Below are 56,502 nucleotides of genomic sequence, written 5' to 3'. Positions count from 1 at the left end.
GCCCAGAACACATCAGGGTTATGGTTAGCGACGCTCTGGACAATGCGGTTGGTCGTGATCCCGGGAAGATCGATGCGCGCTGCATCCATCAGCGCGCCGATTCCAGCCGCGTCGACGGTAAAAATCACCGTGCGGCGCGCCAATTGCAGCATGGTCATCTTGTCCAGCGAACGGGTCGGGCCTGTCGCGGGACGCTTCCTGGCAGCCTTTCTGACAAAATCGAGGTCGAGCGCGGTCATCGGTCTCTCTCGTGGTTGTGAATCTGCCGCGTTTCTGCCAAGAATAGAACGACGGGTCCCTTAATGTAGAAGGCGGCAAACGAGGCGAATTGTATGCACTCACCTGAGCGCAGGGGTGTTCATCAACGTGCACACCCACCGGGGCGCATCGCCCAGTGGGACTCGGTCAGGATTTTCCTGGAGGTGGCCAGGATCGGCAGCTTTCGCGCCGCCGCCATCGAGCTGAATGCGTCGGCCAATTTCCTGCGCAAACACATTCTTCAGTTGGAGAGCGCGTACAAGACAACTCTGATTACGCGCCATGTCGATGGTATTCGCCTGACGCCCGAAGGCCAGAAGGTATTGGAGGCCGCGCGGCGGATGGAAGAGGCCGCCTTCGGGCTCGACCGCGCGCTCAGCCAGACCACCCCGTCGCTGACCGGCGAGGTTCGTTTTGCCATTACCGAGGGGCTGGGCACCTTCTGGGTGGCACCCAGGCTGATTGAATTCCAGCGCGTTTATCCGGGCCTGCTCGTCGACCTCAAATGCGAAATGCGCTCCGCCGACGTGCTGCGGCTGGAAGCCGATGTTGCGGTGCAGCTTGAAGAACCGAACAAGCCGGACCTCAAGCGCGTCAAGATCGGCAGGCTGCATGTGATGCCCTTCGTCAGCCCGTCCTATGTCGAGATCTACGGCATGCCGAAGGACCAGGACGACATCAGGCAGAACCATCGCATCGTCCTGCAGGACGCCGACCAGACACGCACGCAGGCGCAGGAGATGTACGACCAATACGCCGGACGCGATCCGGTGGGCTTCGTCGCGATGCGCAACAATGTCTCCAGCGCACATGTCTGGGCCGTTGCCAAAGGCGCCGGCGTCGGCTGGCTGCCGACCTATGTCCCGGCGGTCGCAGGCCCGCTGATCCCGCTCGATATCGGCATCAACTTCTCGCTCGACATCTGGCTCGCCTATCATCCCGATGCGAAGCGCATCCCGCGTGTGCGGCAGCTGATCGACTGGACGATCCAGGCGTTCGACAGCCGCAAATATCCCTGGTTCCGCGACGAGTTCGTGCACCCCGACGACTTGCAGAAGTCCTACAAGGGCGAGCCGCTGGTCAATCTGTTCGCGGGCTTCGTGAAAGAACCGAAATCGAAGATCGCCTGACAAATCGTTTGTGAGAGATTGTTTGTGAGAGACCGCCCGAGCGCAGCATGAGCACACCGAACGAACATATCGAGCAGCTGGTGCAGGAGCGATGGCGGGAGATCGGGCTGTCGCAGGCCGATCTGGCCGAGGCGCTGGGCGCGGTCGGCGCGGAGGAGCGGAGCAGTCCGTACGGCGCGCCCAAGGTCGACACCGGCCGTTTGATGAGGGTGGCGGAAGTGCTCGGTATCACCGCCGACATCGTCAACCCGCAGGCAGGCTCGGCGGCCCATGCCCGCGCCAGGGTCCAGTCGGCGCTGCCGCTGCAGTTTCTGCTGGAGCTGCGCATGCTGCGCGCGTTCCGCGAAATGCGGGACCCCAAGGCGAAGCGCGTCCTGGTCGAACTGGCCGAGCAGATCCTCAAGCACCAATCCGACCCGCCCGACGCGGCGAGTTGATCCTTATTCTGACGCGTTTTCTTTACGCAAACCGGCGTCCATCCCGGATCAAGTCCGGGACAGGCTTCGCTTGAAAACGCGATGCCCTCGCGACCCGCGCATGGTCGCGATGCGTCTGCTGCCGTTGCTGCGCGGCGAAAATCCGTGTCTGTGATTTGCGCCGGGCCGATCTTCTCCGGCCCGGCGATTCCAGCCGGGCGGGCCGCGGCGTCATGAACCGGGCCCCGAAATGTCTGCCTCCGATACCGCCGCTTCCCCACCAGCCTCGACGAGTTGGATCGCCAACCAGCCGTATTTGCTGCTGTGCATCACCGCGCTGTGCTGGGCCGGCAATGCGATCGTCGGGCGACTTGCTGCGGGCCACATCCCGCCGGTGACGCTGTCGTTCCTGCGCTGGTCGGCGGCGTTCCTGATCATCCTGCCGTTCGCCTGGAAGCACCTGGTGCACGACTGGCCGGCGATCCGCCAAAAGCTCGGCATCATGATCGTGCTCTCGATCACCGGCATCGGCGCCTTCAACACGCTGCAATACTGGGCGCTGGAGTATACCCAAGCGCTCAACACGCTGCTGTTGCAGTCCGCGGCGCCCCTGGTGGTCGCGATCTGGTCTCTGCTGCTGCTCGGCGTGCGGCTGACGCTGGCGCAGACCCTCGGCGTGCTGCTGTCGCTGTGCGGCGTGCTGGTCATCATCCTGCACGGCGATCTCACCACGCTGTCGAAGATCGAGTTCAACAAGGGCGATCTGATCTTCATCGTCGCGCTGATCATCTTCGCGCTCTATTCGGTGCTGCCCCTGAAGCGGCCGAGCATCCACGGCCTCTCCTTCGTCGGCTTCACCTTCGGCTGCGGCGCGGCCTGCCTGATCCCGTTCCTGATTTGGGAACTGACGACGCGGCCGCTGATGCAGCTCACCACCAGCAATCTGCTGACCCTGTTCTATGTCGCGGTGTTCCCCTCGACCCTGGCCTATCTCTGCTTCAACCGCGGCGTCGCCCTGATCGGCGCCAACCGCGCCGCGCCGTTCTTCCACGTGGTTCCCGTGTTCGGCACCGTCATGTCGGTCGCCTTCCTCGGCGAGCATCCGCAACTGTTTCACTTCGTCGGGTTCGCGCTGGTGCTGACCGGGGTGTTCGTCGCGTCAAGGAAGCAGGCGACTTAGCGACACGCGAAGCTCTCACCGTCCCCTCTCCCCGTTCTTCACGGGGAGAGGGTCAGGGTGAGGGGCTGCATCCGCAAAGACGGTCAGAATTGGACTCGTGGAGACTCCCCCTCACCCGGATCGCATTCCGCTGCGCTGCATGCGTTCCGGCCTCTCCCCGCAGGCGGGGCGAGGCGAAGAGCCCGCGGTGACTATCTCTGTCAAATCCGCTATCTCTAGGCCTGCTCCGACAACCAGGCTCCTGAATGGCGCGCGCCAGCAATGTGATGATCGGCACCGTGACGCTCGCCCTGATCGCGGGCAGCCTCGGCGGCTGGCTGGGCTATCAGCGCTATGCCGCCATCAAGCGGCAGGTGCCGTTCCGTGTCGTGTTCGAGGGCTCGGCATCGGGGCTGCGCAAGGGTGCCAGCGTCAATTTTGCCGGCGTCCGCATCGGCGAGGTGGTGTCGCTGAAGCTCGATCATCACCGCGTGATCGCGATGACGCGGATCGACGACCCCGCTCTGATCAGGAAGGACACCCAGGTCGGGCTCGAATTCCAGGGCCTGACCGGGATCGCCGCGATCTCGTTCACCGGCGGCAGCGACGAGGCGCCGCCGCCGCCGACGGGCGCGGACGGCATCCATGAGCTGACCGCCGATCCCGAAGGCACCATGGGCATCCAGGAGAAGCTCCGCGTCGCGCTGCGCAACGTCGACAAGATCATCGTCGACAACGAGGGCGCAGTCCACGAGACGCTGCTCAAATTCGAGACCTTCACCGCTTCGCTGTCCGGTGACGGCGAGCTGATCTCGGGCTTCATCGACGCCGCCGTCGACGGCGTCAGCGCGGTCGACGACAAGATGACCGCGACGCAGAAATTCCTCAAGACGCTGGGCAGCGACAAATATGGCGGCGAGCTGCTGCCGACCGTGATCTCGATGCGCGAGCTGGTCGAGAGCTTCAACAAGAAGTCCGTGACCGCGATCTCGGATACCCGCAAGATGCTTCAGGACGTCAGCCAGTCCGTCAACACCTTCAACCAGCAGCGATTTGGTGGATCCGGCGGCAGGCGCTAACCTCACCGGCATAACGAATAATAAGAACGGAAACGCCGTGCACGACCGAATCGCTCCCCAAAGTCCCCCGCCAGCAATCGTCATCCGCGCCGAGAGCCAGGTACCTCGCCGTTTGCGGCGCTATTTGACGCTCGACGATTTCGAGCCGCAGGCGCGGCGCATCCTGCCGAAATTCCTCTATGGCTACATCTCCGGCGGCGCCGAGACCGATACGGCACGAACCGACAACCGCCGCGCCTTCGACGAATACGGCTTTGTGCCGCGCGTGCTGAAGGACGTCTCCGGCCGCGACCAGACCACCACGCTGTTCGGCAAGACCTACGCTTCGCCGTTCGGCATCCCGCCGATGGGCTCCTCCGCGCTCGCTGCCTATCGCGGTGACATCGTGCTGACCAAGGCTGCTGCCGCCGCGAACGTGCCGATGATCCTGTCGGCGTCCTCGCTGATCAAGCTCGAGGACGTCCACGCCGCCAATCCGTTGAGCTGGTACCAGGCCTATCTCGCCGGCGTCGATGCCCGGATCGAGCCGCTGGTCGACCGCGTCGCCACTGCCGGCTTCGACACCTTCGTCGTCACCGCCGACGTGCCGGTGCCGCCGAACCGCGAGAACAACATCCGGAACGGCTTTCAGGTGCCGCTCGCAATCACGCCGCGCGTCGCCTGGGACACGCTCACGCATCCGGACTGGCTTTTGAACATCTGGCTGCGCACCTGCATCAACCACGGCATGCCGCACTTCGAGAACATGGACTCGAAACAGGGCCCGCCGGTGCTGTCGAAGAACCTGATGCGCAACATCGGCAACCGTGACCAGCTCGCCTGGAAGCATGTCGAACTGATCCGCAAGCGCTGGCCCGGCAAGCTCGTGGTCAAGGGCCTGATCGCGCCGGAGGATGCGCGGCTGGCGCGCGAGCATGGCTGCGACGGCATCATCATCTCCAACCATGGCGGCCGCCAGCTCGACTACACGCTCTCAGGCTTGCGCACGCTGCCGGAGATCGCCGCGCAAGCCAACGGCATGACGGTGATGATGGACGGCGGCGTCCGCCGCGGCACCGACGTGATCAAGGCGCTAGCGCTCGGCGCTGACTTCGTCTGGGTCGGCCGCCCCTTCCTCTATGCGGCCGTCGCCGCTGGCGAGCCCGGCGTGACCCGCGCAATCTCGCTGCTGCATGCCGAGATCGACCGCGACCTGGCGCTGCTGGGCATCCGCAGCATCGGCGAGATCACGCCGGACTTGGTGCGGAAGTTTTAGCGGCCCGAACTCGAGCAACCGTCATTGCGAGGAGCAAAGCGACGAAGCAATCCATCGTTCCCCATGCGCGGAGGGATGGATTGCTTCGCTTCGCTCGCAATGACGGGGCAAGTTTCACGACATTGTAGCATTGCATCGGCAGGACTTGTCTTGTGGCCGGAAAATCCGGCACAATTCGAATCCGAGACGATGACCAATCCCCCCCGCTCGCCCCTTGCCTGGCTCAACAACCAGCCCTATCTGCTGCTCAGCCTGACCTCGCTGTTCTGGGCCGCCAATATCGTGCTCGCGCGCCATGTCGGCAGCCACGTGCCGCCGATCACGCTCACCACGATCCGCTGGTTCGGCGTGTTCCTGATCCTGCTGCCGTTCGCTTGGCCGCATCTCAAGCAGGACTGGCCGAAGTTGCGCCAGCATTTGCCGCTGATGCTGCTGCTGTCGGCGGTCGGCTTCGCCTTCAATAACGCGATCTCCTACTGGGCGCTGCAGTACACCGAGGCGCTGAATGCGCTCTTGATCCAGTCGGCCGGGCCGCTGTTCGTCGCGCTGTGGTCGCTGGTGTTGTTCGGCGTGCGGCTGACGCCGGCGCAGCTTGCCGGCATCGCGATCTCGCTCGCCGGCGTGCTCACCATCATCCTGCGCGGCGATTTCTCCGCGCTCGCCAGCATCACGTTCAACCGCGGCGACCTGATGTTCGGCGCCTCGCTGGTGTCGTTCGGGCTCTATTCGGCGCTGATCCCGCGGCGGCCGAAGATTCACCAGCTCTCGCTGATCTCGTTCACCACCTGCTGCGGTGCGATGATGCTGCTGCCGTTCGCCGCCTGGGAGTTCGCCGCCGGCATCACGCTGAAATTCGATGCGCTGACCATTGCGACGCTCGGCTACACGCTGATCTTTCCCTCGACGCTCGCCTATCTCTTCTTCAACCGCGGCGTGGCCCTGATCGGCCCGAACCGCGCCGCGCCGTTCTTCCATCTGGTGCCGGTGTTCGGCTCCGTCATGGCGATCGTGCTGCTCGGCGAGGAGCTGAAGCTGTTCCATCTGGTTGGCTACGCGCTGGTGCTGGCCGGCGTGGTGATCGCATCCCGGCAGGGCTCTGCCTCCAAATAGCGCTCTCGTGTCCCGGACGCGGTGCGGCACGCAGTGACGCGCCGCAGAGCCGGGACCCATCGTCGCAGGTGGGCCCCGGATCAGCAGCGCACCACGCCGCAAAGAGCGGCGCGCTGCGCAGCATCCGGGGAACGCAACGCTTCCGCTTTGAGCACGGACCGGCTAGCGTGCCTCATGCAATCAAGAAAAGCCCGGGAGACGCTTGAGATATGATCGGATTGTCCAAACTCTTTTTCCGCGCCACGGCAGCCACCGCTTTCGCCGTCGCGCTCACCTCCATTGCCTCGGCGCAAAATTACCCGACCCGCAACATCACGCTGGTGCTGCCATTCGCCGCCGGCAGCGGCACCGACACCACGACGCGGCTGATCGGCAAGGAGGTCGGCACCGCGCTCGGCGTCTCCATGGTGATCGACAACAAGGCCGGCGCCAACGGCTCGATCGCGGCGAGCTATGTCGCGCGCTCGGCGCCCGACGGCTACACGCTGTTCGTCACCACCAACACCACGCATTCGGCCAATCCCTATCTGCTCAAGACCATGAGCTACGATCCGATGAAGGACTTCACGCCGATCGCGCGCACCGGCGACCTGCCCTTCATGCTGGTGATCAATCCGGAAATCCCGGCCAACTCCGTCGCCGAGCTGATCGCGCTCGCCAAGAAGGAGCCGGGCAAATACTCCTATGCCTCGGGCTCGTCGTCGGCGATCGTCTCGGGCGCGACGTTCGCGCGGCTCGCCGGCATCGACCTGCTGCACGTGCCCTACAAGAGCTCGCCGCCGGCGCTGACCGACGTGATCGCCGGCCGCGTCTCCATGATGTTCATCGACGTCCCCACCGGCCTGCCGCATGTCAACGCCAAGGCGCTGAAGGCGCTGGCGGTCACCACCAAGCGCAAGTCGGCGCTGCTGCCGGAGCTGCCGACCATGGACGAGACCGTGAAAGGCTTCGACATCACCTCATGGCAGGGCTGGCTCGGCCCCGCCAACATGCCGAAGGACATGGTGACCAGGCTCAACGCCGAAATCCGCAAGGTGATCGAACGGCCCGACATCAAGAGCCAGCTCGCGGAACGCGGCATGGAAGCCTTCTCCGGCACGCCGGAGGAGTTCGAGGCGTTTCTGAAGGAGCAGCTGGTGCTCTGGGAAAAGCTGATCGCCGACGCCGGGATCGAGAAGCAGTAGGCTCTACCTCGACATTGCGAGGAGCGAAGCGACGAAGCAATCCATAGCTCCGCATATATGGAGAGGTGGATTGCTTCGCTTCGCTCGCAATGACGTGGAAAGAGCGTGTCGAGCTCTCAACGAATGTGTCCCGGACGCGGTGCAGCGTGCAACGCTGCTCCGCAGAGCCGGGACCTATGTCGAGAGAATGGACCCCGGTTCAGCAGCGCACCACTGCGTGCTGCGCTGCGCCCGGGGAACGCAATCTACACTTACGCCGCCCGCACCTTCGCCAAGAACTCGTCCACCGCGTTGCGCAGCATGCCGGACTGGGTATCGAGCTCGCGGGCGTTGGACAGCACGTCCTTGGCCGCGGTGCCGGTGGCCGATGCCGCCGAGGTGACGCCGCCGATGTGAGCACTGATCTCGCTGGAGCCGGCGGCGACCTGCTGGATATTGCGCGCGATCTCGCGCGTCGCATCGCCCTGCTGGTCGATCGAGGTCGAGATCGAATTGGTGATCTCGCTCATCTGCGCGATGGTCTGGCTGATGCCGCCGATCGAGGCGACCGCCTCGCTGGTGGAGGCCTGCATCGCCGCGACCTGCGCCGAGATCTCCTCGGTCGCCTTCGCGGTCTGGTTGGCGAGTGCCTTCACCTCGGAGGCGACCACCGCGAAGCCGCGGCCGGATTCTCCAGCGCGGGCCGCTTCGATGGTGGCGTTGAGCGCGAGCAGGTTGGTCTGCGCGGCGATCGAATGGATCAGCTTGACGACCTCGCCGATCTTCTCGGCACCGGTGGAGAGCGCCTGCACGGTGGCGTTGGTCCGCTCGGCATCCGCCACGGCCTTGCTCGCGACCTCGCTGGAGCGCGACACCTGACGGGCGATCTCGGCGACCGAGCTCGACAGCTCCTCGGCCGCGGCGGCAACCGTGCCGACATTGTTGGAGGCGCTGTCGGAGGCCGCACCGACGGTCGCGGCGCGCGAAGAGGCATCGCTCGCGGTCGCGGTCATCGACTGTGCGGTGGTCTGCATGCCGGCGGCCGCCGACGAGACCGAGCGGACGATCCCGTTGACACTGCGCTCGAACTCGCCGGCGATGTTCTCCATCGTCGAACGGCGCTCGGCGGCGGCGCGGGCCTGGTTCGCCGTCTCCGACTCCTCGATGCCGCGGATGCGCACCGCGTTGTCCTTGAAGATCTGCACGGTCGCGGCCATCGCGCCGACTTCGTCGCCGCGGCCGACGCCGGGAATCTCGCCGTCGAGCTTGCCGTCGGCGATCTCGCGCATGCGGTTGCCGAGCAGGCCGAGCGGCCTGGAGATGCTGCGGCCGATCAACCAGGCGACCGAGCCTGCGATGATGGCGATGCCGAGGATGGCAAGGCCGAGCAGCCAGGCGATCGGGCGCATCTTGGCGTCGATGTCCTCCAGATAAGCGCCGGTGCCCATATACATGTCGAAGCCGGGGACCGCGACGGCGTAGCCGATCTTGCGGATCGGCGTCTCCTGGCCGGGCTTCACATATTCATAGAACAGCAGGATCTCGCCCTTGGCCTTCACGCCATCCATCAGCTCCTGCGACAGCTTGCGGCCATTGGTCACGACGTCCATCCGGTTGGTGCCGACCTGCTTCGGATCGGGCGCCATCACCGTGATGCCGTCATAGCCGGTGGCGAACAGATAGCCGGCGCCATTGTCGTAGGTCATGGCGTTGCCGCGCTTGCCGAGCTCGGCGAGTGCGGCTTCCCTGGTCATCTTGCCGGCATCGACTTCCTTCTTCAGGCTCGCCGCGTAATTCCGGGCCATGTCGACCATCGATTTGGTCTGATCGATGCGCGCTTCCAGCATCGCGCGCTGCACCAGATAACCGGCGAGCAGACCGGCGGCGCACAGGCCAAGCAGCGTCACCCCCACGAGAATACCGAGCTTGGGGGTGATCTTCAGATTGGTCAGGTTCACAGGGGTCTCCAGGAGGCGGGGAACGCGACGCGATTGGCGGATTGATTCCTCTCACATTAGTGTGAGACCCTTTACCGGTTCCTTACGGCGGTTCCCCGTAGTCGCCCGGACCAGCCAACCGGCGATTGTGGAGGAGCACGGCGAGGACGCGTAAAACGAGTCTTTGAGGCGGCGGCGCAACGCCGTGGCCCAACAAGCAAGAACCAAGAAGCCAACTCGGGAGCAGCGAATGTCGAAATTCAAGGTGGTCACGCCGAAGGGCGCAAGCTTCACCGTCGCCGGCGGCGGATATGACTACGAGAAGGAGGCGCTCGATCCGATCGGCGCCGAGATCATCGAGGCGCCGGCCAACGAGGCCGAATTCATCGCCGCCGCGAAGAGCGCAGATGCGATCTATGCCAAGGGCATGCCGATCACCAAGGCGATCATCGATAGCCTGCAGAACTGCAAGGTGATCACGCTCGGCAGCGTCGGCGTCGACAGTGTCGACGTGAAGGCTGCGACCGCGCGCGGCATTCCCGTCACCAACATTCCCGACACCTTCATCGAGGAGGTTGCCGACCACGCCATGATGCTGCTGCTGTCCGGCTTCCGCCGCCTGGTCGAGCAGGACAGGATGGTGCGCACCGGACGCTGGAGCGAAGGCCGGCCGGCGCTCTTGAAGATTCCGCGGCTGATGGGCCAGACGCTCGGCTTCATCTCGTTCGGACGCGTCGCGCGCGCCGTTGCAAAACGCGCAGCTCCGTTTGGCCTGCGCATGATGGCGTATGATCCGTTCATCCAGGAAACGCTGATGTACGACCACGGCGTGATCCCGGCGACACTGAACGAGGTGCTGTCGCAATCGGACTTTGTGTCGATGCACGCGCCGGCACGGCCGGAGGTGCACCACATGCTGACCGAGAAGCATTTCCGCCAGATGAAAAAATCCGCCGTCTTCATCAATACCGGCCGCGGCGCCACGGTGGACGAGGAATCGCTGATCAAGGCGCTGCAGGAGGGCTGGATCGCGCATGCCGCGCTCGACGTGCTGGAGAAGGAGCCGCCGTCGCACAACAATCCGATGCTCGGGATGGACAATGTTACCTTGACCGCCCATGTCGCCTCGGCATCGGCACGATTCGACGAAGCGCGCAAGCGTCGCGTGGGCTACGAATTGTCACTAGTGCTGCAAGGCATGTGGCCGGTAAGCTGCGTCAATCCGTCGGTGCTGCAGAGCACCACGCTCCGCCGCTGGCAGCCCGTCAGCATGGATCGTGGTCCGAACAGCTAGCGGTAAAGAAACGTCTGCGGGCGACACGGAGAACGGTCCGTGCCCGCCAGACGTCACGTGGTGGAAACGCGAAAGCCTTCGATGCGAATCGCAGGCTGTTGGAGTTCACCGGCGACCCAACGCCGGGAACGGACAAAGGGAGAATTTGCATGACCAGCATCATCACTCGCCGTGACGCGTTGGCGCTCGGCGTGTCCGCGGCAGCGTTGGCCGCGACCGGGGTTTCGGCGCAGACCGCATCAAAAATCAAGGCCGCCGATGTTCCGGCGCCGAAGCGCGACATCGAGAAGGGCGCGAGCCTGCGCATGCTGCGCCCGGTGCGCTTCGTGCAGGCCGACGAGGACGTGTTCCGTGCCAATGCGGCGAAGTTCACCAAGGAGACCGGGGTCGAGGTCAAGGTCGACTTCGTCGGCTGGGAGGACATCAACCAGCAGACCGCGGTGACCTCGAACTCCGGCGCCGGCCCCGACATCATCATCGGCTTCTCCGACGCGCCGCACATCTACATCGACAAGCTGATCGAGCTGACCGACGTCGCCGACTATCTCGGCAAGAAGTACGGCGGCTGGCTGAACCTCGCGAAGGCCTACGGCAAGAAGGCCAAGAGCGACGCCTGGATCGGACTGCCGTTCGGCGCCACCGCCGGCCCGCTGATCTATCGCAAGTCGATCCTCAAATCCGTCGGCTTCGACAAGGCGCCGGAAGACCTTCCCGGGTTCCTCGACCTCTGCAAGAAGCTGCAGAAGGCCGGCAAGCCCGCCGGCTTTGCGCTCGGCAACGCCGTCGGCGACGGCAACGGCTTTGCCGACTGGATGATGTGGTCGCACAACGCCGCGCTGCTGGATGAGGAAGGCAACGTCACCATCAACAGCAAGGAGACCATCGCGGCGCTCAACTATGTGAAGGAGCTGTATCCGACCTTCATCGCCGGCACGCCGTCCTGGAACGACGTCAGCAACAACCGCGCCTACTCCTCGCAGGAAATCGGCCTGACGGCGAACGGCGTCTCGCTGTACTTCTCGCTGAAGAACGATCCGGCGACCGCCGCGATCGCCGAGGATTCCGAGCATCAGCTGCTGCCGAAGTTCCTTGCGCCGGCCTCGCCGATGTCGGGCCTGACGCTGAACGCCATGGTGTTCAAGCACAGCCAGTATCCGAACGCCGCCAAGGCCTTCCTGCAGTTCATGCTGGAGCAGGAGCAGTACGAGCCGTGGCTCAACGCCAACTCCGGCTACTGGTCGCAATCGCTCGCAGCCTACGCCGATGCGGCGGTGTGGTCGAGCGATCCAAAGGTCGCGATCTTCAAGGACACCATGAACAGCAAATACTACGCCGGCTACAAGGGTCCGATCTCGACCGCGACGGGCGCGGTCCGCGCGGACTATGTGACGGTGCAGATGTTCGCCTCCGTTGCGACCGGCGCGGCCACGCCGGAAGCCGCCGCCGCGGAAGCGGAGCAGCGCTGCAAGCGGTACTTCCGCCGGCAGGGCCGCGGTTGAACATCAACCGTCATTGCCTGCAACAAACGCGAAGCGTTTGTGCAAGGGAGCAAAGCGACGACTTGTCCGCCGAAGCTTTAGCGAAGGCGGACAAGTCGCGTCGCTCGCAATGATGGTGGTGACGCAAGAAGCACCGGGATAGATCTTTGATGTCTGTGACAACCCTGAACTCGCGTGGCGTGGCGATCCGGCAACCCGGCTACATCGCGCGCCTGCTCGACTACAAGCCGTTCCTGATCGTGATGTGCCTCGCGCCCGCCATCGGCCTGCTCGCGGTATTCCTCACCTATCCGCTGGGCTTGGGCATCTGGCTCGCCTTCACCGACACCACGATCGGCCAGAAAGGCATCTTCATCGGACTGGAGAACTTCCAGTACCTGCTGAAGGATCCGCTGTGGTGGAACGCGGTGTTCTACAGCATCTTCTACACGGCGGTCGCGACCTTCGGAAAGTTCGCGCTCGGCTTCTGGCTGGCGCTCCTGCTCAACAACCACTTCCCGCTCAAGAGCCTGCTGCGCGCCATCGTGCTGCTGCCCTGGATCGTGCCGACCGTGCTGTCGGCGCTGGCTTTCTGGTGGATCTACGATCCGCAGTTCTCGATCATCTCCTATCTTCTGGTTGACGTGCTGCACGTCCGCGACAGCAATGTCGACTTCCTCGGCACGCCCTGGCCGGCGCGGTTCTCGCTGATCGCGGCCAACATCTGGCGCGGCATCCCGTTCGTGGCGATCTCGCTGCTGGCGGGGCTGCAGACCATCTCCCCCTCGCTCTACGAGGCCGCGATGCTCGACGGCGCCACCGCCTGGCAGCGCTTCCGCTACATCACCTTCCCGATGATGATGCCGATCCTCGCCATCGTGATGACGTTCTCGATCATCTTCACCTTCACCGACTTCCAGCTGGTCTACGCCATCACGCGCGGCGGCCCGGTCAATTCGACTCACCTGCTCGCGACGCTGGCGTTCCAGCGCGGCATCGCCGGCGGCGAGCTCGGCGAAGGTGCGGCGATCGCGGTGTCGATGATCCCGTTCCTGGTGTTCGCGACATTGTTCAGCTACTTCGGCCTCGCGCGCCGCAAATGGCAGCAGGGAGAAGCCAATGACTGACGTCACCGCCTCACCCGGCAGCAGCAATGTCGCCAGCGCCACGCCCGACACGATGGCGTGGGATTCCCGCGCGCGGCGGGTGATGATGATCTACCTGCCGCTGTCCTGCTTCGTGCTGATCCTGCTGTTCCCGTTCTACTGGATGGCGATCACCTCGTTCAAACCGAACGCGGAGCTGCTGAACTACAAGGAGCACAATCCGTTCTGGATCTCCTCGCCGACCTTGGCCCACATCAAACATCTGCTGTTCAACACGGCCTATCCGACCTGGCTGAAGACGACGATGTTCGTCGCTGTTGGTTCGACCTTCCTGTCGCTGTTCGCCTCGACGCTGGCAGCCTATGCGATCGAGCGGCTTCGCTTCCGCGGCAGTCCTTATGTGGGCTTGGGCATCTACCTTGCCTACCTGGTGCCGCCGTCGATCCTGTTCATTCCGCTCGCCACCGTGATCGTGCAGTTCGGCCTGTTCGATTCACCGATGGCGCTGATCCTGGTCTATCCGACCTTCCTGGTGCCGTTCTGCACCTGGCTCTTGATCGGCTATTTCAAGTCGATCCCCTATGAGCTCGAGGAATGCGCGCTGGTCGACGGCGCCACGCGGCTGCAGATCCTGGGGCGGATCACGCTGCCGCTCGCGGTGCCCGGACTGATCTCGGCCGGCATCTTCTCCTTCACGCTGTCCTGGAACGAGTTCATCTACGCGCTCGCCTTCATCCAGAGCGGCGCCAACAAGACGGTGCCGGTCGCGATCCTGACCGAGCTGATCACCGGCGACGTCTACCAGTGGGGCGCGCTGATGGCGGGCTCGCTGCTCGGCTCGCTGCCGGTGGCGCTGTTCTACTCGCTGTTCGTGGACTACTACGTGTCCTCGCTGACCGGTGCGGTGAAGGAGTGATCAGCGCACCGTGAACGCGACGGGAATCGAAAATCCCATCGACCCCTGCGCGATCTCCGGCGGAAACGGCGGAAACGGGCTGGCCTGGCGGATCATCGCAGCCGCCGCGGCGTCGAACGCGGCAATGCCCGAGGAGCCGACGCGGCTGCCGGTCACCGCGCCGCTGCGGCTCAGCGTGAACGTCAGGCGCACCACGCCGCGCTGGCCGCCGCCGGCGGACGGATAGGAGTGGAAGCGCATCAGATGCGCGCGGACGCGGGCGTTGTAGGCGGCGATCGCCGATGCCGACGCGCCGGCGCTGATGGCGGATTGCGCGGGCGCCTGCCGCTCGGTCCGCGGCGGCGCCGAGGTGCGCGGCGCGGGCGGCGCCTCCGACGGCTTCTTCGCCTCCCGCCGCACCACTTTGGGCTTTACGGGCGCGGGCTTTTGCTCAGGGACGATCCTGGCGGGCTCCGGCTTCTCCGGGACAGCCTGCTGCTTCTGCTCGGGTGGCGCGACGACATCAGGCTTCTCCTGCGGCGGGGTCGGCGCAAGCAGCTCCTGCACGACGGGCGCTGGCGCAGGCTCCGGTGGCGAGGCGTCGGCCTCCTGCATGGCCGGTCCCGGTGCGACATCCATCGGTGTCACCTCCGGCGACGACGTCATTGGCGCGAGGTCGACCATGATGGCGGGCACCGCGACGCCCGGCGTTGGTGGTGGAGTCCAGTTCAGGCCAAGCAGGATCAGCGCCACTGCATGCGCAGCCAGGATTGCGGCTGCTGCAAAGCCCCAGCGGCGCAGCGAGGCGTCGTCCGATGTCGCATGAAGCGCAAACGCATTCATGGAAGTTCATCTTGTTTGCGCATGATCTTGCCGGAAAACCGGTGCCCACTTTTCCGGATCATGCGCTAGCTTCTGCCGTCGAGGCCGACCAGCGCGATCTTGAGATAGCCCGCGTTGCGCAGGAGATTCATCACCTCCATCAGGTCGCCATAGCTCACCGCCTTGTCGGCGCGCAGGAAGATGCGCTCGTCCTTCCTGCCCTGCGTGGCGCCATCGAGCGTCGTGGCCAGCGCGTCGCGAGCGATGATGTCTTCGCCGACCGCGACCGTCATGCCCGGCTTCACCGTGACGAAGACGGGCTTGTCCGGCCGCGGCTGCGGCTCGGCGGTCGAGGCCGGCAGCTCAACGCCGAGATCGACGGTGGCGAGCGGCGCCGCCACCATGAAGATGATCAGCAGCACCAGCATCACGTCGATGAACGGCGTGACGTTGATCTCGTGCGCCTCGACCAGATCGTCGTCGGCGCGGCGTCGGCCGCCGAGCGCGCCGCTGGAGCCGAGCTTCGCACCCATCGCCTACTCCGCCGCGCGGGCGAGGCGGAACAGGCTGCGGTCGCCCTCGCGGCTGATCAGCAGCATCACCATAACAGAGGCGTCACCGAGCAGCGCGCGGTGCGCCGCGATCGCGCGCGTCAGATGATTGTAGATCACGACCGCCGGGATCGCGGCGACCAGGCCGAGCGCGGTCGCCAGCAGCGCCTCCGCAATGCCGGGCGCGACCACGGCAAGATTGGTGGTATGGGCCTCGGAGATGCCGATGAAGGAATTCATGATGCCCCAGACCGTGCCGAACAGCCCGACGAACGGCGCGGTGGCGCCGATGGTGGCGAGCACACCGGTGCCGCGCGCGATCTGGCGTGACATCGCGGCTTCCACCCGCTCCAGCCGCAGCGCGATGCGCTCCTTGAATCCGTCGTCGAACACATTGCCCGACAGCGCGGATTCGCGCGCCGCCGACTGGATCAGCTGCGCCACCGCATCGTCGCCGTCGCGGCTGGCGTGCTCGACCTCGGCCAGCACCGTGTCGCGCTCGAGCAGCGCGATGCGCTTTTTTGCGATCGCCGTCTTGCGGGAGAGCTCGATGGTCTTGGCCAGCCAGATCGTCCAGGTGACCAGCGAAGCAAGGGCGAGCCCGACCATCACCGTCTTCACAACGATGTCGGCATCACCAAACATGCCCCAGGGCGAGAGGTTGCGCGGCAGCAGCGCGTTGTCGGCGGCAAAGCCGGTGGCCGGAGACAGCAGCACGCCGAGCGAAGCAAGCGCGGTCGCGCTGAAACTGACCGAACGCTGCTGCATCGTCACCTCCTTAGGCCGCCTTCGGCGCGAGCCGATCGGCCAGCACGCGAAACCGCTGCAGCTGATCGCCACGTATCGCCCGCGTCTCGTCGCGGCCGACGAACACCTTGAACATGATGCCGCCGTCGAGATTGAGGAAGGCGATGAATGCCGAGGTCTTGCCCATGAAGGGCCGCTCGACAAAGGCGATCGCCGCGCAGCGCTCGTGCCTGAGATGGCCGTGCAGACCCTTCGGCTGCATCAGGTTGAAATAACCGCGGCCGACCTCACCCTTCGGAATCGCGCCGGTGAATTCGAAGATCGCATCCTCGGTGTGCACGATCAGCGTCACCTCGCCCCACTCGGCGATGTCCTGCATCGCCGCGGCGAAATCGCCGAGACCGAGCCGCGCCATGTGGGCCGGCAGCGCCTCGATGACGGCACGCGGCGTGACCTTGCGCTCACGCGCGACGTCCTCGATCACGGCGCCGGGGTTCTCGGCCATATAGGCCTTCAGGTCGGTCAGCTCGGTGTTCAGCATGACCGTTACGCCGCCGCGCTCTTGGCGCTTTCGGTGATCAGCACCTCAAAGCCCTCGAACCGGGGATGGCCGAGATAGAGGCTGCCGCCGGTCTCGTTGCCGGCGCGGGCGTGGGCGCGGCGGAAATTTTCGGACTTGGTCCAGGCCTCGAACGCCGCCTTGTCGGCCCAGATCGTGTGGGTGGCATAGAGCGTGTGGTCCTCGGCCTCGGGCCCCTTCAGGAGATGGAATTCGACGAAGCCGGCCATCTCGCCGAGATAGGATTCGCGCGTCTTCCACACCGTCTCGAACGCCTGTTCCGAGCCCTTCTTCACCTGAAAGCTGTTCATTGCGATGAACATCTGTCGTCTCCTGTTTGCGGCGGATGCAGCATCCTGCCGTTTGATCGCGTTGAAAATAGGAACGTGCCAAAGCCGCGCTGGAGCATCAGCGCGGCCCGGGCAACTGAGATAGGACGTTCAACTCGTCGCGTTATGCTCCACCCAGGTGAATCTTGAGGCCGCCTTTGATGACCCGGCCCGGTCCCGGGCTCGCCCACAGCACGTCGTTCTGCGTGGTGCCGTCGGTCGAGCTGCCGGGGATGGCATAGGGCCGGTAGTACTGGTTCAGGAGGTTGTCGACCGACGCCGTGAAGACGACGTCTTTGGTGGCGTTCCAGGTCAGATAGAGATTGACCAGTTCATAGCCCGTCGAAGGCAGATAGCCGGCGGGCAGATCATTGTTGGCGCCGAACGAGGCCCACTGCGCCGACAGGACCAGCGTGCGGTCGAGCAGGCGCAGGCCGGCTGTCGTCGTGACCTTGCGCGGCGTGATGGTGGCGAGCCCGACATTGGTCTGCGTGTTCTTGCCGCGCATCAGATGCCCGCCGACGCCGAGGAACCAGGTGCCCGCGTCATACATCGTCTCCGCCTCGACGCCCTCGATGCGGGCGTGCGCGATGTTCTGGTACTGGTAGAACTGGCTGAAATTGCCGAACATGGTCGCGACCGGCGTCGACGCGACGAGATCGATATAGCCGTCGACGTCGTTGCGGAACACGTTGAACTTGCCGCGGAACGAGTCATTGGCGGTGAAGATGCCGTCGTATTTCAGGTTGACGCCGGCTTCCTTGTTCTTGCCGACCTCCGGCCGCAGGCCGGCATTGGGCAGGAAGCAGAACAGGCCGCTGGTGCCATCGGGGCAATTGAACAGCGCGGGTCCGCCGCCGGTGGCGTGGCCGCCCGCGATCAGCGTCTCCGTGATCGACGGAGCGCGATAGCCTTCAGCATAGCTGACATAGGGCGTGAAGCCCGCGACCGGCGTAACGCCGAGCGTGATCTTCGGCGAGAAGCGGTCGCCGCCGGTGGAGACCGCCGCGGAGTCGAGATCGTAGCGGTCATAGCGGATCGCGCTGACGGCCTCGAACCAGGTCGAATAGTTCTGCTTCAGCTGGATGAAGCCGCCGGACACCGTGCGCAGGCCGCTCGGCGTCGTGATGTTCGAGTTGCCGCGGGAATCCGAGGTCTTCACATTGTCCTGGAACGCGTCGACCCCATAGGTGACGGCATTGCGCCAGTCACCGACGCCAAAGCGCGTTGTGTTGTTGACGTCAAGGCCGACGGTGTCGAGGGTATAGCCGCGCTTGTCGCCGACGCAGCCGGAAATGTTGTTGCCGGGATTGGCCAGCGTACAGACGCCGCCGCCGGTGCTGATGCGGTTGTTGTAGGTTTTGACCTGGTCGTTCTGGGTGTGATTGCCGTACAGCGACATGTTCCAGTCGAACAGATTGTCGCCGGGCCTGGCGTATTTCCAGTTCAGGGTGCCCGTGTAGTTCTGCACGTCCGAGGCATAGACCGACGTGCCCGCGATCGCCGCGGCCGGCGCCGACGTCGTGGTCGCACCGCGGTTCGGCTGGCCGATATTGTACTGGTAGTCCTGAAACACGCCGCCGAGCTTGACCTCGTGGCCTTCGGCTGGACGCACCGTGAGCTTCATCAAGCCGCCGGCGATCTCGTTGCCGGTGTTACCGATCTCGGTGCCGGCGCCGTCCTTGTAATTGCCTTGGGTGCGGTAAACCGCGCCACCGAAGATATCGACATTCGGATTGGCGCGGACGCCGCCGAACACCGAGCCCATGCCGCGATCCTTGTTGCTGCCGTAGGAGCCGGACATGTCGACGCCCCAGCGCTCACCGGGCCGCAGCACATCCTCGATGTCCTTGGTGCGGAACGAGACCACGCCGCCGATCGCGCCGGAGCCGTAGATGTTCGGTCGGGCCGCGCACCACGTCGACGCCGCCGACCATCTCCGGATCGAGGAAGAACGAGCCATTGGCGTTGTGCCCGGTGCGCTGATAGTTCTGTCGCGCACCGTCGACGACGACGGCGACGCGGCCAAAGTCCTGCAGGCCGCGGATGTTGATCACGGTCGAGGGATCGTCGCCGCGTTCCTGGAACGAGACGCCGGGGATGTTGTAGAAGATGTCAGACAGCCGGTTCGGCTGCAGGCCCTGGATCTTCTCCAGCGTCACCACGCTGACCGGCGCCAGCGAGTCGATCGCCTTTTCGTCGGTCTTGGTCGCAGCCGCGGTGATGGTGTCGAGCGATTGCACCGGCGCGCCACCGATCTGGGCATAGGCACTGCTGATCGCGGGTGCCGGCTGCTGCGCGGCCTGCGGCTTCGGCTTGCGCTGCTTGGGCCGCTCCGATGACGGTCGCGCAGCGCCGGGATCAACGCTTTGCGCAAACGCACTCTCCGACAGATATGCCGCGATTGAAAACACAGACGCGCTCAAAATCAGGGCGCGCGAAACCCTAGCCCTGTCAGCCATTCTAGCCCCAACCCGATGATGTCTTCTTGGCTTGGCTGGCGTGCGGCTTCGCGCATACGCGCGAGCGGCTGGCTGGCTACCATTGTCAGGCATGCGAGCTCCCCGGCTCGCAGCGTGTCATGATTGAGTACGTGGCAGCACGGGGGCGGTCAAGAATGCGGCATTACAGTTTATATCGATTGTAAATCGCAGCCGTTGGAATGCGCGATCTCCCGCTTATACAGACTGCAGTCGTTTGAAGATTTGCAGGGGCGCAGCAGCAGCACGATGTCGTCGGCTTCCGGAGATCATGTTGGCGAGACCGGGAGGGACGCGAAAACCCTGATCATGCAGGGCAATCGCATCGACAGCCGCGACCTGTTCGCCTCCGAGCGCGAGATCATCATCACGCATGGCGACGAGCAGTACCGGTTGCGGCTGACGTCGCAGAACAAGCTGATCCTGACCAAGTGACATCATCGATGACAATTTGTCGCACGCTCGCTCTGCTCGCCGTCATCGGCCTGTTGCCATCAGGCGCAGCGCGTGCCGAAGGCATCACAGTGCATGATGCGCGCGGCCGCGACGTCGTGATCGACAATCCCTCGCGCATCGTCTCGATCGGCGGCGCCATCACCGAGATCCTCTACGCGTTCGGTTTCGAGGACCGCATCGCCGGCGTCGACGCCACCAGCCTGTATCCGCCTGCGGCGCGGCGCGACAAGCCCGATGTCGGCTACATGCGGCAGCTCTCGGCGGAGGGCGTGCTCGGCCTCAATCCCTCGCTGGTGCTGGCGGTGCAGGGCTCGGGGCCGAAGGAGACGATGGATGTGCTCGACACCGCCAAGGTGCCGCTGGTGCTGGTGCCCGATACCTATTCGGAAGCCGGCCTGATCGAGAAGATCAAGCTGGTCGGCCACGCCATGGGCGCCGATCCGCGCGCGGCCTGCCTTGCGAGCGCCGTTGAAGCCGATCTCGCGCAGCTGCGCGCGCTCCGCGCCAAGGTACAGAAGCCGGTGCGCGTGATGTTCGTGATGTCGCTGCTCAGCGGTCGCGCCATGGTGGCGGGCAACAAGACCGCGGCGAACGAGATCATCCAGCTCGCCGGCGCAGTCAATGCGATCGACGGCTATGATGGCTACAAGCCGATCAATGACGAGGCGATCGTCGCAGCAAAGCCTGACGTCGTGCTCTCGATCGATCGCGGCAAGGATTCGCTGACGTCTGAAACCGTGATGAGCCATCCCGCCTTCGCGCTGACGCCGGTTGTCGCCAACAAGGCCTTCATCTCGATGGAGGGTCTCTATCTGCTCGGCTTCGGCCCACGCACCGCCGCCGCCGCGCGCGATCTCGCGCTGAAGCTCTATCCGGCGCTGGTGCCGCAGGCGGAGCCGTTCAAGTCGGCGGTGCTGACCGCGAACTGCCGGCAATGAGCGTGCTGGCCGACGGCACCGCCAGCGGGAAAAGCCGCATCGGCTTCTCATTCCGGCCGCGCGCACCGATCACCCTGCTCGGCCTGCTCGCGGCCTTGGCCGGCGCCGCGCTGATCGCGCTCACGGTCGGCGCCGCCGGGATTCCGCTGTCGCGGCTGCCGGCCGCGCTCGGCCTGTGGAGCGACGGCGCGGCGAACCCGCTGCTGGCACGCGACCAGCTGGTGCTGTGGTCGATCCGGATTCCCCGCATTGCCGCTGCCGCGATGATCGGCGCGCTGCTCGCGGTCTCCGGCGCGATCATGCAGGGCCTGTTCCGCAATCCCCTCGCCGATCCCGCTTTGGTCGGCGTCTCCTCCGGCGGCGCCTTTGCCGCCGCGGCCGCGATCGTGCTGACCGACAGCCATCTCGGCGACAGCCTGCGCTTCATGCAGAGCCAGCTGCTGCCGGTCGCGGCCTTTGCCGGCTCGCTGATCACAACCATGGTGCTCTACGGCATCGCAAGCCGTGGCGGGCGCACTTCGATTGCGGTCTTCCTGCTGGCGGGGCTTGCGATCGCGGCGATCGCCAATGCCGGCATCGGACTATTGGTCTTCGCCGCGGATGACCGCCAGCTGCGCGACATCACCTTCTGGATGCTGGGCTCGCTGAGCGGTGCGACCTGGCCGAAGGTTACGACCCTGGCGCCCGTGCTCGCGGTTGCGCTGGTCGCGTGCCTGTCGATCGCACGCGGGCTCGACGTCCTCGTGCTCGGCGAGGCCGAGGCGTTTCACAGCGGCGTCGACGTCGAGCGGCTGAAGACAATCTCGATCGTGCTGGTCTCGGCGATGACCGGTGTCGCGGTCTCCGTTTGCGGCGTGGTCGGTTTCGTCGGCATCGTGGTGCCGCATCTGTTGCGGCTGGTGATCGGGCCGGCGCACCGGCTGCTGCTGCCAGCCTCCGCCTTATCAGGCGCAATCCTGCTGGTCGGCGCCGACACGCTGGCGCGGACCATCGTGGCGCCGGCGGAGATGCCGATCGGGATCCTGACCGCCTCGGTCGGCGCGCCGTTCTTCCTGGTCATGCTGCTGCGCCAGCGCGGGCTGGTCTCGCTATGACGCTTCTGGAGGCGCAATCGGTCTCGATGACCATCGGCGGCGCCACGCTGGTCGATGCCGTGAGCTTGCGCGTGCAGGCGGGCGAGATGATCGCAATCGTCGGCCCCAACGGCGCCGGCAAGTCGACATTGCTGCGCATGCTCTCCGGCGACCTCCGCCCCTCACGCGGCGCCATCAAGCTGAGGCAGCGCGACCTCCATGTCTACCCGCCGCGCGAGCTGGCGCAACATCGCGCGATGCTGTCGCAGCATGTCAACGTCACGTTCCCGTTCACGGTGGAGGAGATCGTCGCGATGGGCGCCGGCGACAGCCCGCGCGCTACGGCCCGTAGACTGATCGAGGCGGCGCTCCACGAGGTCGGGCTGGCGCAGTTCAGCGCCCGGCAACTTCCCACGCTGTCCGGCGGCGAGCAGCAACGCGCGCATTTCGCCCGCGTGCTGGTGCAGCTTGCCTGCGGCGAGGCGCGGCACGGCCCGGGCTTGCTGCTGCTGGACGAGCCGACCTCGAGCCTCGATCTGCGCCACCAGATCGACCTGGTCGAGACCGCCAGGCGCCGTGCGCAAGCCGGCACCGCCGTGATCGCGATCCTGCACGACCTCAACCTCGCCATGCGCTTCGCCGACCGCATCCTGCTGCTGCATCGGGGACGCCTCGCCATCGACGGCGACCGCGCCACCGCGATGACCGAGGACACTATCCGCCACATCTTCGAGGTGGATGTGGCGATCGACCGAACCGCCGACGGCGTGCCGTTTCTGCTGCCGCAGACGATGCGGCCGGTAACACAACAAAGTGTCATCGCCCGGCCTGTGCGCGATTGCGCACATGGACCGGGCGACCCAGTATTCCAGAGACGCCTGAGCTCAACCCGATAAGCCGCGGCATACTGGGATCCCACGCATAAAGCAGGGGATGACACTGAACGTATGGCGCGAGCTGACTCTCTACCCCGCCGGCACCATGACGACGCCCTTGTCCTTCGGCCAGCGCATGCGCCAGGCGAAGTTGATGTCTCGGACTTCCCCGGCCTTGGCCTCGAACGCCCATTCCAGCACGCCGCGCTTGTCGCGGAGGTTGGTGGTGGTCGCCGGTGTCGACGAGGGCAGCAGCTCGACCACGATGTCGTCGGTCTCACTGACCGGCAGCTGATCCGTGATCGCGACCTTGATCGGGAAGTCGTGGCCGTTGCGCACAATGGTCTTGAAGGCGCGCTCGTCGGTCTTTGAGGTCGTCACGATCAGCCCCGCTGAACCCTCGTTGCGCTTGACCACGTTGCGCTCGATCCTGACCTTGTCGTCGGCGCCGAAGCCGATCCGAACCGTGTCGTCCTTGGCGGTGGCCGTCATCTTGCCGCGACCGACGAAGATGCCGTCGCGGTAGATCGACATCTTGCCCGGCAGCAACGTCGTATCGTCGGTCTGGACGAAGCTTGCTTCGAGGAAGGCGGCCGGGTCGATCACCGGCGCGGAGCGGATCATCAGGTCGGGCACGATGTTGGTGGAGGCGATGCGCACGCTTTTGGCGCCCTCATTGGCGCCGACGCTGACGCGGCCGGGGATTTTGAAGGTGGCCTGGAACGCACCGATCTCGGCGGTCGCCTGCCGCTCGTCGGCACGCTCCTTTTTATCGAAGGCTTCGGAAGCCGGCGCCATCGGCTCCGGAAGCGTGGAAGGCGATGCGGTCCGAGCCAGATCCATCGCCCTTCCCGCCGCCATCGGCCGCGGCACCTGCGGATATTGCACGACCAGCGAATTGAGCTCCGGCGCACTTCCGCCACGCGCGACGCGGACGGTGGAGACGCCGAGCGTGACGTTCGACCAGTCCTCGCCGGTCGCCTGCGTGATCTCCGCGCGGCGCACCAACTCGATCGCGGGCTTGCGATCCCTGGCGCCGGTATCGAGGCGTGCGTCATAGAGCGGCGTCCAGCGCGCGTTGCGCACCGCATAGGTGACGCGCAACGTCGCCTTGGTTGCGGCGGCCGAGGCGACATCGATGCGGACCTCGAGCTTGCTCGGCGGCTTGGTGGTGCGATCGGCGTCGAGCCGCGCGATCTCGCGGTCGATGCCGCGCTGCTTGCGCTCGGCGTCGCGAATGGTGCTGTTGGCGGTCGCGAGTTCATCGGCGACGGTCGAGAACGCCGTGCGCCATTCGCCGACCGGGCGCGCTTCGCCTTTCTCGCCGAGGCCGACCGGGAGATTGTCGGCAAACCGCGTCACGAACTTCTTGCGTGCCTCGGCCGCGGTGATGATGCCTTGCAGATCGGCACGCTCGTCCTTCAGCGCCTCGATCCGCTTCTCGATCTCGGGCTGGTTGACCTCCGCGACGGGCCGTGGCGTCCTTGCGTCGATCGCACCGATCGTGATTTTCGTGCCCGCCTCGCCCTCCACCCGCAGCGAGGACGGATCGAGCGACAGCGGGAAATCCTTTGCGACCAGCGTGTTGTCGCCGGACGGCAGGTCGAGCGTGATCACGCGCGTGACGCTGGCGCCATCGGGATAGACGGTGACGGCATCGACATTGGACGCCGCGTCGAGTTCGGCCGCGTACAGCGGCGCGGAAGCAAGCGCAGTGACCAGGACCAGGCTGGTGGTAACAAGACAATTCGCAATCAATCGCATGGGATTCCTCCGAAAAAACGCCGCGTCACGCGGGGACATTCGGGCACGACCGGCAAAGGTCGCACCACTCCTCGTGCTTGGACGCGGCGAGGAAGGAACCGGTTCGATTGGGGTTTCCGTGGGGCGCGTCAATGGCGGCGTCGCGGCTGCCGTGGGGCGGAGCGGCGGCCCCACCACCGTCATTGCGAGCGAAGCGAAGCAATCCACCGCTCCGCATACGCGGCTGCATGGATTGCTTCGTCGCTTCGCTTCTCGCAATGACGACTGAGAGGACACGGCACAAAAAAACACGGCGCCCTGGGGCGCCGTGCTGTCGGTCTCGCAATCAGCCGATCTGCTCGCTCAGTAGATCTCGAACAGGCCCGCGCCGCCCTGGCCGCCGCCGATGCACATCGTGACGACGCCCCACTTGGCCTTGCGGCGATGGCCTTCCTGCAGCAGGTGGCCGGTGAGACGCGCGCCGGTCATGCCGAAGGGATGGCCGATCGCGATCGAGCCGCCGTTGACGTTGTACTTCTCGGGATCGATGCCGAGCTTGTCGCGCGAATAGAGGCACTGGCTGGCAAAGGCCTCGTTGAGCTCCCAGAGATCGATGTCGTCGATCTTCAGGCCGTGACGCTTCAGGAGCTTCGGCACGGCGAAGATCGGGCCGATGCCCATCTCGTCGGGCTCGCAGCCGGCGGAGGCCCAGGCGACGAAGCGGCCCATCGGATTGAGACCGCGCTTCTCGGCATCCTTGGCTTCCATCAACACCACCGCGGCCGCGCCGTCGGAGAGCTGGCTGGCATTGCCGGCGGTGACGTACTTGCCCGGGCCCTTCACCGGCTCGAGTTTTGCCAATCCTTCCAGCGTCGTCTCGGGACGGTTGCATTCGTCGCGGTCGACGACGTAGTCGACGATCGACTCGGCCTTGGTCGCCTTGTCGACCACCTTCATCCTGGTCTTCATCGGGACGATCTCGTCCTTGAACTTGTTGGCCTGCTGGGCGGCCGCCATGCGGCGCTGCGACTCCAGCGAATACTCGTCCTGGTATTCGCGGCTGAGCTTGTAGCGCTCGGCGACGATGTCGGCGGTGTCGATCATCGCCATGAAGATGTCGGGCGCAGTCTTGAGCAGATCCGGATCGATCGATTCCTTCGGCGTGCCGCCGCCGGGAATCGAGATGCTCTCGACGCCGCCGGCGACGATGCAGTCGGAACCGTCGGAACGAATGCTGTTGGCGGCCATCGCGATGGTCTGCAGGCCCGACGAGCAGAAGCGGTTCACCGAAACGCCGGCGGTCGACTTCGGCAGGCCCGCAAGCAGCGCAGCCTGGCGGCCGATATTCGGTGCGCCGTGCGCGCAATTGCCGAGATAGCAATCCTCGACATAGTCCTTCGCAACGCCGGCGCGATCGACCGCATGATGGATGGCGTGCGCGGCGAGCGACATCGGCGGGGTAATGTTGAACCCGCCGCGGCCGGACTTCGCCAGGCCGGTGCGCGCATAGGAAACGATGACGGCTTCACGCATTGTTTTTCTCCCTCTTCTCCCTGTCAGATCGCCGGATGGTGGCGCCTCTTGCCTCATTGGTACACTCATTTTGCTGGCCGCAACAGCAATACCGGCAGCCGCACAAACACAAACGCCGCCTCCGGGGACCGGAGACGGCGTTCTGTTCCGCACATCGGAATATGCGTGCGATGGGCCGGTATTTTCGTTCAAACAACGTTTGAAACGTCAGCGCCTTCAGAAAGTGAGCGCCTTGGCCTGCTTGACCTGCGGCAGCGCCTGCACCTTGCCCAGCAGCTCCGCCGGCACCGCGCCGTCGATCTCGACCAGCGCGATGGCGTCGCCGCCCTGCTTGACGCGGCCGAGATGGAAGGTCGCGATGTTGATCCTGGCATCGCCGAGCAGGCTCGCGAACGCGCCGATGAAGCCCGGCTTGTCCTCGTTGGTCACATAGATCATCGACTTGCCGAACTCGGCGTCGACGCGGATGCCCTTGATGTCGACCAGGCGCGGCTTGCCGTCGTGATAGACGGTGCCCGACACCGAACGCTCCTGCCGCTCGGTGGTGACGGTCACGGTGATCAGGCTCTCATAGTCGCTCTGCGCCGCGCGCGTCACCTCGTCCACCACCATGCCGCGCTCCTTGGCGACGACGGGCGCGGAGACGACGTTGACCTCGCCCAGCATCGGCCGCAGCAGGCCGGACAGCACCGCCGAGGTGATCGCCTTGATCTTCATCTTGGCGACATGGCCCTCATAGGTGATCTCGGTCTTGACGATGCCGCTCTCGGTGAGCTGGCCCGCGAACGAGCCGAGCTTCTCGGCGAGCTCGATGAACGGCCTCAGCTTCGGCGCTTCCTCCGCCGTGATCGAGGGGAAGTTCACCGCGTTCGAGATCGCGCCGGTGAGCAGATAGTCCGACATCTGCTCGGCGACCTGCAGCGCGACGTTCTCCTGCGCTTCCGTGGTGGAGGCGCCGAGATGCGGGGTGCAGATCACGTTGGGATGGCCGAACAGCACGTTCGAGGTCGCGGGCTCCTCGGAGAACACGTCGAAGGCGGCGCCCGCGACATGCTTGGAATTGAGCGCGTCGACCAGCGCCTGCTCGTCGACCAGGCCGCCGCGGGCGCAGTTCACGATACGGACGCCCTTCTTCATCTTGGCGATCGCCGCCGCGTCGATGATGTTGCGCGTCTTCTCGGTCAGCGGCGTATGCAGCGTGATGAAATCGGCGCGCTTGAACAGCTCGTCGAGCTCAACCTTCTCGACGCCGATGTCCTTGGCGCGCTCCGGCGACAGGAACGGATCGAACGCGATCACCTTCATGCGCAGGCCGAGCGCGCGGTCGCAGACGATCGAGCCGATATTGCCGCAGCCGACCACGCCGAGCGTTTTCGCCGTGATCTCGACGCCCATGAAGCGGTTCTTCTCCCACTTGCCGGCCTGGGTCGAGGCGTCGGCCTGCGGGATCTCGCGGGCCAGCGCCAGCATCATGGTGATGGCGTGCTCGGCGGTCGTGATCGAATTGCCGAACGGCGTGTTCATCACGATGATGCCCTTGGCGGTCGCGGCAGGAATCTCGACATTGTCGACGCCGATGCCGGCGCGGCCGATCACCTTGAGGTTCTTGGCCTTGTCGATGATCTTTGCGGTCGCCTTGGTGGCCGAGCGGATCGCCAGGCCATCATAATTGCCGATGATCTCGGCGAGCTTGTCCTTGTCCTTGCCGAGGTTGGGCTGGAAGTCGACCTCGACGCCGCGATCCTTGAAGATCTGCACGGCGGCGGGAGACAGCGCGTCGGAAATGAGAACTTTGGGTTTGGACATCGGGATGATTCCTCTGCCTTCCTCACGGGGAAGGATCGGCCATCGAGGCCGGAATGGGTGAAGTCTCGGAGCTGTTTCTTCCCCCTCTCCCCGTTCTTACGGGGAGAGGGTTGGGGTGAGGGGCAGCCACGGGCGAGGAACAAGCCGAAAGAGGCCCCTCACCCGGATCGCACCGGACGATGCTTCGCATCGCCGGGAGCGATCCGACCTCTCCCCGCAAGCGCGGGGCGAGGTGAAAGAACACTAGGCCGCCTTGGGCAACGCTGCCTTGGTCTCGGCGAAGGCCCAGTCGATCCACCTGGTCAGCAGCTCGACGTCCTTGGCCTCGACAGTGGCGCCGCACCAGATCCGCAGACCCGCCGGCGCGTCGCGGTAATACGCGAAGTCGTAACCGGCGCCTTCCTTCTCGACCAGCGCCACGAGCTTCTTGGAGAAGTCGGCCTGCGCGTCGGCGGAAAGCGAGGTGATCGCGGGATCGGTGAACTTCAGGCACACCGAGGTGTTGGAGCGGATCGCGGCATCGCTGGCCAGGAAGTCGATCCACGGCGTCTTCGCCTTCCAGTCGGCGATCACCTTGGTGTTGGCGTCGGCGCGCGCGATCAGCGCCTTGAGGCCGCCGATCGACTTGGCCCAGTTCAGCGCATCGAGATAGTCCTCGACGCACAGCATCGACGGCGTGTTGATGGTCTCGCCCTCGAAGATGCCCGCGTTGAGCTTGCCGCCCTTGGTGAGGCGGAAGATTTTTGGCAGCGGCCAGGCCGGCTTATACGTCTCCAAACGCTCCACGGCGCGCGGCGACAGGATCAGCATGCCGTGCGCAGCTTCACCGCCGAGCGCCTTCTGCCAGGAGAAGGTCACGACATCGAGCTTTGCGAAGTCGAGCGGCTGCGCGAAGGCGGCCGAGGTCGCGTCGCAAATCGTGAGGCCTTCGCGGGTCGCGCTGATCCAGTTGGCATCGGGCACGCGCACGCCCGAGGTGGTGCCGTTCCAGGTGAAGACGACGTCGGAGGCCTGATCGACCTTGGAAAGATCGGGAATCTCGCCATAGCCGGCGTGCAGCTTGGTGACGTCCTTGAGCTTCAATTCCTTGACGATGTCGCTGACCCAGCCCTCGCCAAAGGACTCCCAGGCGATGGTGGTGACGGGCCGTGCGCCGAGCAGCGACCACAGCGCCATCTCGACCGCGCCGGTGTCCGACGCAGGCACAATGCCGATCTTGTAATCGGCAGGCACTTCAAGCACTTCACGCGTCAGTTCGATCGCGAGCTTGAGCTTGGTCTTGCCGACCTTCGCGCGATGCGAACGCCCGAGGGCTGCGTCCTTGAGATTTTGGGGGTTCCAGCCGGGGCGCTTGGCGCAGGGGCCGGAGGAGAAATGCGGCACATCAGGCCGCGAAGCGGGCTTCGCTGCAGTCATAATCTACCCTTCCAGATAGCTGCCTCTCGGTGGGGAGAGGTTTCCCGCCGCCGGAGATAGTGGAAAGGGGTGGAATCGTCAAGAAACTTGCGGGGGATCTTCGGCCCCGTCCCCATCACGGCTGTTTGATAATGCTTCGGCCAATTCCAGCGCGGCCTGCTGATCCAGCAATTCGGCCGCTTCGCTGATCAGCTTGGCAGCCTTGCGGCGGCTCGAGAATTTCATGAGGTTCTTTTCGTCGGCCCGCACAATGTATTCGTTGCCAATCCTCACGATCGAATAACCCGGCATTCCAAATCCCCAAGCTGCCCTGCGCCCGATGGGAGACGCTGACATACAGGAGACGTTCCGGCCCGTAAATTTACGGAGGCCGGTGTAGTTTATCGGTCCTTAACCGAATAGAAGAGCGAGAACTACCGCAGGCATCGGCGCGTCCGGCGCACAACTTGGTGCCTGCAAGTCAGAAGCGAATCGTCATGCCGACATGGCTGCGCGCAAAGCCGAGCCGCTCGTAAAAGCGCTGCGCATCGGCGCGCGTATGATGCGTCAGCAGCTCGACCAGATGGCAGCCCTTCGCGCGCGCTTCCGCGACGGCCCAGTTCACCAGCGCCTCTCCGATGCCGCGGCTGCGCAGATGCGTTGCGACCCGCACATCCTCCAGCAGACCGCGCGGCGCCCCTTGCGAGCTCACGCCTGACAGCACCGCCAATTGCAGGCAGCCGACGACGGCGCCGTCCGCATCCACCGCGACGACAAGCTGCAGATTCTCGTCGCGCTCCACCCGCTCGAAAGCGCGGTAGTAGCTGTCCGGCAACGGATCCTCGATCCGTTCACGCGTGCGCCCGAGCGGATCGTCCGCCAGCATGCCGACGATCATGGGGAGATCCTCGCGCCGCGCCGGGCGAATGGTGATGGATGATGCAGCGGTCATCGTGATACCGATCGGAAGCTAGCGCGCGGCCGGCAGGCCGAGCACGCGCTCGGACGCGGCGATCCAGCGGCGTAGCGCAGGATAGCCTTCGAGATCGAAGCCGCCCTCATGCGCGAGGCGGGTGTAGGCCAGCAGCGAGATGTCGGCAAGCGTGAGCGCTGTCCCGGCCAGGAATGGCGAGGCCGCAAGCTGCTGCTCCATCCGCGTCAGGGCGGCTTGTCCGCGCTTGACCTTCTCCGGATCGAGCTCGGAGACGGGCTTCTTCAGGTAGAACATCTGGAATCGGCAGACCGCGATATAGGGCTCGTGGCTGTACTGCTCCCAGAACAGCCACTCGTCCATCTTGGCCGCGGCGAAGGCATCGGCGGGAATGAGGTCGCTGTCGCGCGCAAGATAACGGATGATGGCATTGGATTGCGCCAGCGTGCGGCCGTCGTCGAGCTCGATGGTCGGCACCTGCCCAGCGCTGTTGCGCGCCAGAAACGCCGATGTCCGCGTCTCGCCCTTCAGCGTATCGATCGCGATCCAGGTGTAAGGCAACGACAGTTTGTCGCACACCCATTTCACCTTCAGGCAATTGCCCGAATTGATGTCGCCATAGATCTTCATCGATTGCGCTCCCTGCCAGGGGAGCGGCATCGGATCAGCCGCGTGAATTCATGTCAAGCCGCGCAGACCGCGCATCAGAACTTGTAGCCAAGGCCGGCGCGTACCGTGTTGATGCTGGTGTCGACGCTGGAGGTGAAGCGCACATATTCCCATTCGGCGCGCATGAACAGGCCGCCCATCAGATTGACGTCGACGCCGAGGCCGCCGGTGTAACCGTAGACCAAGTGATTGTGATACGCGTCAGTCGCGTTCAATGTCCCGAGCGATGTGAAGGGCCCCGTGATGACCGTACTGGTGGCGTCGTACACGGTGACGGAGTGGCTGATGTCGGCGTTGCCGATTGCGAAGCCGCCGAACGCATAAGGCAGGAAGCAACCCCAGGCATAGGCGGCGCGGCCGCGGAAGGTCGCCATGTCCTGGATCTTGATCGCGGCCGCCGAGTCGACCCGCACATCATGGAAGAAGCCGTCGGACAGCGCACTGCCGCTGACGAGCTCCTTGCTCGCCACAGCGCTGCCGCCGAAATTGCCGTGAACGTAGCTGGCTTCCAGACCGAACACGACGTCGGTCCATTGCCAGTTGTAGCCGACGAAGCCGCCATAGGCTGCCGAGCGCGACGACATCTTGCCGAGGCCGAGGTTCCAGTTCGCGACGTCCATCTCCTGGATCACATTGTGATCAAGCAGCGCGTTCAGCATGTTCTTGTTCGCGCTCGAGCTGGAGAAGTTCTCATCCGACGAGCCGTAACCGGCCTGGGCGCCGGCATAGAAGCCCTGCCAGTTCACGCTCGATCGCGACAACCCGTCGGTGTAGGAGCCGCGCAGGATGGGCAGGTCGGGCATATCGGCCGCCTGCGCACCCGTCGTCGCACCCAGCATGACAGCCACCAGCAGAAGTCTACGCATCGCAACGCTCCATCGGACTCTCGAACTCGACGGTGATCATCGCCTGTTAACCTTAATCAATCGTTGTCACGGAGCGTTTTTGCCATGCTCAAGTTGCAGAACTTGCGAGGCACAACACAAAAGCAAAACGGCGCGGGATGATCCCGCGCCGTTTGCAATCGTTAACCGATGAAGCTTCGCATTAACCCTTGCGGATCAGCGGGGGCGGTGCCGGCGGCACGTCGCAGCAACCCAGGTTCCAGCGCACGCCGAGCTTGATGTCCTGCGAGGTCATGTCGCGATACTGGAAGGTCGAGATGCCGGTCGGGGTGCCGTCGAAGAAGTGGCCCTGGCCGTGACCCGCGGTGCCCATGTCGAGGTAGCGATAGGCCAGCTCGACCGTGAAGTTCTGGTTGACCTTGTAGGCCACACCGGCATGCAGCGCCCAGGCGAAGTTGGTCTTGGTCGCGCCGTCGGCGATGTAGGAGCTCGAGCCCACGCCGCCCGGGAAGGTCGCGACGTCGGAGAAGGCCGAGGTCTTGATCGTCGCGGCACCGACACCGGCACCGATGAACGGGGTCAAGCACCACCAGGTGCCGAGATCGGCGTAGACGTTCACGAGGCCGACCCAGCTCTGGTAGCCGCCGTGATAGGTGTCGCCGAGCGAACCGCCGGGATTGAAGGTGAAGAAGTCGGTGCCGTTGAAGGAAACCTTCGAGCGATACTCACCGGTGATGTCAGCGCGGAACCAGCTGTTGAACTGATAGCCGACGCCGACGCCGTACAGCATGCCGCCGTCGAAGCCGGTGCCGTACTGGTTGAAGGCCGTGTTGGCCGGCAGCGTGTCGTACAGGTTGCTGTGCAGCTTGGCCTGCGTGTTGGTCATGCCGATGTCGCCGCGCAGATACCAGCCGCCGAAATCCTGAACCGGCGGGGGAGCGTATGCCATCTGGGGCGGCGGCATGATGGGCATATCGGCGGCGAACGCCGCCGTGGACAGCATGGATGCCGCGGCGGCGGCAACGAGAGACTTAACGCTACGCATTGGCTTCGTCCTTTTGGCCGGTGAGGCTGAACACGAAGGCCCCACATCTCTGAAACTCACGAGCGGACGATGCCAGCAAATGCTTAAGCGGCACTTAACCCTAATTTTTAAGGTTGATTTTCTCTCACTAGAATGCGCGCGCACATCGCCGCAGGCGCGCGAGTGATGCATTTTCGGCACAACAACAAGGCGAACACGCCACAGTTGCTAACGGTGTGTTTACAAACGGCCCACTGATGCGGCGCAGCAAGCCGCGTCTATTAGCAAAGGATTAATGCACGACTCTGGTGCGTGGGCTCGACGCGCTGGCTTAATGCGTGTGCTTCGGCATCTTCGGCAGGAACACCGCGAGCAGGCCGATCGCCGGCAGATAGGCGCAGACCTGATAGACGAACTCGATCGAGGTGTGATCGGCGACCTTGCCGAGCACGGCTGCGCCGAGACCGCCGATGCCGAATGCGACGCCGAAGAACACGCCGGAGATCATGCCGAAGCGATGCGGCACCAGTTCCTGCGCGAACACGATGATCGACGACGTGGTCGAGGAGATGATCAGGCCGATGAACACGGTGAGCACGGCGCTGGCGTAGAGCCCGGCATAGGGCAGCGCCAGCGTGAACGGCAGCGCGCCGAGGATCGAGATCCAGATCACGATCTTGCGGCCGAAGCGATCACCAAGCGGCCCGCCGAGAAACGCACCGACCGCATTCGCCGCCAGGAAGATGAAGAGATAGATCTGCGCCGCCTGCGTCGACACGCCGAAGCGATCGATCAGATAGAAGATGTAGTAGCTCGACAGGCTGGAGACGTAGAGCTGCTTGGAGAACAACAGCGCCACCAGCACGACGAGCGCGACCGCAACACGCCGCGAGCTCGGCGCATCCGGATGCGCGCGGACTGCCGCCGCCTTCTTCTGCGTGATCTGCGGCTTGTACCAGACGCCGATGCGCCAGAGGATGACGATGGCCAGGAACGCGATCGACGAGAACCAGGCGATGCTGCCCTGCCCGAACGGCACCACGATCAGCGCCGCCAGCACCGGTCCCATCGAGGTGCCGGAACTGCCGCCGAGCTGGAACACCGACTGCGCAAAACCATAGCGTCCGCCTGACGCCAGCCGCGCGATGCGCGCGGACTCCGGATGGAACACCGCAGATCCGAGGCCGACCAGCGCCGCCGCAACGAGGATGACGAGATACTGGTGCGCCACGCTGAGCAGCAGCAGGCCAAAGAAGGTCGAGGCCATGCCGATCGCGAGCGAGAACGGCTGCGCCTTCTTGTCGGTGTAGTGGCCGACCACCGGCTGCAGCAGCGACGCCGTGAACTGGAACGCCAGCGTGATCAGGCCGATCTGCGCGAAGTCGAGCGCGTAATTGTCCTTCAGGATCGGATAGACCGAGGCGATCAGCGACTGCATGGTGTCGTTGAGGAAGTGCGAGACACTGATGCCGGCCAGCACAACATACGCCGGCCCGGCGGCGGCCGCCTTGGCCGCGACGCTCGGGGGCAGATCAGAGACCAGCACCGGCTCGCCCAGTGCTTCTTCGCTCACGACAGGCTTGTTCAATGGAGACTTCCCGGCAGGCTTAGCAAAATACCTTCGAGAGGTACGACGTGCGGCCCGATCCGACCAGTTCCAATAGCCGATGGCAGCGATGCGCTGATCGCGCCGATGCGGGACTCCGCCCCCTCTCCCGCTTGCGGGGGAGGGCTGGGGTGGGGCTCCTACCACGAGTCGTATTGTGGAAAGAGCCCCCACCCGCTGCGCTGCGCGCAACGACCTCCCCCGCAAGCGGGAGAGGTTGAGAAGGAGCTCGCGGAAATTCTTGTAGCTACGCCGCCGCTTGTCCGAGCGCGTGGACGATGGTGTCGACGACGTCCTCGACCAGGATGCGGTCGTCGCCTTCGGCCATCACGCGGATCACCGGCTCGGTGCCGGAGGGGCGGATCAACAGGCGGCCGTGGCCGTTGAGGCGCTTCTCGCCGTCGGTGATGGCGGACTTCACCTCGGCGGCATCGAGCGGCTTGCCGCTCTTGTAGCGCACGTTCTTCAGGATTTGAGGGAGTGGTTCAAAACGCCGGCAGACTTCCGAGACCGGGCGGCGCAGCTTCTGCACCACGGCGAGCACCTGCAGCGCGGCAACGAAGCCGTCGCCGGTGGTGGCATAGTCGGACAGGATGATGTGGCCCGACGGCTCGCCGCCGAGATTGTAGCCGCCGTTCAGCATCTGCTCGAGCACGTAGCGGTCGCCGACCGGCGTGCGCACCATGCTCAGGCCGTGGCCTTCGAGGAAACGCTCCAGCCCGAGATTGGACATCACGGTGGTGACGATGCCGGGCTTGGCAAGCCGGCCCTCTTCCTTCCAGCTCTGCGCGATGACGGCGAGCAGCTGGTCGCCGTCGACGATATGACCGCGCTCGTCGACCAGGATGACGCGATCGGCGTCGCCATCGAGCGCGATGCCGATATCGGCGCGCATCTCGCGCACCTTCTTGGCCAGCGCCTCCGGCGAGGTCGAGCCGCATTCCTTGTTGATGTTGAAGCCGTCGGGCTCGACGCCGATCGGCACCACGTCGGCACCGAGCTCCCACAGCGCTTCCGGCACCACCTTGTAGGCCGCACCGTTGGCGCAATCGATCACGACGCGCAAGCCGTCGAGCGAGAGGTCGCGCGGCAGCGTGCGTTTTGCAAACTCGATGTAGCGGTCGTGAACGCCGTCGATGCGGCGGGCGCGGCCGAGACTCGCGCTCTGCGCGAGGCGGCGGTCGATCGGCTCGTCGAGCAATTGCTCGATCTGCTTCTCGACGTCGTCGGAAAGTTTGAAACCCTGCGGGCCGAACAGCTTGATGCCGTTGTCCTCGAACAGATTATGCGAGGCCGAGATCATGACGCCGAGATCGGCGCGCATCGACTTGGTCAGCATCGCGACCGCCGGCGTCGGCATCGGGCCGAGCAGCAGCACGTCCATGCCGACCGAGGTGAAGCCGGCGACCATGGCGTATTCGATCATGTAGCCGGACAGCCGCGTGTCCTTGCCGATCACGACGCGGTGGCGATGATCGCCGCGCTGAAACACGAGGCCCGCCGCCTGCCCGACCTTGAGCGCGAGCTCCGGCGTGATCAAACCATTGGCGCGGCCCCGAATCCCGTCGGTCCCGAAATATTTGCGGCTCATATGCCTATAACCCCCAAAGGGGCGTCTCGAACCGAGCGGCGAGACTGCCCCGAATGCCCACCAATCTAGCGTGCAGGGCCTTATAGACCCTCCCCCGCCAAGGTGGATTCAAAAAATATGATGAATCATTACCGGATTCATCCGCCAAGGGCGAAGCTAACTTGCTGGAGTATAACGATTTATTTTTAGAGCGCCACAGCGCGCCGGTGCGACGGTCTGCCCCTCAGCCGCTCCGCTTGACGTGATGGTCGGCCTTGCTCGGCGGCGGCTGGGTCACATTGACGGGATCGGAACCCGGGAACGTCTCCTCCAGGCCCTCCTCCAGTGCCTCGTCCAGCTGACGCTTTTCGGCATCCTCTCGCGGCTTCGGCTTTGCGGTCATCGGGACCTCCTTGGGCATCCTATGCCCAGCGATTTGGCAGGCCCCCCAACCATGCTAGATGACGACCAGAATCCAGCGTTACAAGACGTGCGAAACAAGAACTTGCGACACAAGAAGGGCCGGGAACGTCCATGAAGCACATCACCTGCATCGAAGATCTGCGCCTCCTGCACAAGCGCCGGGTGCCGAAGGCGTTCTTCGATTATGCGGACCGCGGCTCCTATACCGAGGACACGCTGCGCGCCAATTCGGAGGATCTGCAGCAGATCAAGTTCCGCCAGCGCATTTTGGTCGATGTCTCCAAGCGCGATCTGTCGACCACGATTCTCGGCGAGCCCGCGAAGATGCCGCTGGTGCTGGCACCGGTCGGGCTGCTCGGCATGCAGCATGGCGACGGCGAGATCCATGCCTGCCGCGCCGCCCAGGCCGCTGGTATTCCCTTCACCCAGAGCACGATGTCGATCTGCTCGATCGAGGACATCGCAGCCGCGGTCGACAAGCCGTTCTGGTTCCAGCTCTACGTCATGAAGGACCGCGGCTTCATCAAGGCGCTGATCGAGCGCGCCATCGCCGCAAAGTGCTCGGCGCTGGTGCTGACCGTCGATTTGCAGGTGATCGGCCAGCGCCACCAGGACATCAAGAACGGCATGACGGTGCCGCCGGAATGGTCGCTCTCCAAGCTGATCGATTTCGCGACCAAGCCGGCCTGGGTCGCCGGCGTGCTGCAGGGCAAGCGCCGCACCTTCGGCAATCTCGCAGGCCATCTGAAGGTCAGCGACGACATCACCTCGCTGTCGACCTGGATCAACTCGCAGTTCGACACCTCGCTGAACTGGAAGGACATCGACTGGATCCGCTCGATCTGGCCGGGCAAGCTGATCCTCAAGGGCATCCTCGACGTCGAGGACGCCGAGCTCGCCGCCAAGACCGGCGCGCAGGCGATCGTGGTCTCCAACCATGGCGGCCGCCAGCTCGACGGCGCGCCGTCTTCGATCGAAGTGCTGCCGGAGATCGTCGACGCGGTCGGCTCGCAGCTCGAGATCATGTTCGACGGCGGCATCCGCACCGGCATGGACGTGATGCGCGCGCTCGCGCTCGGCGCGAAGTCCTGCATGATCGGCCGCGCCTATACTTATGGGCTCGGCGCCAGCGGCGAGGCCGGCGTCGCGAAGGCGATCGACATTCTGGCGAAGGAGCTGACGACGACGATGGGGCTCTGCGGCGTCAACACGATCGCGGAGATCGATGACAAGGTGCTGGCTGTCTAACGCCGCCGTAGCCCGGATGGAGCGCAGCGCAATCCGGGAAAATCTCTCGGCGGAAAGGTTCCCGGATTTCGCTGCGCTTCATCCGGGCTACGCATCTTTCGCGCAAAGTCACATTGGCGGCGTGATCCCGTCGCGGCCGATGTTGACGCGGTTGGCTTCCAGCGTACCGTCTTCCTTCTTCGCCGCGCCGAAGATGATCAGCTTGGCGCCGGGCTTGATCTCGGACTTGTCGCTGGCGACGAAGGTGACGACCGGCGTGTCCGGCGGTACCACGACCTTCTTCTCACCGTCCTTGTACTTGACCAGGATGTTCTGTCCGTCGGTGCCCTTCACGGTCTCGGCAACGGTCGCATTCGTCATGGTGGAGTTGGCGCGGAGATCCCAGGGACGAAAGCCCTCGGCGGCGCCACGCTGGTTCTCCGGGAAGATGTGGACCGCAACCGCCTTCTGGGTGCCGTCGGGCTCGGGCATCGCGGTGACGCCGATATAGGAGCCCTGCTTGATCTCCGACAGGTCGGTCTTCACCACGGCGAACACCGCGACGTTGTCGGTCATGCGCACCTTCATGTCGGCGCCGTCGCGCGACTTGATCGACAGCAGGGAGCCGTCGACCGCCTCGATGGCGCCGCGGATCCGCACCGTCGGCGTCGGCGGCTGCTGCGCGGATGCGATCGAGGCAAAGGCAATTGCGAGCAGCGCCGCGAGCAAAGGCGATTTCGACATGGGGTGACTCCGGAGGGTTGGCTGGCGCAGGGACCAACACCGCGCCTGTGAGGGTATTCCTGCGTTTCTTCCCTTCTCCCCCTGTGGGAGAAGGTGAAACTCAATCACATCGGCGGGGTCAGCCCGTCGCGGCCGACGCTGACGCGGTTGGTCTCGAACGAGCCGTCGGGCAATTTCTTCATGAAGGCGATGATCTTGGCGCCGGCCTTCAGATCGGACTTGTCGGCGGGCACGTAGGTCACGACGGGCGTCTCCGGCCCGACCAGCAGCTTCTTCTCGCCATCCTTGTACTTGACGAGGAGCGTGTGGCCATCATTACCGACGACACTTTCGGCCACCGTCGCATTGGTCATGCTGCTGTTCGGCTTGAGATCATAGGGCCGTGAGCCCTCGCCGGTGCCGCGCATCGCTTCCGGAAACACATGCACCTCGACCGCGGTCGGCATGCCGTCGGGGCCGGGCACCGTGGTGGTGCCGATGAACGAGCCGACCTTGATGTCCGAGAGACCGATCTTGGTGATGCCGACGATGAGGATGTCGCCGGTCATGTGCAGCTTGACGTCCTCGCCGCTGCGCGACTTCACCGCCAGCGTATCGCCCTCGACACTCTCGATCGTGCCGCGCACCCGCGACGGCGTCGGCGGCTGCTGCGCCAGCGCGTAGAGCGTGGACGCCGTCACCATGACGAGCGCGATGAACGGGCGAACGAGTTGAATGCGGAAGGCAGGCATGAGGAATGTCTCCGGGGGATAGGCTGACGTAACACTGGACCCCGGCCTTGTGACGCTATTCCCCGCCTCAAGTCTTTGTGAGATCAGCCTCGACGAGCGCGCGCAATTCCGCCGTGACATGCGGCCGTTCGCCGAACCACAACTGGAAGCCGCGCACCGCCTGGTGCAGGAGCATGCCGAGCCCATCCGCGGTCTTTAAGCCGCGCGCCTGCGCAGCCGCGAGCAGCGGCGTCACCAGCGGCACGTAGACGAGATCGGTCACCACGGCACCTTGCGGCAGCGCGCCGACATCGACCTCGAGCGGCAGCTGGCCGTGCATGCCGAGCGAGGTGGTGTTGACGAGCAGTCCCGCGCGCGGCAGCAGCGCAGGCACCGCATCCCAGGTCGCGGGCAACACGCTCGCGCCGAATTCGCCCGCGAGCGCCCGCGCGCGATCGATGGTGCGGTTGACGAGATGGATGCGCGCGATGCCGCGCTCGCGCAGGCCGAACACCACCGCGCGCGCCGAGCCGCCGGCGCCGAGCACCAGTGCGTCCGATGCCTGGTCCCAGCCAGGCGCGCAGGCATCGAGATTGTTGATGAAGCCCTCGACATCGGTATTGGTGGAGCGCAACTCACCGTCCTCGAACCACAGCGTGTTGGCGGCGCCGACCGCGCGGGCGCGCGCGTCCGGCTGCGACAGTGCCAGCGCCTGCTCCTTGTGCGGGATAGTGACGTTGGCCCCGACGAAGCCACGCAGCGACAGGCGGAAGATGAAATCCTTGAACTCGTCGGGCGGCACCGCCTCGATCACATAGCCGCCCTCGATGCCGAGCGTGCGCAGCCAGTAGCGATGGATGATCGGCGAGCGGGAATGCGCGGCCGGCCATCCGATCAGGCAGGCGGCGCGGGTTTTGTGCGGCGAAGTCATGGCCGTGACATCGGCCAAGCGGCCGCTGGAGTCAATCCTTCCGCTTCTTCACCTCTCCCCGCGCTTTTGCGGGGAGAGGTCGACGCCGGAGCGTTGGCGCAGGCGGCGGGTGAGGGGCATGGCGCGCTGCGGCCGCGAATTCGAAATTCGCCAGCCGGTCGCTGGAGGCGTCGGTCAGACTATCCGTATGGTACGATCGTGCACGACCCCTCACCCGAAATTCGCCGCCGCGAATTTCGACCTCTCCCCGCTGAAGTGCGGGGAGAGGTGAAAGGGCGTGCCTTCTTCACGCCGCGTCGCGATGGGCGGCGATGATCTGGTCGGCGGCGCGGCCCGTCACTTCGGCCATGCGGTCGAACTGGCGGGTGAAGCTGCCGGCGCCGGCGGTGGCCGAGCGCAATTCCACGATCAGGTCGCCGATCTCCGCTTCCGGCATGGTGGCACGGACGCAGTCCCATCCGCTCCAGCCCTCGCGGGTGTCGAAGCCGAGGATCTGGCCGCGCCGCGCCGACAGGATCGCGTTGATCTTGGCGGTCGCCTCCGTCGGACAGACGATCTCGACCTGATGGATCGGCTCCAGCAGCACTGGCTGGCACTGCGGCAGCGCCTCGCTCATCCCGATCCGCGCCGCCGTGCGGAAGGCGAGATCGGAGGAGTCGACGCTGTGGTAGGAGCCGTCGGTCAGCGTGACGTGGACGTCGATCACTGGGAAGCCAAGCGGCCCGCGCAGCAGGCCATCGACCACGCCTTCCTCGACCGCGCCGATATAGTTGCGGGGCACGGCGCCGCCGACCACCTTCTCGTGGAATTCGAAGCCCGTGCCGCGCGGCACCGGCTTGATCTCCAGCACGACGTCGCCGAACTGGCCGTGGCCGCCGGACTGCTTCTTGTGCCGGCCGCGCTGGGTGATCGACTTGCGGATGCTCTCCTGATAGCCGATCGCCGGCGCATGCGATTTGACGTTGACGCCGTAGCGGTCCTTGAGCCGCTCCTGCGCCACGCGCAGATGCATCTCGCCCTGCCCCCACAGCACGGTGTCGTGGGTCTGGGGATTCTGCACCATCGTCAGCGACGGATCCTCCTCGTTCAGCCGCAGCAGCGCCTGGCCGAGCTTGACGTCGTCCTTGCGGTCGGTGGCCGCGACCGAGATCGACAGCACGCCCGGTGCCGGCTCGACCTTCAAGAGCGAGGCCGGCGCGGCCTTGCCGCTGCCGACGGTATCGCCGGTCTTGATCGCGTCGAGCTTGCCGAGCGCAACGCTGTCGCCGGCCTCCGCCGACGGCCGCTTGCTGTCATGCGTACCGCTGACGGCGAGGATGCCGGACACGCGTCCGCTCTCACCGCCTGCCGACTGCAACGTGGCGCCGTCGTCGAGACGACCGGCGAGCAGGCGCGCCAGCGACAGCTTGCCGCCATGCTGCAGATGCATCGTCTTGAAGACGTAGGCGAGCGCGTCCTTGCTCTCGGGCACGCCGAGACGTTTGGCGGTCTCGGCCACGCCGGGCGCCTCGTGGCGCAGCGCCTTCATCAGCCGCAACACGCCGTTCTCTCTGGTCGCTGCACCGAGCAGCACCGGGCAGATCAGGCCTTCGCGCAGCTCACGCGCGAGATCGTCGAACACGGCATCGCGCGGCGGCTGGATGTCTTCCAGCAGTTGCTCCATCAGCGCGTCGTCATGGTCGGCGAGCTTCTCCAGCATCGAGAAGCGTGCTTCCTTCTCGCGGTCGAGATTGCCGCCTTCGAGGTCGATCACCTCCGACGGCTTGTGCTCGCGATAGACGAAGGCGCGCTCCAGCGCGAGATCGACGAAGCCTTCGATCAGCTCGCCGTTCCAGATCGGGATCTGGCGCAGCACCAGCGGCACGCGCGACGCCGGCTGCAACGTCGCCAGCGTCTCGCGGATGCGCTTGTTGGCGCGATCGATCTTGTTCAGGAACAGGAAACGCGGAATGCCGAGATCCTCGAGCTCGCGCAGGATGATCTGCAGCTGCGGCAGCTTCTTCTCGTCGGCCTCGCAGACCACGACCGCGGCGTCCACCGCAGGTAGCGCGGCGCGCATGTCGTGCGCGAACTCGACCGAACCGGGACAATCGATGAAAGTGTAGCTATCCCCCATGAAGGTGGTGGTCGCGGCCGTCAGCCCGACGCCCATCTTGTGGTGGCGTGCCTCGGGGCTGGCATCGCCGACGGAAGTTCCGGCATCGACACTGCCGGCACTCTTGATGGCGCCCGTCCGCGCCAGGATCGCTTCCAGAAGTGTGGTCTTACCGCTTTGGAAAGGGCCCACCAGCGCGATGCACCGTGGACCTCGGGGACTTCTGACGTCTTGTCCCATTGCCGCCTCCTCGCTTTGGAGCTCGGCCCGTGATTGGGTCGGCGACTTCTGATGCTCCGCTCGTCCGGAGGATTTGGCAAGATGGAAAACGTCGCTGCGGTGCGATGTGAGGCATCGTGACCTTCACCTCTCCGGTTCCGCGAAGAGGTGAAGGTGGCAGCGCACGCCGATTTGAAAAACGTTAACGCCCGGGGCGCAGCTCCAGGCTTTCGAGGCCGGCGGCGATGTTGACGCCGACCTGGCCCTGCACGCTGAGCGGCTGCAGCGCGATCGTGTTGTCGGAGCCGCCGACCAGCACGTTGCCGCCGACGCCGACGCCGAGCGTGGCGCTGCCCTGCGCGCCGACATAATTGCCGGCGAGATTGCCCGGCCCGAGCCGCGCCACCGGCGCGTAGACACCCCAGGCCAGCGCGGATTCCTGGGTGATGCCGAGATCGACACCGACCTTGCGGATGGTGGCGATGTAGCGGTCCTCCGGCATGCCGTCGACGCGCAGCACGCAGCCGAGATTGGTCACGGAGCCGACGATGAAGCCGATGCTGGCGCCGCCGCGGCATTCCAGGATGCCGACCTGCACGCGCGCCGGCTGCTGCGCATGGGCGACGGCGGCCGCCAGCGTGGCGATGGCGGCACCGGCAAGGAGGACGAAGCGATGCATGGAAAGTCTCCGGCTGAGGGATGTGATGCGAGCAAAGCGCAGCGCCGGACCGGCGCCCGGCCTCCTATGCCACAACATCCGCCGCCGTGCCAGATCGCCGGTGTTCACGCTCAAATTGTTACACGATGTGGCCGGCCTGCTATAACTTTGCTGGATATGTAAGGAGCCGCCGCCGTTGAAGCGACGCGATGTCATCGCCGGCCTCTGCAGCACGCTTGTGCTGTTGCCCTCGCTGGCGCTGTTGTCCTCGCCGGCGATGGCCGAAACGCCCGGCCGCGTGCGGCGCCTCGGCATGCTCCTGCATCTGCCCGAGCGCAGCATGTTCGGCCAGCTCCGCCTGGTCGCGTTCCGCCTTGCGCTGACGATGGCGGGTTGGAACGAGGGTGACAATCTCCTGATCGACACGCGCTGGAGCGGCGGCGATCGCAAGCTCGCCGATCGTCACGCGGCGGATCTCGTCGCCGCCAATCCCGACGTCATCGTGGCAAGCGATTCCGACATGGCGCTGGCGCTGCAGCGCGCGACCAAGACGATTCCGATCGTCTTTGCCGAGGCAATCGATCCCGTCGGCTACGGCCTGGTCGCCGATCTCTACCAGCCCGGCGGCAACACGACCGGCGTGATGATGTTCGATCCGTCGATGGCCGCGAAGTGGCTGGACCTGCTCAAGCAGATCAAGCCCGGCATCACGCGCGTCGCGGTGCTGCACGATCCAGCCGTGCCGGTGAGCCAGCGCTTCATCGCTGCCATCGAGAAGGCCGCTTCATCCAGCGGCGTTCAGGTCGTGGCGACGGCCATGCGCAATGAGGCAGATATCAAGCAATTCTTCGACAATGTCGGCCGTCCCGCCAGCCTTGGCGCGATCGCGCTTCCGGCGGCGATCATGGCGCAGCATCGCGGCCTGATCGTCGAAGCCGCGGTTGCGCACCGGCTGCCTGTTGTCTCCGCCTTCCGCGACGATCCGGAGCGCGGCGGGCTTGCGTCCTACGGCGCCGACGGCCTCGACCAGTATCGTCCGGCCGCGTTTTGCGTCGATCGCATCCTGAAAGGCGAGACGCCGGCCGAGCTGCCGGTACAGACCGCATGGCGCTATCTGCTCGTGATCAATTCGCAGACCGCGCGGGCCATTGGACTGGACCTGTCGCCGTCGCTGCTCGCGAGTGCCGACGAGATCATCAAATAGAAAGAGGCCCGCTTGCGCGGGCCTCTTCAATTCACGCATCACGCGTTCGTTCGAAACGCTTAGTGATGATGACGGCGGTGGTGGTGGTAGTGACGGCGCGGGCCGCCGATGCGCACCGGCTCGAGGTCGAGCGCGGCGACGCCGGCGGCGACGTTGAGGCCGGTCTGGCCCTGGACGCTGAGCGGCTGCAGCGCATAGGCATTCTGCGGACCGCCGACCAGGAAGTTGCCGCCGCCGCCGATGCCGACGGAGGCGTTGGCGCCGACGCCGCCATAGCTGCCGGCGAGTTCGCCGCGGCCGAAGCGCGTGTTCGGCGCATTGACGGCCCAGGCGAGCTGGGTCTGCGCGGTCACGCCGAGATCGAGGCCGACGCGGCGCACGGTCGCGATATAGGGCTCGGGCCGGCGGCCTTCGCTCTGGAACACGCATTCAAGCTGGGTGACCGAGCCGACGACGAAGCCGACATTCTGTCCGCCCTGGCACTGCAGGACGCCGGCGCGAACCGGCGGCATCGCGTTGGCAGTGGCGATCGGCGCCAGCAGCGCGAGCGTGGCGAGGGTGAGTGTCGTAAGTCGCATTGATCTGTCTCCGCAAGTTGAACTGGAATTGCGCGGCGGACAGAATGGAAGCGCCGTGTCCAAAACATGGCGGCTCGTCAAGAAGCCGTGAAAACTTCCCGCGTGTGACACGCACGACCTGATCGGGATGTGACTTGACACGCCCTTTTTGTGACGCGTTTGTACATCGCGAAACAATTCCGCCCCGCACGAGGTGCGAGGCGGAGACATCGTGCAAGACGATTGGAAGCGTTCTTAACGCAGATTGCCGCAGAAGCGCTGGATGCGCTTGCAGGCGTCTTCGAGATCGCTGGTCTTGGTTGCGTAGGAGATGCGGAATGCCGGACCGAGGCCGAACGCCGAGCCCTGTACCACCGCAACGCCTTCGGATTCGAGAAGCTCGGTGACGAACACCTCGTCGTTCTCGATCACCTTGCCGGACGGCGCGGTCTTGCCGATGGTGCCGGCGCAGGACGGATAGACATAGAACGCGCCCTCGGGGCGCGGGCACTCGATGCCGCTCGCCTGGTTGAGCATCGACACCACGAGATCGCGGCGCTCCTTGAACACCTTGTTGTTGGCGGGGATGAACTCCTGCGGACCGTTCAGTGCTTCCACCGCCGCCCACTGCGCGATCGACGAGGGGTTCGAGGTCGACTGCGACTGGATCGTCGCCATCGCCTTGATCAGCTGCGCCGGGCCGCCGGCATAGCCGATGCGCCAGCCGGTCATGCAATAGGCCTTGGAGACGCCGTTCACGGTCAGCGTGCGGTCGTACAGCGACGGCTCGATCTGCGCCGGTGTCGTGAACACGAAGTCGTCATAGACCAGGTGCTCGTACATGTCGTCGGTCATCACCCAGACGTTCGGATGCTTGACCAGCACGTCGGTGATCGCCTTCAGCTCGCTCTTCGAATAGGCCGCGCCGGTCGGGTTCGACGGCGAGCACAGGATCACCCACTTGGTCTTCGGCGTGATCGCCTTCTCCAGATCTTCCGCGCGCAGCTTGAAGCCGCTCGAGGCCGGGCACACCACCGGCACCGGTTCGCCGCCGGCCAGCGCCACCATCTCGGGATAGCTGACCCAGTAAGGCGCGGGAATGATCACCTCGTCGCCCGGATTGATGGTCGCCATCAGCGCGTTGTAGAGCACCTGCTTGCCGCCGGTGCCGACGATGATCTGGTTCGGCTTGTAGGTCAGGCCGTTCTCGCGTGAGAACTTGCCGATGATGGCTTCCTTCAGCTCCGGGATGCCGTCGACCGCGGTGTACTTGGTCTTGCCGGCCTCGATCGCATGGATCGCGGCGAGCTTGATGTTGGCGGGCGTGTCGAAGTCGGGCTCGCCGGAGCCGAGGCCGATGACGTTGCGGCCCGCGGCTTTGAGCGCACGTGCCTTGTCCGTGACCGCGATGGTCGCGGACGGCTTCACACGGTCGAGCGCAGCGGACAGGAAGGGCATCGTCATCTCCTGGCAAGTTCTTTTGGCAAGTGTCGTGAACACAGAAATCCACGACCTGATTTGAATGGGATCGAGGCACCCTAGGCCTCTCCACGCTGCATCGCAAGAAGCTTGGCGGAAATGCGCCAAACTTTCGCGTCATCGCGCGCGAGCCGCGCAACATTCCGCAAGTTCCGGCCTGAAATGGCTCATATCCGGCAAGGTCTTTCATGCGCGACGCGAGCGTCGGGAGAGGCCCGCGGCACAGCGTGAAAACGGCAATTGCTCCGAGGACAATTTGCCAGGCGGCACGCGACCTCACGCCGCGCCCGTCGACCTCCGCAGTGACCGACGGCCAAACGTGAACACGCGCCTTGAGCGCGTTGCGTCGTGCCGACACAACCGATGGCGTCGATGGTCTCAATCATTAAATCGAAAGCGAGTCGCGCAAGCGTGATCCGAGTTGTTCTGACGTGCCGATAGAATCGTTCTGCACGCGTGCAGTGCGGTAGACGTTTCGACTTTTTCCAGCGTGCAGCCCTTGCGACGCAGTCGCGTCGGCATCATTGTTTATCCGCGTTGCGGTGTGACAGGCCGCGCGCGCAAATGTCGCGCCATATTCCTGATCAACCAAAACCGACGCAGTGAAATCCGACGCAATGTACAAGCTCTATTCGATGCAGCGCTCCGGCAACAGCTACAAGGTCCGCCTGGCGCTGGCCGTGCTCAACACGCCGTACGAAGCGATCGAGGTCGACATCCTGCGCGGCGAGAGCCGCACCCCGGATTTCCTCGCCAAGAATCCGAGCGGCCAGGTGCCGCTGCTCGAGGTCGGCGACGGCCGCTACCTCGCCGAATCCAACGCCATCCTGTGGTACGTCGCGGTCGGCACGCCGCTGGCGCCGGAGTCGCGGATTGAGCGCGCCGAGGCGCTGCAGTGGATGTTCTTCGAGCAGCACGCGCTGGAGCCCAATCTCGGCGCCGCCTATTTCTGGCTGTCGCTGGTCAAAGGCGGCCGCGACCTGCAGACCCACGCCCTGGAGGACTGGATGGAGCGCGGCTACGCGGCGCTGCAGGTGATGGAAAATCACCTCAAGAACCACGCCTTCTTTGCCGCGGGCCAGCTCACCGTCGCCGACATTGCCCTGTACGGCTACACCCACGTCGCCGACCGCTGCGACTTCGACCTCGCCACCTTCCCGGCGATCCGGGCCTGGCTGAAACGGGTCGAGCAGACCCCCGGATTTGTCGCCATGGACTGGCAGCCGGGCGGCGAAGTCGAGGACGCGCCGAGCGTCGTCGCCGGGGCCTGAACAGCGGGGACAACGGGCAAACCGCTCAAATAGCGGGCAAAACATTTCATTTTGCCCTGTTTTCGCCACATTCCAGGCGATTGCCGCCGCAATATTGCCGATCCCGGTTGCAAATTTTTCCCTCGACCGCGCGGGTGATTCGCTCGCGCCTTGAAGGATTTAGACCATGACACGGTTGCCCGGCTCCGCCGGCTTCCAGGGCCTTACTGCCCCCGTCGCGTCGTCCCGGTTGACCAACGCGATCGCCGCATCGCTCGCGCTCGGCGCGCTGTCGATTTGCCTCGTCGTCACCGTCACAGTGTTTACCGTCAAAGCCTCCATGGCGATGCCGGTCCCGATGTAATTTTGGTCTTTTCGGTTAGCACCTTTGGGCGACAAGGCGCGATGCGCGGCATCGCGGCGTAGAGATGATCAAGACACCTGTCGGACTAGTGACCGTGGGACTGACGTTCGCGATCCTGCTTGCGGCAGCGCTGCTGATCGCGAGCGGCTCGCATGGCGAGAGCCGCGCGACGCCACCAATCGTGGTGCCCGGCAAATAGCCCTTTCATGAACGCGTGGGCGGCGGCGAGCGACCAAGCCTTGGTCATCCCTTCGAACCGGCACGCCAAACCATGAACCGTCGTCATTTCCTGTTCGCCCTGTCAGGCGCCGCCGCGCTGCTCGGCTCCGCACGCCCCGGCCGCGCCGAATGCGGCACCCAGACCGCCCGCGAATTCGTTGAGGCGCTCTACCAGAAGCAGGCGCGGCTACAGGCCGAGAAGACGCCGATGTCCGAGGAGGATTTCAACGCGACCTTCTCGAGCGGCCTGCGCCGCCTGATGACGGCACGCAGGCAAACCCCGACGACCCTGCCGGACGGACCGATCCTCAACGCCCTGTTCGGCTATGGCGTGCTGCCCGGCACCGAGGTCACGATCGGCAAGGTCACGCTCGCGAGCGGCGAGGACACCGGTCCCGCGACCATCGCAGTCAGGATCAAGCATCGCGGCGAGCAGCACCGGCTGCTGGTGCATGTGATCAACCAGGACGACGACTACCGCATCGCCAACATCATCTACGATTCCGGCAAGAGCCTGCTCGCGCACTACCAGGCGATCACGCGCGCCTGATCCCGGTCGCGCCTAGAGCATGATCCGGAAAAGTGTGAAGCGGTTTTCCCTCGCGACAAACGCCGAAGGCGTTTGCGCGGAGATCATGCTCAAACAAAGAGCTAAAGCGCGATGACGATTCAACCTAATCTCATCGCGCTTTAGCCGAACTTGTGGAAGATCAGGAACGCGCCGGCGGCGATGAAGGCGAAGCCGAGCGCGTGATTCCAGCCGAGCGGCTCCTTCAGATATAGCACCGAGAAGGCGGCGAACACGACCAGCGTGATCACCTCCTGCATGGTCTTGAGCTGCGCCGCCGAATAGACCGCGCTGCCCCAGCGATTGGCCGGCACCGCCAGCCAGTATTCGAAGAAGGCGATGCCCCAGCTGATCAGGATCACCAGCGGCAGCGAATGGTCCTTGAACTTGAGATGCCCGTACCAGGCAAACGTCATGAACACGTTGGAGGCGAACAGCATCAGAACTGGCAGCAGCGAAGGGGAAATAAAGGTGGGCATCGACATCCTCTTGGAAACGGTCCCGCGCCTAATGCGCAAGGACGGAACCAGGTTCCGGCGACCTTTGAATATCATTTGATGTGAAGATCACGAAAGCTTGGCCTGGCCGTGAAAGGCGGCTTTAACGCATCTCGCACAAATCTCGGCAGCGTTGCAATCCAGTCGTCAGACTGCGGCCTTAATGGGTGGGAGGAAGCAAAACGAGAACGAAGATGCGGTTCGACTGGCGTGCAATTTCAGGTCCAGCTCTGACGGCGTTCACCGCGCTGGCGGCGTTCGTGATCGACCGCTTCGTCGTCCCTGTGCCCAATCCCGCGCCGCTGTTCGTCTGCATCGTAGCACTTGCAAGCTCGATCAGCGGCGTCGCCTCCGGCCTGATCTGCGCCGTGATCGCCGTGGTCTCCTCGGCGCTGTTCTTCCTCGACCACCGCGCCGTGCCCGGTTACGACACCTCCGACATCGCGCGGATGCTGATGCTGGCGGCGACCGCGGCCGGCACCGCCGGGATCACCGGGCTGCTGCGGCGAAAATGGATCGAGGCCTTCGCCGCCGAGCAGGAAAATCACGCGACCGCGGCGCGGCTGGCCTCCGCGCTCGACCAGGTCGACATCGGCATCGTGCTGCTGGATTCCGACACCCGCGCCGAATTCATCAACCGCGCCTTCCGCGACACCTTCGCGCTCTCGGATGCGCAGGCCGATTCCAAGCCGCCCTTCATCGCGCTGATGTATCACGGCCGCGACACCGGCGCCTATGAGTTGCCCGAGGAGGAGCTCTCGGCCTTCATCGCCGAGCGCACCGCGATGATGCGCGCCGGCGATTCCACCCCGATCAACATCAACCTCGCCGACGGCCAGGTGCTGCGCTTCTCCTGCACCGCGCTGCCGGACGGCGGGCGCATGCTGAGCTATACGCCGGTGACCGACCTCGTCCGCCACACCGACGATCCCGCCAGGGCCGATTACTTCCGCTCGCTGCGCGGCGGCGCGGACCGAAACTTCGTGCGGCATCTGCCCGCCGCGGAGTGACACGCACCACAATTGATCCCGCGTCATCGCGACGATAGGAATGGGCAACGTCTCATTCCGATCGAAGGAATCACCATGCCCGGCGATGTCACCATCCGCTCCGTCACCCGCGATGACTATGCGCAGTGGCTGCCGCTGTGGGACGGCTACAACGCCTTCTACGGCCGCTCCGGTGCGACCGCGCTCGCGCCTGCGATCACGGCGATGACATGGCAGCGCTTCTTCGATGCCTACGAGCCCGTGCACGCGCTGGTCGCCGACCAGGACGGCAAGCTGCTCGGCCTGACGCATTACCTCTTCCACCGCTCGACCACCGCAATCGAGCCGAGCTGCTATCTGCAGGATCTCTTCACCAGCGCGGAGGCGCGCGGCAAGGGCGTCGGCCGCGCATTGATCAACGGCGTCTATGCGCAGGCAAAACTCGCTGGATCGCCGCGGGTCTACTGGCAGACGCACGAGACCAACCACACCGCAATGCAGCTCTACGACAAGGTCGCGGAGAAGTCGGGGTTTGTGGTCTACCGCAGGATATTCTGACCGCCTGTGGACAATTTCCGGATGTCACCGCCCCGTTACAAAGCGCAGCTAGCCTGTGCCCTGCGTAAGATCAGGCCCCCCGTCTCAGATCTGGCGCCCCGAGCGGTCCCTGTCAGTCGCCGCGTCTGACCGGGACCGCTTTTTTTCTGGCATCTCCCTTCCTGCTGCACCTCTTTTTTGTGACAGGGCCATGCGTCGCGCGCGGTAGGTCGGCACCTTGCCGGGCAAAGCCTCGCGCGCCACAATGCGCGCCCTCGCTCTTCCCACAGGTGTCTCATGGAAATCCGTAATCTCGGTGGCTCCGGCCTGCGCGTGTCTGCCGTCGGCATCGGCTGCAACAATTTCGGCCAGCGCACCGATCTGGAAACCTCGCGCAAGGTGATCCACAAGGCGATCGACCTCGGCATCACCCTGTTCGACACCGCCGACATCTATGCCGGCATGGGCGGCTCGGAGACGGTGCTCGGCGAAGTGCTCGGCGACCGCCGCAAGGACATCGTGCTGGCGACGAAATACTCCAAGCCGATGGCGACCGACGGCACCAAGCAGGGCGCCTCGCGCCGCTACATCATGAGCGCGGTCGAAGCGAGCCTGACGCGGCTGAAGACCGATTACATCGATCTCTACCAGCAGCACGATTACGATTCCTTGACGCCGATCGACGAGACCTTGCGCGCGCTCGACGATCTCGTGCGCCAGGGCAAGGTCCGCTACCTCGGCAATTCCAACTTCCCGGCCTGGCGCATCGCGGAAGCCGAATACGTCGCGCGCGCGATGAATGTCAGCCGATTCGTCTCCTGCCAGGACGAATACAGCCTGGTGGTCCGCGACATCGAGAAGGACCTGCTGCCGGCCGCCAAGGAATACAATCTCGGCCTGCTGCCGTTCTTCCCGCTCGCCAGCGGACTTCTGACCGGCAAATACCAGCGCGGCGCTGCAGCTCCCGCCGACACGCGCTTTGCGAAGGCGCCTGCGCTGAAGGACCGTTACGTCACGCCGCGTAACGAGGACATCGTCGAGAAGCTGCAGGCCTTCGCAAGAGAGCGCGGCCACACCATGCTGGAGCTCGCCTTCTCCTGGCTCGCCGCACGCCCGCAAGTGTCGAGCGTGATCGCCGGTGCCACGCGTGTCGAGCAGGTCGAGCAGAACGTGAAGGCGATCAACTGGAAGCTTTCCGCGGAGGAGATGGCGGAGATCGACAAGATCACGAAGGGCTGACGCTGTGAGGCGAGCCGGCTCTCTCACTCCCTCTCCCCGTTCTTCACGGGGAGAGGGTGGGGTGAGGGGCTCTATCCGCCAAGTTCAGCCTGAATTGTAAGCAACACCCCTTCGATGTTGCCCAACACATCATTGTTCCAGAAGCGAAGCACGCGGTATCCCTCGTCGACCAGATAGCGATCACGGATGGCATCGGCGGCTGACTCGGCATGCTGTCCGCCGTCGACTTCAATCACCATCTGTTTCTCGCGGCAGACGAAATCACAAATGTAATTTCCGATCGGCACCTGGCGCGCAAACTTATGGCCCGATTTGGCGATTGCGGATGCGATTCCACAACACAGTTTCCGCATCCGTTTGATGGACGCGAAGCTTTCTCGCGAGTCGGATAGGCTTTTCCCTGCGGCCGCGCATTGCCATGCCCCTCACCCGGATCGCATCTATGATGCGATCCGACCTCTCCCCGCAGAAGAGCGGGGAGAGGTTAAGTAAACAACCCCTTCATCGGCTTCACCGGCGCGCTATCGGGAAACACCGTCTCTCCCAGCACCCGCTCGGCCAACCCGAACTGGTCGTGCAGCACGCCCTTCATCACCGCGCGCAGGTCGGTGGTCGGGGCGAGGTCGCGGGCCTGGTAGAGGTTGGCTGGCTTGAGGCCCGGCCAGTCCGAGATGACGCGGCCGCCTTTCACCGCGCCGCCGGCGAGCAATGCGATGGTGCCGGTGCCGTGGTCGGTGCCGTCGGTGCCGTTGATGCGCGCGGTGCGGCCGAATTCGGTGGCGACCACGATCACGGTGTCGCGCCAGCGTGGCCCGAGGCCGGTCTCGAATTCCGCCAGCGCGCCGTCGAGACCGCCGAGCAGTTGCGCAAGCCGGCCGACCGGGCCGCCTTCATTGGCGTGGGTGTCCCAGCCGTCGAAGGCGAGCGCACCGATCCGCGGGCCGTCATCGGCCGCCATCAGCTTTGCGGCGCCGCGCGCCACCAGCCGCATAGCGCCGGCGCCATTGGTGCCCGGCTTCGGCTTCATGTCGTCGCCCTGCGCGGCCTTCTCCAGCTGCAAGCCCTGCGTCAGCGCGCTCGCGAGCGCCGGATCGCGGTGCTGGTAGAGTTCGATCAGGCGCATCGCGGTGTCATCGGCCGCCTGCGGCAGCGCGACCGGCGCCCAGCCGACGGTCGGCGCGGCACCGCGCAGCACCAGCGGCGTGGTCGGCCCGACCGCGAGCGCGCTCATCACGCGATCGCCCTTCGGCAAGGCTTCCAGCGCGCGGTTCAGCCAGCCGGATTGCACCCGGCCCGGCCCCGGAAAGCCGCTTTCGAGCACATCCTGGCCATCGAAATGCGAGCGGTCGCGGTACGACGTCGCGACGGCATGAACGACCGCGGCCTGTTTGGCGCGATACATCCGCGCGAATTCCGGCATCGCCGGATGCAGGCCGAAGAACGAGTCGAGCATCGGCGCCGCATTCGGCCCATCGCCGCGCAGCGCGATCGAGCCGTGCAAACCGGCATAGTCGGGATCGCCGATCGGCGCGACGGTGGCGAGACCATCCAGCGCACCACGCAGGATCACGACGACGAGCCTGGGATCGCGGCCATCGGCAGCGCGCGCGAACTTCGGCAAATAAGCCCAGGCGGCAAAGGAGGCGCCGCCGAGCAGCAGCGCACGCCGCGACGTCGCCTGCATCATCCCGCTCTCACAGCATTCCATCGTCATCTCCTCTGGAATTCCGGCGACATCAGCAACAGCGCCAGCGCCTGCTGCCGCGACTCCGCACGCTCGATGGTGCGGCGCGTCTCCGGCGAGGCCGCATCCGCCGCCATCAATTCCAGCAAATCGCGCGGATCGATCCGGTCGGCGAGCGTCGAGGCAAACTGCGCCGCGATATCGAGCCTGAGCTTGAGACCTTCAGGCGCGGCCCACGCCGCATTGGTGTCGGGGAATCCGTTCGGCCCGGACGGCGACCACAGCGGCTGGCCGAGCACGTTGAGCCCGTTGAGATAACGGCCGGGATCCTCGGGATTGCGCGCCAGCAGCCGGCCGGAGGCGACCAGGAATTCGTAAGGCGAACGCATTTTCGTCAGCGGCGCCTTCCAGGCCTCGTCGGAATCGACCAGCGCGGTTGCGAGCGCCTTCAGGTCGCCATCCGTCTTCGCGAAGACATCCTGCAGCTTCGCGACCAGCCCGGGCGGCGGCTCGTCGGCGACGAAATGGCGGGCAAATTTGCTGGCGATGAATTTCGCGGTCGACGGATGCCGCGCGATGTCAGCCAGGACCGCCTCGCCCTGCGCGACGCCGTTCGCCTCATAGACTTTGCCCAGCACGCGCTGCGCGCCGGGCTGATGTGCATTGGCGTTGAACACGAAGGTGCCTGGTATGCCGAGCTGGCCCTGCCGGCCGGCATAGGTCCAACCCGTGATAATGCGCGCCAGCGAGGTCACGTCGTCCTGCGAATAGCCGCCGCCGACGCCGAGCGTATGCAGTTCCATGATCTCGCGCGCCAGATTCTCGTTGAGGCCGCGGTTGCGGTTGATGCCGGCGCGCGAATCCGGACCGAGCGATTGCTGATTGTCGAGGAAGAACAGCATCGCCGGATGCTGCTCGACCGCCTTCAGCATGTCGGCGAAGCGGCCGAGCACGTGAGGCCGGATCGCCTCGCGCTCGAACGAGCCCGCCCACATCCGCGCCAGCGCGCCCTTGTTGGCGGAGATGCAGAAGTGGTTGGACCAGAACACGACGAGCCGTTCGACGAAGCCGCAATCGGCGACCACGCCGCGCTGCAGCCGCGCCAAGGCCTCGGCGCGAAACGTCTTCTGGATGATGTTGAGCGGTTGCGGCGGCGGCTTTGGCGGACCAGCCACCGGATTGATTTGCGGCTGCATCTGTGCCGGCGTCATCGCGGCATTGGCATTGTCCGCGGCCTGCGTCGGCTGATCCCTGGCCGTGATCTCCTTGGCGATGGTGGAGAGCGAGAGATTGCGCCGCTGCTGCGGCTGCGCCGGCGTTTCGGTCGTCGCCGGTTGCGACGCTTTCGCCGCCGCACGCGCCTGCTGGATCTCGAACTGATAGTCGAACACCTGCTTGCCGAGCGCCGCCGTCGACAGCAGACCGGGCACTTCGAGCAGCGCGCCGGTCGGCCGCGTCAACTCGGCCTTCACAAAGCCGCGCGGATCGGCAGCGGCATTGACGAAATCGCCGGACGCGCCGCCGCGCGCGCCGAACCCGAAACGATTGAGGGCAACAAGGGCGGCTTGCGAATCGCGGGCCATGAGGCTTCCGTTCCCAGGGATTTCCTTACCAAGGCAATCCCGAGTATTATGAGTCACCAGACATCATATCCGGGTTCGCGATGAACCCGGGATTAAAATCCGCCAGCGAGTTCAACCGCTTTGATGACAAATCGGACAGGAAGTTCCTCGGCGCGGCGCCTCGCCTGCGTAAATTGCGGCACGGAGTTCGGCTGCGATCCCCAAGGCGGCTGCTGGTGTGCGGAAGAGGATTTTCGTGTGCCGATGCCGAGCGACGGCAGCGACTGCCTGTGCCCGGCCTGTCTGCGCGCGCTCGCCGACCAACAGAAAACTGTGAGCGTGACGTGACAGCACTCTGGAATGTCGACGCCGTCCTGCTGGACATGGACGGCACCCTGCTCGACACCGAAAAGGTTTACTTCGACAGCCTGGTCGCGGCGCTGACCGGCTTCGGCTTCGGCGACGATGCCGCCGCCATCTGTCACGCCATGGTCGGCCTGCCCGGCCCGGTCTGCGAAGCCATGCTGCGCAAGCATTACGGCGCGGACTTTCCGCTCGCGGACGTCAGCCAGGCCTATGCGACCAACCGCGATCGGATGTTCCGCGCCGGCCTGCCGCTGAAGCCGGGAACGCTGGATCTGCTCGACGGCCTCGCCGCCGCGGATCGCCCGATGGCGATCGTGACGTCGTCGGCGCGCCGCACCGCCGAAAGCCATCTCACGCTCGCCGGCATCCGCAAACGTTTCGACATGCTGTTCACGATCGACGATGTCACGCATGGCAAGCCGGACCCGGAACTTTACCTGAAGGCGGCGGCCCATCTCGGCGTCGCGCCGCAAGACTGCGTCGCCGTGGAAGATTCCAACCACGGCGTCGCCGCGGCCCACGCCGCCGGCGCCATCACGCTGATGGTGCCGGACATGGCGCCACCGACGGAGGAGAGCCGCGCAAGGTGCGCAGCGGTGCTGCCGGACTTGAATGCGGTGCTGGCGATGTTGCGCGAGCGCGGGGCGCTCGCCTGATCCTGGCCGCCATTGCGTAGAGCCTGAGAGCCAATTCGTTTTGGCGTTCGACATCAAGGAGCGTTGGCGCCCCTTGATGTCAGAGCCAACGG

55 protein-coding genes and 1 pseudogene (1 of these 56 only partly in view) are annotated in these 56,502 nt (G+C 65.1%); 25 read left to right on the top strand and 31 right to left on the bottom strand.

The annotated features are described in order from the left end of the window. Nucleotides 1–239, bottom strand: the 5' portion of a protein-coding gene (locus tag JQ604_RS41570; protein ID WP_249158358.1) for a GNAT family N-acetyltransferase. Its footprint begins 991 nt before the window's first position; the window shows 239 of its 1,230 coding nt (coding positions 1–239); it begins with the start codon at nt 237–239; its stop codon lies off the left edge, out of view. A gap of 93 nt (nt 240–332) precedes the next feature. Here JQ604_RS41570 and JQ604_RS18845 point away from each other — a divergent pair, with 93 nt between their 5' ends. From JQ604_RS18845 to JQ604_RS18815, 7 genes are all read left to right on the top strand, one after another. Further along, complete coding sequence (locus tag JQ604_RS18845; protein WP_212359381.1) at nt 333–1,388, top strand: LysR family transcriptional regulator; 1,056 nt, start codon at nt 333–335, stop codon at nt 1,386–1,388. Nucleotides 1,389–1,435: 47 nt separating this feature from the next. Beyond that, nucleotides 1,436–1,825, top strand: coding sequence for a hypothetical protein (locus tag JQ604_RS18840; RefSeq protein ID WP_212359379.1), 390 nt, complete (start codon nt 1,436–1,438; stop codon nt 1,823–1,825). 229 nt (nt 1,826–2,054) lie between these two features. Continuing rightward, nucleotides 2,055–2,984 (top strand): DMT family transporter, encoded by a 930-nt coding sequence (locus JQ604_RS18835; RefSeq protein WP_212359377.1) that lies wholly within the window; start codon nt 2,055–2,057, stop codon nt 2,982–2,984. Between the two features lie 245 nt (nt 2,985–3,229). After that, nucleotides 3,230–4,042 carry an MlaD family protein gene (locus JQ604_RS18830; protein ID WP_212359375.1) on the top strand — a complete coding sequence of 271 codons (813 nt, stop codon included), beginning with the start codon at nt 3,230–3,232 and terminating at the stop codon, nt 4,040–4,042. Nucleotides 4,043–4,124: 82 nt separating this feature from the next. Beyond that, entirely contained in the window at nt 4,125–5,297 is a 1,173-nt protein-coding gene (locus JQ604_RS18825) for an alpha-hydroxy acid oxidase (protein WP_212359979.1), read from the top strand. Nucleotides 5,298–5,486: 189 nt separating this feature from the next. Continuing rightward, on the top strand, nt 5,487–6,407 hold the full coding sequence (locus JQ604_RS18820; RefSeq protein WP_212359372.1) for a DMT family transporter: 921 nt from the start codon (nt 5,487–5,489) through the stop codon (nt 6,405–6,407). A 209-nt stretch (nt 6,408–6,616) separates the two neighbouring features. After that, a complete protein-coding gene (locus JQ604_RS18815) occupies nt 6,617–7,591 on the top strand; it encodes a tripartite tricarboxylate transporter substrate binding protein (RefSeq protein ID WP_212359370.1) in 975 nt (324 codons plus the stop codon). Between the two features lie 251 nt (nt 7,592–7,842). Here JQ604_RS18815 and JQ604_RS18810 read toward each other — a convergent pair whose 3' ends face one another. After that, a complete protein-coding gene (locus JQ604_RS18810; protein WP_212359367.1) occupies nt 7,843–9,528 on the bottom strand; it encodes a methyl-accepting chemotaxis protein in 1,686 nt (561 codons plus the stop codon). A gap of 229 nt (nt 9,529–9,757) precedes the next feature. On the opposite strand from JQ604_RS18810, the gene JQ604_RS18805 reads away from it, so the two are divergent. The 4 genes from JQ604_RS18805 (at nt 9,758) to JQ604_RS18790 (ending at nt 14,301) form a co-directional block, all read left to right on the top strand. Next, nucleotides 9,758–10,801, top strand: a complete 1,044-nt coding sequence (locus JQ604_RS18805) for a C-terminal binding protein (RefSeq protein ID WP_212359365.1) — start codon at nt 9,758–9,760, stop codon at nt 10,799–10,801. 149 nt (nt 10,802–10,950) lie between these two features. Continuing rightward, nucleotides 10,951–12,300, top strand: coding sequence for an ABC transporter substrate-binding protein (locus JQ604_RS18800; protein ID WP_212359363.1), 1,350 nt, complete (start codon nt 10,951–10,953; stop codon nt 12,298–12,300). A gap of 149 nt (nt 12,301–12,449) precedes the next feature. After that, a complete protein-coding gene (locus tag JQ604_RS18795) occupies nt 12,450–13,406 on the top strand; it encodes a carbohydrate ABC transporter permease (RefSeq protein ID WP_212359361.1) in 957 nt (318 codons plus the stop codon). Between the two features lie 52 nt (nt 13,407–13,458). Further along, a complete protein-coding gene (locus JQ604_RS18790; protein WP_433996262.1) occupies nt 13,459–14,301 on the top strand; it encodes a carbohydrate ABC transporter permease in 843 nt (280 codons plus the stop codon). Here JQ604_RS18790 and JQ604_RS18785 read toward each other — a convergent pair whose 3' ends face one another. From JQ604_RS18785 to JQ604_RS18760, 6 genes and pseudogenes are all read right to left on the bottom strand, one after another. After that, entirely contained in the window at nt 14,302–15,123 is an 822-nt protein-coding gene (locus JQ604_RS18785; protein ID WP_212359357.1) for an energy transducer TonB family protein, read from the bottom strand. Nucleotides 15,124–15,188: 65 nt separating this feature from the next. Beyond that, on the bottom strand, nt 15,189–15,635 hold the full coding sequence (gene exbD, locus JQ604_RS18780; RefSeq protein ID WP_212359356.1) for a TonB system transport protein ExbD: 447 nt from the start codon (nt 15,633–15,635) through the stop codon (nt 15,189–15,191). Between the two features lie 3 nt (nt 15,636–15,638). Beyond that, complete coding sequence (gene exbB / locus JQ604_RS18775) at nt 15,639–16,421, bottom strand: tonB-system energizer ExbB (RefSeq protein WP_212359353.1); 783 nt, start codon at nt 16,419–16,421, stop codon at nt 15,639–15,641. 10 nt (nt 16,422–16,431) lie between these two features. Next, nucleotides 16,432–16,941, bottom strand: a complete 510-nt coding sequence (gene hutX, locus JQ604_RS18770; RefSeq protein WP_212359351.1) for a heme utilization cystosolic carrier protein HutX — start codon at nt 16,939–16,941, stop codon at nt 16,432–16,434. Nucleotides 16,942–16,946: 5 nt separating this feature from the next. Further along, nucleotides 16,947–17,282: an antibiotic biosynthesis monooxygenase family protein gene (locus tag JQ604_RS18765; RefSeq protein WP_212359349.1), complete on the bottom strand. Its 336-nt coding sequence runs from the start codon at nt 17,280–17,282 to the stop codon at nt 16,947–16,949. 130 nt (nt 17,283–17,412) lie between these two features. Next, nucleotides 17,413–19,750, bottom strand: a pseudogene (locus JQ604_RS18760) (TonB-dependent hemoglobin/transferrin/lactoferrin family receptor). 267 nt (nt 19,751–20,017) lie between these two features. Between JQ604_RS18760 and hemP the strand changes: the two are divergent. Genes hemP through JQ604_RS18740 form a run of 4 tightly spaced genes read left to right on the top strand, consistent with a single transcriptional unit; the run spans nt 20,018 to nt 23,131 of the window. Beyond that, nucleotides 20,018–20,203, top strand: coding sequence for a hemin uptake protein HemP (hemP, locus tag JQ604_RS18755; protein ID WP_249158357.1), 186 nt, complete (start codon nt 20,018–20,020; stop codon nt 20,201–20,203). A gap of 8 nt (nt 20,204–20,211) precedes the next feature. Continuing rightward, nucleotides 20,212–21,162: a heme/hemin ABC transporter substrate-binding protein gene (locus JQ604_RS18750; RefSeq protein ID WP_212359347.1), complete on the top strand. Its 951-nt coding sequence runs from the start codon at nt 20,212–20,214 to the stop codon at nt 21,160–21,162. Next, nucleotides 21,159–22,256: a FecCD family ABC transporter permease gene (locus tag JQ604_RS18745; RefSeq protein WP_212359344.1), complete on the top strand. Its 1,098-nt coding sequence runs from the start codon at nt 21,159–21,161 to the stop codon at nt 22,254–22,256. Before JQ604_RS18750 ends, JQ604_RS18745 begins: the two co-directional genes overlap by 4 nt. After that, nucleotides 22,253–23,131 carry a heme ABC transporter ATP-binding protein gene (locus JQ604_RS18740; protein ID WP_212359341.1) on the top strand — a complete coding sequence of 293 codons (879 nt, stop codon included), beginning with the start codon at nt 22,253–22,255 and terminating at the stop codon, nt 23,129–23,131. Before JQ604_RS18745 ends, JQ604_RS18740 begins: the two co-directional genes overlap by 4 nt. A gap of 69 nt (nt 23,132–23,200) precedes the next feature. Here JQ604_RS18740 and JQ604_RS18735 read toward each other — a convergent pair whose 3' ends face one another. From JQ604_RS18735 to JQ604_RS18680, 12 genes are all read right to left on the bottom strand, one after another. Beyond that, complete coding sequence (locus JQ604_RS18735; protein ID WP_212359339.1) at nt 23,201–24,874, bottom strand: mucoidy inhibitor MuiA family protein; 1,674 nt, start codon at nt 24,872–24,874, stop codon at nt 23,201–23,203. 342 nt (nt 24,875–25,216) lie between these two features. Then, the gene (locus tag JQ604_RS18730) at nt 25,217–26,386 is read right to left on the bottom strand and encodes a thiolase family protein (protein ID WP_212359338.1); all 1,170 of its coding nucleotides are present in this window, start codon (nt 26,384–26,386) and stop codon (nt 25,217–25,219) included. Nucleotides 26,387–26,602: 216 nt separating this feature from the next. Further along, entirely contained in the window at nt 26,603–28,192 is a 1,590-nt protein-coding gene (gene serA, locus JQ604_RS18725; protein ID WP_212359336.1) for a phosphoglycerate dehydrogenase, read from the bottom strand. A gap of 243 nt (nt 28,193–28,435) precedes the next feature. Beyond that, nucleotides 28,436–29,608, bottom strand: a complete 1,173-nt coding sequence (locus JQ604_RS18720; protein ID WP_212359334.1) for a phosphoserine transaminase — start codon at nt 29,606–29,608, stop codon at nt 28,436–28,438. A gap of 78 nt (nt 29,609–29,686) precedes the next feature. Next, nucleotides 29,687–29,899 carry a hypothetical protein gene (locus tag JQ604_RS18715; RefSeq protein WP_212359332.1) on the bottom strand — a complete coding sequence of 71 codons (213 nt, stop codon included), beginning with the start codon at nt 29,897–29,899 and terminating at the stop codon, nt 29,687–29,689. 169 nt (nt 29,900–30,068) lie between these two features. Further along, complete coding sequence (locus JQ604_RS18710; protein WP_249158356.1) at nt 30,069–30,485, bottom strand: GNAT family N-acetyltransferase; 417 nt, start codon at nt 30,483–30,485, stop codon at nt 30,069–30,071. Between the two features lie 72 nt (nt 30,486–30,557). Continuing rightward, nucleotides 30,558–31,148, bottom strand: a complete 591-nt coding sequence (locus tag JQ604_RS18705; protein WP_212359328.1) for a glutathione S-transferase family protein — start codon at nt 31,146–31,148, stop codon at nt 30,558–30,560. Nucleotides 31,149–31,222: 74 nt separating this feature from the next. Next, on the bottom strand, nt 31,223–32,053 hold the full coding sequence (locus JQ604_RS18700) for an outer membrane protein (protein ID WP_212359326.1): 831 nt from the start codon (nt 32,051–32,053) through the stop codon (nt 31,223–31,225). A gap of 181 nt (nt 32,054–32,234) precedes the next feature. Next, nucleotides 32,235–33,077: an outer membrane protein gene (locus JQ604_RS18695; RefSeq protein WP_212359323.1), complete on the bottom strand. Its 843-nt coding sequence runs from the start codon at nt 33,075–33,077 to the stop codon at nt 32,235–32,237. Between the two features lie 310 nt (nt 33,078–33,387). Beyond that, a complete protein-coding gene (locus JQ604_RS18690; RefSeq protein WP_249158355.1) occupies nt 33,388–34,644 on the bottom strand; it encodes an MFS transporter in 1,257 nt (418 codons plus the stop codon). A gap of 265 nt (nt 34,645–34,909) precedes the next feature. Continuing rightward, nucleotides 34,910–36,253: a phosphoglucosamine mutase gene (gene glmM / locus JQ604_RS18685; protein ID WP_212359321.1), complete on the bottom strand. Its 1,344-nt coding sequence runs from the start codon at nt 36,251–36,253 to the stop codon at nt 34,910–34,912. Nucleotides 36,254–36,476: 223 nt separating this feature from the next. Continuing rightward, the gene (locus JQ604_RS18680) at nt 36,477–36,635 is read right to left on the bottom strand and encodes a hypothetical protein (RefSeq protein WP_212359319.1); all 159 of its coding nucleotides are present in this window, start codon (nt 36,633–36,635) and stop codon (nt 36,477–36,479) included. Between the two features lie 131 nt (nt 36,636–36,766). Between JQ604_RS18680 and JQ604_RS18675 the strand changes: the two genes are divergently transcribed. Beyond that, nucleotides 36,767–37,903, top strand: a complete 1,137-nt coding sequence (locus JQ604_RS18675) for an alpha-hydroxy acid oxidase (protein WP_212359317.1) — start codon at nt 36,767–36,769, stop codon at nt 37,901–37,903. A gap of 108 nt (nt 37,904–38,011) precedes the next feature. On the opposite strand, the gene JQ604_RS18670 is transcribed toward JQ604_RS18675, so the two are convergent. The 5 genes from JQ604_RS18670 to JQ604_RS18650 form a co-directional block, all read right to left on the bottom strand. Continuing rightward, a complete protein-coding gene (locus JQ604_RS18670) occupies nt 38,012–38,626 on the bottom strand; it encodes a hypothetical protein (protein ID WP_212359315.1) in 615 nt (204 codons plus the stop codon). A gap of 104 nt (nt 38,627–38,730) precedes the next feature. Next, the gene (locus JQ604_RS18665; RefSeq protein ID WP_212359970.1) at nt 38,731–39,309 is read right to left on the bottom strand and encodes a hypothetical protein; all 579 of its coding nucleotides are present in this window, start codon (nt 39,307–39,309) and stop codon (nt 38,731–38,733) included. Nucleotides 39,310–39,424: 115 nt separating this feature from the next. Continuing rightward, nucleotides 39,425–40,267 carry a shikimate dehydrogenase gene (locus JQ604_RS18660; RefSeq protein ID WP_212359313.1) on the bottom strand — a complete coding sequence of 281 codons (843 nt, stop codon included), beginning with the start codon at nt 40,265–40,267 and terminating at the stop codon, nt 39,425–39,427. A gap of 286 nt (nt 40,268–40,553) precedes the next feature. Further along, nucleotides 40,554–42,602 carry an elongation factor G gene (locus tag JQ604_RS18655; protein WP_212359311.1) on the bottom strand — a complete coding sequence of 683 codons (2,049 nt, stop codon included), beginning with the start codon at nt 42,600–42,602 and terminating at the stop codon, nt 40,554–40,556. Nucleotides 42,603–42,783: 181 nt separating this feature from the next. After that, nucleotides 42,784–43,260 carry a DUF992 domain-containing protein gene (locus JQ604_RS18650; protein WP_212359309.1) on the bottom strand — a complete coding sequence of 159 codons (477 nt, stop codon included), beginning with the start codon at nt 43,258–43,260 and terminating at the stop codon, nt 42,784–42,786. Between the two features lie 175 nt (nt 43,261–43,435). Between JQ604_RS18650 and JQ604_RS18645 the strand changes: the two genes are divergently transcribed. Beyond that, on the top strand, nt 43,436–44,443 hold the full coding sequence (locus JQ604_RS18645; protein ID WP_212359307.1) for an ABC transporter substrate-binding protein: 1,008 nt from the start codon (nt 43,436–43,438) through the stop codon (nt 44,441–44,443). A gap of 59 nt (nt 44,444–44,502) precedes the next feature. On the opposite strand, the gene JQ604_RS18640 is transcribed toward JQ604_RS18645, so the two are convergent. Together JQ604_RS18640 and JQ604_RS18635 are read right to left on the bottom strand one after the other, a co-directional pair. Next, nucleotides 44,503–45,021, bottom strand: coding sequence for a DUF992 domain-containing protein (locus tag JQ604_RS18640; protein ID WP_212359304.1), 519 nt, complete (start codon nt 45,019–45,021; stop codon nt 44,503–44,505). Between the two features lie 234 nt (nt 45,022–45,255). Then, the gene (locus tag JQ604_RS18635) at nt 45,256–46,458 is read right to left on the bottom strand and encodes a pyridoxal phosphate-dependent aminotransferase (RefSeq protein WP_212359302.1); all 1,203 of its coding nucleotides are present in this window, start codon (nt 46,456–46,458) and stop codon (nt 45,256–45,258) included. Between the two features lie 638 nt (nt 46,459–47,096). Between JQ604_RS18635 and JQ604_RS18630 the strand changes: the two genes are divergently transcribed. The 4 genes from JQ604_RS18630 (at nt 47,097) to JQ604_RS18620 (ending at nt 48,862) form a co-directional block, all read left to right on the top strand. Further along, nucleotides 47,097–47,750: a glutathione S-transferase family protein gene (locus tag JQ604_RS18630; RefSeq protein ID WP_212359300.1), complete on the top strand. Its 654-nt coding sequence runs from the start codon at nt 47,097–47,099 to the stop codon at nt 47,748–47,750. A gap of 166 nt (nt 47,751–47,916) precedes the next feature. Further along, nucleotides 47,917–48,093 carry a hypothetical protein gene (locus JQ604_RS18625; protein ID WP_212359298.1) on the top strand — a complete coding sequence of 59 codons (177 nt, stop codon included), beginning with the start codon at nt 47,917–47,919 and terminating at the stop codon, nt 48,091–48,093. 64 nt (nt 48,094–48,157) lie between these two features. Beyond that, nucleotides 48,158–48,292 carry a hypothetical protein gene (locus JQ604_RS41885; RefSeq protein ID WP_283818007.1) on the top strand — a complete coding sequence of 45 codons (135 nt, stop codon included), beginning with the start codon at nt 48,158–48,160 and terminating at the stop codon, nt 48,290–48,292. 72 nt (nt 48,293–48,364) lie between these two features. Further along, nucleotides 48,365–48,862 (top strand): hypothetical protein, encoded by a 498-nt coding sequence (locus tag JQ604_RS18620; protein WP_212359296.1) that lies wholly within the window; start codon nt 48,365–48,367, stop codon nt 48,860–48,862. Nucleotides 48,863–49,002: 140 nt separating this feature from the next. On the opposite strand, the gene JQ604_RS18615 is transcribed toward JQ604_RS18620, so the two are convergent. Continuing rightward, the gene (locus tag JQ604_RS18615; protein ID WP_212359294.1) at nt 49,003–49,359 is read right to left on the bottom strand and encodes a DMT family protein; all 357 of its coding nucleotides are present in this window, start codon (nt 49,357–49,359) and stop codon (nt 49,003–49,005) included. Between the two features lie 212 nt (nt 49,360–49,571). Here JQ604_RS18615 and JQ604_RS18610 point away from each other — a divergent pair, with 212 nt between their 5' ends. From JQ604_RS18610 to JQ604_RS18600, 3 genes are all read left to right on the top strand, one after another. Next, nucleotides 49,572–50,387 carry a PAS-domain containing protein gene (locus tag JQ604_RS18610; protein WP_212359292.1) on the top strand — a complete coding sequence of 272 codons (816 nt, stop codon included), beginning with the start codon at nt 49,572–49,574 and terminating at the stop codon, nt 50,385–50,387. A 75-nt stretch (nt 50,388–50,462) separates the two neighbouring features. Further along, nucleotides 50,463–50,924, top strand: coding sequence for a GNAT family N-acetyltransferase (locus tag JQ604_RS18605; protein ID WP_212359290.1), 462 nt, complete (start codon nt 50,463–50,465; stop codon nt 50,922–50,924). A gap of 276 nt (nt 50,925–51,200) precedes the next feature. After that, nucleotides 51,201–52,142 (top strand): aldo/keto reductase, encoded by a 942-nt coding sequence (locus JQ604_RS18600; RefSeq protein ID WP_212359287.1) that lies wholly within the window; start codon nt 51,201–51,203, stop codon nt 52,140–52,142. Between the two features lie 71 nt (nt 52,143–52,213). Here JQ604_RS18600 and JQ604_RS18595 read toward each other — a convergent pair whose 3' ends face one another. The 3 genes from JQ604_RS18595 to JQ604_RS18585 form a co-directional block, all read right to left on the bottom strand. Beyond that, on the bottom strand, nt 52,214–52,495 hold the full coding sequence (locus JQ604_RS18595) for an endonuclease domain-containing protein (RefSeq protein ID WP_349631115.1): 282 nt from the start codon (nt 52,493–52,495) through the stop codon (nt 52,214–52,216). A 131-nt stretch (nt 52,496–52,626) separates the two neighbouring features. Next, complete coding sequence (locus JQ604_RS18590) at nt 52,627–53,829, bottom strand: DUF1501 domain-containing protein (RefSeq protein ID WP_433996260.1); 1,203 nt, start codon at nt 53,827–53,829, stop codon at nt 52,627–52,629. 23 nt (nt 53,830–53,852) lie between these two features. Then, on the bottom strand, nt 53,853–55,409 hold the full coding sequence (locus JQ604_RS18585; RefSeq protein WP_212359283.1) for a DUF1800 domain-containing protein: 1,557 nt from the start codon (nt 55,407–55,409) through the stop codon (nt 53,853–53,855). Between the two features lie 323 nt (nt 55,410–55,732). Between JQ604_RS18585 and JQ604_RS18580 the strand changes: the two genes are divergently transcribed. Continuing rightward, on the top strand, nt 55,733–56,410 hold the full coding sequence (locus JQ604_RS18580) for an HAD family hydrolase (RefSeq protein WP_212359280.1): 678 nt from the start codon (nt 55,733–55,735) through the stop codon (nt 56,408–56,410). The last annotated feature ends 92 nt before the right edge of the window (nt 56,411–56,502 follow it).

Origin of the sequence: Bradyrhizobium jicamae (assembly GCF_018130695.1) — a bacterium.
GTDB classification, from domain to species: Bacteria; Pseudomonadota; Alphaproteobacteria; order Rhizobiales; family Xanthobacteraceae; genus Bradyrhizobium; species Bradyrhizobium jicamae_B.
This window is presented reverse-complemented; position numbering and strand designations above follow the sequence as displayed.

Coding starts and splice junctions, on each gene's coding strand:
- hutX (WP_212359351.1), bottom strand. CDS start 16,941: ATGCTGAACACCGAGCTGACCGACCTGAAGGCCTATATGGCCGAGAAC.
- JQ604_RS18680 (WP_212359319.1), bottom strand. CDS start 36,635: ATGACCGCAAAGCCGAAGCCGCGAGAGGATGCCGAAAAGCGTCAGCTG.
- JQ604_RS18800 (WP_212359363.1), top strand. CDS start 10,951: ATGACCAGCATCATCACTCGCCGTGACGCGTTGGCGCTCGGCGTGTCC.
- JQ604_RS18740 (WP_212359341.1), top strand. CDS start 22,253: ATGACGCTTCTGGAGGCGCAATCGGTCTCGATGACCATCGGCGGCGCC.
- JQ604_RS18675 (WP_212359317.1), top strand. CDS start 36,767: ATGAAGCACATCACCTGCATCGAAGATCTGCGCCTCCTGCACAAGCGC.
- JQ604_RS18830 (WP_212359375.1), top strand. CDS start 3,230: ATGGCGCGCGCCAGCAATGTGATGATCGGCACCGTGACGCTCGCCCTG.
- JQ604_RS18840 (WP_212359379.1), top strand. CDS start 1,436: ATGAGCACACCGAACGAACATATCGAGCAGCTGGTGCAGGAGCGATGG.
- JQ604_RS18610 (WP_212359292.1), top strand. CDS start 49,572: ATGCGGTTCGACTGGCGTGCAATTTCAGGTCCAGCTCTGACGGCGTTC.
- JQ604_RS18655 (WP_212359311.1), bottom strand. CDS start 42,602: ATGGGACAAGACGTCAGAAGTCCCCGAGGTCCACGGTGCATCGCGCTG.
- JQ604_RS18615 (WP_212359294.1), bottom strand. CDS start 49,359: ATGCCCACCTTTATTTCCCCTTCGCTGCTGCCAGTTCTGATGCTGTTC.
- JQ604_RS18720 (WP_212359334.1), bottom strand. CDS start 29,608: ATGACTGCAGCGAAGCCCGCTTCGCGGCCTGATGTGCCGCATTTCTCC.
- hemP (WP_249158357.1), top strand. CDS start 20,018: ATGTCGTCGGCTTCCGGAGATCATGTTGGCGAGACCGGGAGGGACGCG.
- glmM (WP_212359321.1), bottom strand. CDS start 36,253: ATGAGCCGCAAATATTTCGGGACCGACGGGATTCGGGGCCGCGCCAAT.
- JQ604_RS18750 (WP_212359347.1), top strand. CDS start 20,212: ATGACAATTTGTCGCACGCTCGCTCTGCTCGCCGTCATCGGCCTGTTG.
- JQ604_RS18745 (WP_212359344.1), top strand. CDS start 21,159: ATGAGCGTGCTGGCCGACGGCACCGCCAGCGGGAAAAGCCGCATCGGC.
- JQ604_RS41885 (WP_283818007.1), top strand. CDS start 48,158: ATGATCAAGACACCTGTCGGACTAGTGACCGTGGGACTGACGTTCGCG.
- JQ604_RS18600 (WP_212359287.1), top strand. CDS start 51,201: ATGGAAATCCGTAATCTCGGTGGCTCCGGCCTGCGCGTGTCTGCCGTC.
- JQ604_RS18765 (WP_212359349.1), bottom strand. CDS start 17,282: ATGTTCATCGCAATGAACAGCTTTCAGGTGAAGAAGGGCTCGGAACAG.
- exbB (WP_212359353.1), bottom strand. CDS start 16,421: ATGCAGCAGCGTTCGGTCAGTTTCAGCGCGACCGCGCTTGCTTCGCTC.
- JQ604_RS18715 (WP_212359332.1), bottom strand. CDS start 29,899: ATGCCGGGTTATTCGATCGTGAGGATTGGCAACGAATACATTGTGCGG.
- JQ604_RS18820 (WP_212359372.1), top strand. CDS start 5,487: ATGACCAATCCCCCCCGCTCGCCCCTTGCCTGGCTCAACAACCAGCCC.
- JQ604_RS18730 (WP_212359338.1), bottom strand. CDS start 26,386: ATGCGTGAAGCCGTCATCGTTTCCTATGCGCGCACCGGCCTGGCGAAG.
- JQ604_RS18590 (WP_433996260.1), bottom strand. CDS start 53,829: ATGATGCAGGCGACGTCGCGGCGTGCGCTGCTGCTCGGCGGCGCCTCC.
- JQ604_RS18795 (WP_212359361.1), top strand. CDS start 12,450: ATGTCTGTGACAACCCTGAACTCGCGTGGCGTGGCGATCCGGCAACCC.
- JQ604_RS18635 (WP_212359302.1), bottom strand. CDS start 46,458: ATGCCCTTCCTGTCCGCTGCGCTCGACCGTGTGAAGCCGTCCGCGACC.
- exbD (WP_212359356.1), bottom strand. CDS start 15,635: ATGGGTGCGAAGCTCGGCTCCAGCGGCGCGCTCGGCGGCCGACGCCGC.
- JQ604_RS18670 (WP_212359315.1), bottom strand. CDS start 38,626: ATGTCGAAATCGCCTTTGCTCGCGGCGCTGCTCGCAATTGCCTTTGCC.
- JQ604_RS18785 (WP_212359357.1), bottom strand. CDS start 15,123: ATGAATGCGTTTGCGCTTCATGCGACATCGGACGACGCCTCGCTGCGC.
- JQ604_RS18710 (WP_249158356.1), bottom strand. CDS start 30,485: ATGATCGTCGGCATGCTGGCGGACGATCCGCTCGGGCGCACGCGTGAA.
- JQ604_RS18805 (WP_212359365.1), top strand. CDS start 9,758: ATGTCGAAATTCAAGGTGGTCACGCCGAAGGGCGCAAGCTTCACCGTC.
- JQ604_RS18625 (WP_212359298.1), top strand. CDS start 47,917: ATGACACGGTTGCCCGGCTCCGCCGGCTTCCAGGGCCTTACTGCCCCC.
- JQ604_RS18620 (WP_212359296.1), top strand. CDS start 48,365: ATGAACCGTCGTCATTTCCTGTTCGCCCTGTCAGGCGCCGCCGCGCTG.
- JQ604_RS18650 (WP_212359309.1), bottom strand. CDS start 43,260: ATGCATCGCTTCGTCCTCCTTGCCGGTGCCGCCATCGCCACGCTGGCG.
- JQ604_RS18595 (WP_349631115.1), bottom strand. CDS start 52,495: ATGCGGAAACTGTGTTGTGGAATCGCATCCGCAATCGCCAAATCGGGC.
- JQ604_RS18790 (WP_433996262.1), top strand. CDS start 13,459: ATGGCGTGGGATTCCCGCGCGCGGCGGGTGATGATGATCTACCTGCCG.
- JQ604_RS18640 (WP_212359304.1), bottom strand. CDS start 45,021: ATGCGACTTACGACACTCACCCTCGCCACGCTCGCGCTGCTGGCGCCG.
- JQ604_RS18660 (WP_212359313.1), bottom strand. CDS start 40,267: ATGACTTCGCCGCACAAAACCCGCGCCGCCTGCCTGATCGGATGGCCG.
- JQ604_RS18835 (WP_212359377.1), top strand. CDS start 2,055: ATGTCTGCCTCCGATACCGCCGCTTCCCCACCAGCCTCGACGAGTTGG.
- JQ604_RS18585 (WP_212359283.1), bottom strand. CDS start 55,409: ATGGCCCGCGATTCGCAAGCCGCCCTTGTTGCCCTCAATCGTTTCGGG.
- JQ604_RS18695 (WP_212359323.1), bottom strand. CDS start 33,077: ATGCGTAGCGTTAAGTCTCTCGTTGCCGCCGCCGCGGCATCCATGCTG.
- JQ604_RS18700 (WP_212359326.1), bottom strand. CDS start 32,053: ATGCGTAGACTTCTGCTGGTGGCTGTCATGCTGGGTGCGACGACGGGT.
- JQ604_RS18605 (WP_212359290.1), top strand. CDS start 50,463: ATGCCCGGCGATGTCACCATCCGCTCCGTCACCCGCGATGACTATGCG.
- JQ604_RS18845 (WP_212359381.1), top strand. CDS start 333: ATGCACTCACCTGAGCGCAGGGGTGTTCATCAACGTGCACACCCACCG.
- JQ604_RS18630 (WP_212359300.1), top strand. CDS start 47,097: ATGTACAAGCTCTATTCGATGCAGCGCTCCGGCAACAGCTACAAGGTC.
- JQ604_RS18815 (WP_212359370.1), top strand. CDS start 6,617: ATGATCGGATTGTCCAAACTCTTTTTCCGCGCCACGGCAGCCACCGCT.
- JQ604_RS18665 (WP_212359970.1), bottom strand. CDS start 39,309: ATGGTGACGGCGTCCACGCTCTACGCGCTGGCGCAGCAGCCGCCGACG.
- JQ604_RS18705 (WP_212359328.1), bottom strand. CDS start 31,148: ATGAAGATCTATGGCGACATCAATTCGGGCAATTGCCTGAAGGTGAAA.
- serA (WP_212359336.1), bottom strand. CDS start 28,192: ATGTCCAAACCCAAAGTTCTCATTTCCGACGCGCTGTCTCCCGCCGCC.
- JQ604_RS18735 (WP_212359339.1), bottom strand. CDS start 24,874: ATGCGATTGATTGCGAATTGTCTTGTTACCACCAGCCTGGTCCTGGTC.